Origin of the sequence: Nocardioides ginsengisoli (assembly GCF_039537225.1) — a bacterium.
GTDB classification, from domain to species: Bacteria; Actinomycetota; Actinomycetes; order Propionibacteriales; family Nocardioidaceae; genus Nocardioides; species Nocardioides ginsengisoli.
On sequence record NZ_BAABAC010000035.1, the window covers coordinates 1 to 55,798 of the forward strand.

General features: G+C 72.6%; 56 protein-coding genes and 1 pseudogene (1 of these 57 cut by a window edge). 36 read left to right on the top strand and 21 right to left on the bottom strand.

The features are described 5' to 3' along the window. Nucleotides 1-131 precede the first annotated feature (131 nt). Nucleotides 132-815, bottom strand: a complete 684-nt coding sequence (locus tag AB4880_RS17880) for a YdeI/OmpD-associated family protein (RefSeq protein ID WP_367920583.1) — start codon at nt 813-815, stop codon at nt 132-134. Between the two features lie 50 nt (nt 816-865). Here AB4880_RS17880 and AB4880_RS17885 point away from each other — a divergent pair, with 50 nt between their 5' ends. Continuing rightward, entirely contained in the window at nt 866-1,870 is a 1,005-nt protein-coding gene (locus tag AB4880_RS17885; RefSeq protein WP_367920584.1) for an asparaginase, read from the top strand. A 19-nt stretch (nt 1,871-1,889) separates the two neighbouring features. Here the strand turns inward: AB4880_RS17885 and AB4880_RS17890 are convergent, their stop codons facing one another. After that, the gene (locus AB4880_RS17890) at nt 1,890-3,080 is read right to left on the bottom strand and encodes a DUF4032 domain-containing protein (protein ID WP_367920585.1); all 1,191 of its coding nucleotides are present in this window, start codon (nt 3,078-3,080) and stop codon (nt 1,890-1,892) included. Nucleotides 3,081-3,268: 188 nt separating this feature from the next. Between AB4880_RS17890 and AB4880_RS17895 the strand changes: the two genes are divergently transcribed. The 4 genes from AB4880_RS17895 to AB4880_RS17910 are packed head-to-tail and all read left to right on the top strand — an operon-like array spanning nt 3,269 to nt 7,525. Next, nucleotides 3,269-4,537 (top strand): extracellular solute-binding protein, encoded by a 1,269-nt coding sequence (locus tag AB4880_RS17895; RefSeq protein WP_367920586.1) that lies wholly within the window; start codon nt 3,269-3,271, stop codon nt 4,535-4,537. Beyond that, nucleotides 4,534-5,472 (top strand): carbohydrate ABC transporter permease, encoded by a 939-nt coding sequence (locus AB4880_RS17900; RefSeq protein WP_367920587.1) that lies wholly within the window; start codon nt 4,534-4,536, stop codon nt 5,470-5,472. The genes AB4880_RS17895 and AB4880_RS17900 overlap by 4 nt, the downstream gene beginning before the upstream one ends. A gap of 2 nt (nt 5,473-5,474) precedes the next feature. Beyond that, the gene (locus AB4880_RS17905) at nt 5,475-6,308 is read left to right on the top strand and encodes a carbohydrate ABC transporter permease (RefSeq protein WP_367920588.1); all 834 of its coding nucleotides are present in this window, start codon (nt 5,475-5,477) and stop codon (nt 6,306-6,308) included. Nucleotides 6,309-6,316: 8 nt separating this feature from the next. After that, nucleotides 6,317-7,525, top strand: a complete 1,209-nt coding sequence (locus AB4880_RS17910) for an ABC transporter ATP-binding protein (protein WP_367920589.1) — start codon at nt 6,317-6,319, stop codon at nt 7,523-7,525. A 14-nt stretch (nt 7,526-7,539) separates the two neighbouring features. Here AB4880_RS17910 and AB4880_RS17915 read toward each other — a convergent pair whose 3' ends face one another. Further along, nucleotides 7,540-8,445: an alpha/beta fold hydrolase gene (locus AB4880_RS17915; RefSeq protein WP_367920590.1), complete on the bottom strand. Its 906-nt coding sequence runs from the start codon at nt 8,443-8,445 to the stop codon at nt 7,540-7,542. A 58-nt stretch (nt 8,446-8,503) separates the two neighbouring features. Here AB4880_RS17915 and AB4880_RS17920 point away from each other — a divergent pair, with 58 nt between their 5' ends. Then, nucleotides 8,504-9,334, top strand: a complete 831-nt coding sequence (locus AB4880_RS17920) for an esterase/lipase family protein (RefSeq protein WP_367920591.1) — start codon at nt 8,504-8,506, stop codon at nt 9,332-9,334. A 47-nt stretch (nt 9,335-9,381) separates the two neighbouring features. On the opposite strand, the gene AB4880_RS17925 is transcribed toward AB4880_RS17920, so the two are convergent. Further along, on the bottom strand, nt 9,382-10,113 hold the full coding sequence (locus AB4880_RS17925) for a DUF981 family protein (protein WP_367920592.1): 732 nt from the start codon (nt 10,111-10,113) through the stop codon (nt 9,382-9,384). Between the two features lie 109 nt (nt 10,114-10,222). Between AB4880_RS17925 and AB4880_RS17930 the strand changes: the two genes are divergently transcribed. Continuing rightward, nucleotides 10,223-10,846 carry a TetR/AcrR family transcriptional regulator gene (locus tag AB4880_RS17930; protein WP_367920593.1) on the top strand — a complete coding sequence of 208 codons (624 nt, stop codon included), beginning with the start codon at nt 10,223-10,225 and terminating at the stop codon, nt 10,844-10,846. A gap of 15 nt (nt 10,847-10,861) precedes the next feature. Here AB4880_RS17930 and glpX read toward each other — a convergent pair whose 3' ends face one another. The 5 genes from glpX to AB4880_RS17955 are packed head-to-tail and all read right to left on the bottom strand — an operon-like array spanning nt 10,862 to nt 14,930. Then, a complete protein-coding gene (glpX, locus tag AB4880_RS17935; protein WP_367920594.1) occupies nt 10,862-11,875 on the bottom strand; it encodes a class II fructose-bisphosphatase in 1,014 nt (337 codons plus the stop codon). Nucleotides 11,876-11,900: 25 nt separating this feature from the next. Continuing rightward, a complete protein-coding gene (locus AB4880_RS17940; RefSeq protein WP_367920595.1) occupies nt 11,901-12,956 on the bottom strand; it encodes a sulfate/molybdate ABC transporter ATP-binding protein in 1,056 nt (351 codons plus the stop codon). Next, nucleotides 12,953-13,738, bottom strand: a complete 786-nt coding sequence (locus tag AB4880_RS17945; RefSeq protein WP_367920596.1) for an ABC transporter permease — start codon at nt 13,736-13,738, stop codon at nt 12,953-12,955. The genes AB4880_RS17940 and AB4880_RS17945 overlap by 4 nt, the downstream gene beginning before the upstream one ends. Then, the gene (modA, locus tag AB4880_RS17950) at nt 13,735-14,517 is read right to left on the bottom strand and encodes a molybdate ABC transporter substrate-binding protein (protein WP_367920597.1); all 783 of its coding nucleotides are present in this window, start codon (nt 14,515-14,517) and stop codon (nt 13,735-13,737) included. The genes AB4880_RS17945 and modA overlap by 4 nt, the downstream gene beginning before the upstream one ends. Further along, complete coding sequence (locus AB4880_RS17955) at nt 14,517-14,930, bottom strand: TOBE domain-containing protein (protein WP_367920598.1); 414 nt, start codon at nt 14,928-14,930, stop codon at nt 14,517-14,519. Before AB4880_RS17955 ends, modA begins: the two co-directional genes overlap by 1 nt. A gap of 112 nt (nt 14,931-15,042) precedes the next feature. On the opposite strand from AB4880_RS17955, the gene AB4880_RS17960 reads away from it, so the two are divergent. Then, on the top strand, nt 15,043-15,639 hold the full coding sequence (locus tag AB4880_RS17960; RefSeq protein WP_367920599.1) for a DUF4245 family protein: 597 nt from the start codon (nt 15,043-15,045) through the stop codon (nt 15,637-15,639). On the opposite strand, the gene AB4880_RS17965 is transcribed toward AB4880_RS17960, so the two are convergent. Next, nucleotides 15,640-15,873 carry an exodeoxyribonuclease VII small subunit gene (locus AB4880_RS17965; RefSeq protein WP_367920600.1) on the bottom strand — a complete coding sequence of 78 codons (234 nt, stop codon included), beginning with the start codon at nt 15,871-15,873 and terminating at the stop codon, nt 15,640-15,642. Continuing rightward, entirely contained in the window at nt 15,866-17,101 is a 1,236-nt protein-coding gene (xseA, locus tag AB4880_RS17970; RefSeq protein WP_367920601.1) for an exodeoxyribonuclease VII large subunit, read from the bottom strand. The genes AB4880_RS17965 and xseA overlap by 8 nt, the downstream gene beginning before the upstream one ends. Before the next feature lie 22 nt (nt 17,102-17,123). Here xseA and AB4880_RS17975 point away from each other — a divergent pair, with 22 nt between their 5' ends. The 5 genes and pseudogenes from AB4880_RS17975 to AB4880_RS17995 form a co-directional block, all read left to right on the top strand. Next, the gene (locus AB4880_RS17975; protein WP_367920602.1) at nt 17,124-18,056 is read left to right on the top strand and encodes a PfkB family carbohydrate kinase; all 933 of its coding nucleotides are present in this window, start codon (nt 17,124-17,126) and stop codon (nt 18,054-18,056) included. Nucleotides 18,057-18,065: 9 nt separating this feature from the next. Further along, complete coding sequence (truA, locus tag AB4880_RS17980; protein ID WP_367920603.1) at nt 18,066-18,917, top strand: tRNA pseudouridine(38-40) synthase TruA; 852 nt, start codon at nt 18,066-18,068, stop codon at nt 18,915-18,917. Next, nucleotides 18,914-19,513 (top strand): class I SAM-dependent methyltransferase, encoded by a 600-nt coding sequence (locus tag AB4880_RS17985; RefSeq protein WP_367920604.1) that lies wholly within the window; start codon nt 18,914-18,916, stop codon nt 19,511-19,513. Before truA ends, AB4880_RS17985 begins: the two co-directional genes overlap by 4 nt. Before the next feature lie 22 nt (nt 19,514-19,535). Beyond that, nucleotides 19,536-20,210, top strand: coding sequence for an SIMPL domain-containing protein (locus AB4880_RS17990; protein WP_367920605.1), 675 nt, complete (start codon nt 19,536-19,538; stop codon nt 20,208-20,210). A gap of 38 nt (nt 20,211-20,248) precedes the next feature. Then, nucleotides 20,249-20,446: pseudogene (locus AB4880_RS17995) on the top strand (integrase core domain-containing protein); the annotation flags it as partial. A gap of 13 nt (nt 20,447-20,459) precedes the next feature. On the opposite strand, the gene AB4880_RS18000 reads toward AB4880_RS17995, so the two are convergent. Further along, nucleotides 20,460-21,134, bottom strand: a complete 675-nt coding sequence (locus AB4880_RS18000; protein WP_367920606.1) for a maleylpyruvate isomerase family mycothiol-dependent enzyme — start codon at nt 21,132-21,134, stop codon at nt 20,460-20,462. A 17-nt stretch (nt 21,135-21,151) separates the two neighbouring features. Here AB4880_RS18000 and AB4880_RS18005 point away from each other — a divergent pair, with 17 nt between their 5' ends. The 4 genes from AB4880_RS18005 to AB4880_RS18020 all read left to right on the top strand — a co-directional run bounded on the left by AB4880_RS18005 (nt 21,152) and on the right by AB4880_RS18020 (nt 24,831). Next, complete coding sequence (locus AB4880_RS18005) at nt 21,152-21,802, top strand: hypothetical protein (RefSeq protein ID WP_367920607.1); 651 nt, start codon at nt 21,152-21,154, stop codon at nt 21,800-21,802. 51 nt (nt 21,803-21,853) lie between these two features. Further along, nucleotides 21,854-23,554 carry an ABC-F family ATP-binding cassette domain-containing protein gene (locus tag AB4880_RS18010; RefSeq protein WP_367920608.1) on the top strand — a complete coding sequence of 567 codons (1,701 nt, stop codon included), beginning with the start codon at nt 21,854-21,856 and terminating at the stop codon, nt 23,552-23,554. After that, nucleotides 23,551-24,579, top strand: coding sequence for a GNAT family N-acetyltransferase (locus AB4880_RS18015; protein WP_367920609.1), 1,029 nt, complete (start codon nt 23,551-23,553; stop codon nt 24,577-24,579). The genes AB4880_RS18010 and AB4880_RS18015 overlap by 4 nt, the downstream gene beginning before the upstream one ends. 69 nt (nt 24,580-24,648) lie before the next feature. After that, nucleotides 24,649-24,831 carry a DUF5302 domain-containing protein gene (locus AB4880_RS18020; RefSeq protein WP_367920610.1) on the top strand — a complete coding sequence of 61 codons (183 nt, stop codon included), beginning with the start codon at nt 24,649-24,651 and terminating at the stop codon, nt 24,829-24,831. Nucleotides 24,832-24,855: 24 nt separating this feature from the next. Here AB4880_RS18020 and AB4880_RS18025 read toward each other — a convergent pair whose 3' ends face one another. Next, the gene (locus tag AB4880_RS18025) at nt 24,856-26,040 is read right to left on the bottom strand and encodes a S1C family serine protease (protein ID WP_367920611.1); all 1,185 of its coding nucleotides are present in this window, start codon (nt 26,038-26,040) and stop codon (nt 24,856-24,858) included. A gap of 72 nt (nt 26,041-26,112) precedes the next feature. Next, on the bottom strand, nt 26,113-27,744 hold the full coding sequence (locus tag AB4880_RS18030) for a long-chain-fatty-acid--CoA ligase (protein ID WP_367920612.1): 1,632 nt from the start codon (nt 27,742-27,744) through the stop codon (nt 26,113-26,115). Between the two features lie 93 nt (nt 27,745-27,837). Between AB4880_RS18030 and AB4880_RS18035 the strand changes: the two genes are divergently transcribed. From AB4880_RS18035 to AB4880_RS18045, 3 genes are all read left to right on the top strand, one after another. Next, nucleotides 27,838-31,698 carry a Pls/PosA family non-ribosomal peptide synthetase gene (locus tag AB4880_RS18035; protein ID WP_367920613.1) on the top strand — a complete coding sequence of 1,287 codons (3,861 nt, stop codon included), beginning with the start codon at nt 27,838-27,840 and terminating at the stop codon, nt 31,696-31,698. Nucleotides 31,699-31,704: 6 nt separating this feature from the next. Further along, nucleotides 31,705-33,006 carry a M1 family metallopeptidase gene (locus AB4880_RS18040; RefSeq protein WP_367920614.1) on the top strand — a complete coding sequence of 434 codons (1,302 nt, stop codon included), beginning with the start codon at nt 31,705-31,707 and terminating at the stop codon, nt 33,004-33,006. Nucleotides 33,007-33,106: 100 nt separating this feature from the next. Beyond that, entirely contained in the window at nt 33,107-33,649 is a 543-nt protein-coding gene (locus AB4880_RS18045) for a Uma2 family endonuclease (RefSeq protein WP_367920615.1), read from the top strand. Here the strand turns inward: AB4880_RS18045 and AB4880_RS18050 are convergent. After that, nucleotides 33,601-34,299, bottom strand: a complete 699-nt coding sequence (locus AB4880_RS18050) for an HAD family hydrolase (RefSeq protein WP_367920616.1) — start codon at nt 34,297-34,299, stop codon at nt 33,601-33,603. The two genes, AB4880_RS18045 and AB4880_RS18050, sit on opposite strands and share 49 nt — an antisense overlap. A 2-nt stretch (nt 34,300-34,301) precedes the next feature. Then, a complete protein-coding gene (locus tag AB4880_RS18055) occupies nt 34,302-35,591 on the bottom strand; it encodes a citrate synthase (protein ID WP_367920617.1) in 1,290 nt (429 codons plus the stop codon). 326 nt (nt 35,592-35,917) lie between these two features. Here AB4880_RS18055 and rplM point away from each other — a divergent pair, with 326 nt between their 5' ends. The 5 genes from rplM (at nt 35,918) to AB4880_RS18080 (ending at nt 40,080) form a co-directional block, all read left to right on the top strand. Further along, the gene (gene rplM / locus AB4880_RS18060; RefSeq protein ID WP_367920618.1) at nt 35,918-36,361 is read left to right on the top strand and encodes a 50S ribosomal protein L13; all 444 of its coding nucleotides are present in this window, start codon (nt 35,918-35,920) and stop codon (nt 36,359-36,361) included. A 38-nt stretch (nt 36,362-36,399) separates the two neighbouring features. Then, nucleotides 36,400-36,915 carry a 30S ribosomal protein S9 gene (gene rpsI, locus AB4880_RS18065; RefSeq protein ID WP_367920619.1) on the top strand — a complete coding sequence of 172 codons (516 nt, stop codon included), beginning with the start codon at nt 36,400-36,402 and terminating at the stop codon, nt 36,913-36,915. Between the two features lie 100 nt (nt 36,916-37,015). Further along, on the top strand, nt 37,016-38,365 hold the full coding sequence (gene glmM, locus AB4880_RS18070) for a phosphoglucosamine mutase (protein WP_367920620.1): 1,350 nt from the start codon (nt 37,016-37,018) through the stop codon (nt 38,363-38,365). 27 nt (nt 38,366-38,392) lie between these two features. Beyond that, a complete protein-coding gene (locus AB4880_RS18075) occupies nt 38,393-39,292 on the top strand; it encodes an ABC transporter ATP-binding protein (RefSeq protein WP_367920621.1) in 900 nt (299 codons plus the stop codon). Continuing rightward, nucleotides 39,289-40,080 (top strand): ABC transporter permease, encoded by a 792-nt coding sequence (locus tag AB4880_RS18080; protein WP_367920622.1) that lies wholly within the window; start codon nt 39,289-39,291, stop codon nt 40,078-40,080. The genes AB4880_RS18075 and AB4880_RS18080 overlap by 4 nt, the downstream gene beginning before the upstream one ends. Nucleotides 40,081-40,084: 4 nt before the next feature. Here the strand turns inward: AB4880_RS18080 and AB4880_RS18085 are convergent, their stop codons facing one another. The 3 genes from AB4880_RS18085 to coaA all read right to left on the bottom strand — a co-directional run bounded on the left by AB4880_RS18085 (nt 40,085) and on the right by coaA (nt 42,891). Further along, nucleotides 40,085-40,798 (bottom strand): hypothetical protein, encoded by a 714-nt coding sequence (locus AB4880_RS18085; RefSeq protein ID WP_367920623.1) that lies wholly within the window; start codon nt 40,796-40,798, stop codon nt 40,085-40,087. Between the two features lie 79 nt (nt 40,799-40,877). After that, a complete protein-coding gene (locus AB4880_RS18090) occupies nt 40,878-41,597 on the bottom strand; it encodes a hypothetical protein (RefSeq protein WP_367920624.1) in 720 nt (239 codons plus the stop codon). 307 nt (nt 41,598-41,904) lie between these two features. After that, nucleotides 41,905-42,891, bottom strand: coding sequence for a type I pantothenate kinase (coaA, locus tag AB4880_RS18095; RefSeq protein WP_367920625.1), 987 nt, complete (start codon nt 42,889-42,891; stop codon nt 41,905-41,907). Nucleotides 42,892-42,973: 82 nt separating this feature from the next. Here coaA and glmS point away from each other — a divergent pair, with 82 nt between their 5' ends. The 11 genes from glmS to tsaD all read left to right on the top strand — a co-directional run bounded on the left by glmS (nt 42,974) and on the right by tsaD (nt 54,308). Beyond that, nucleotides 42,974-44,818 carry a glutamine--fructose-6-phosphate transaminase (isomerizing) gene (gene glmS / locus AB4880_RS18100; protein ID WP_367920626.1) on the top strand — a complete coding sequence of 615 codons (1,845 nt, stop codon included), beginning with the start codon at nt 42,974-42,976 and terminating at the stop codon, nt 44,816-44,818. A 4-nt stretch (nt 44,819-44,822) separates the two neighbouring features. Further along, the gene (locus AB4880_RS18105) at nt 44,823-45,176 is read left to right on the top strand and encodes a holo-ACP synthase (protein ID WP_367920627.1); all 354 of its coding nucleotides are present in this window, start codon (nt 44,823-44,825) and stop codon (nt 45,174-45,176) included. Between the two features lie 4 nt (nt 45,177-45,180). Next, nucleotides 45,181-46,560, top strand: coding sequence for an NAD(P)H-hydrate dehydratase (locus tag AB4880_RS18110; RefSeq protein ID WP_367920628.1), 1,380 nt, complete (start codon nt 45,181-45,183; stop codon nt 46,558-46,560). 15 nt (nt 46,561-46,575) lie between these two features. Next, nucleotides 46,576-47,751 (top strand): alanine racemase, encoded by a 1,176-nt coding sequence (alr, locus tag AB4880_RS18115; RefSeq protein ID WP_367920629.1) that lies wholly within the window; start codon nt 46,576-46,578, stop codon nt 47,749-47,751. Continuing rightward, nucleotides 47,748-48,848, top strand: a complete 1,101-nt coding sequence (locus AB4880_RS18120) for an alpha/beta fold hydrolase (protein ID WP_367920630.1) — start codon at nt 47,748-47,750, stop codon at nt 48,846-48,848. The genes alr and AB4880_RS18120 overlap by 4 nt, the downstream gene beginning before the upstream one ends. Further along, nucleotides 48,845-49,774, top strand: coding sequence for a tRNA (adenosine(37)-N6)-threonylcarbamoyltransferase complex ATPase subunit type 1 TsaE (tsaE, locus tag AB4880_RS18125; RefSeq protein ID WP_367920631.1), 930 nt, complete (start codon nt 48,845-48,847; stop codon nt 49,772-49,774). Before AB4880_RS18120 ends, tsaE begins: the two co-directional genes overlap by 4 nt. Before the next feature lie 77 nt (nt 49,775-49,851). Then, complete coding sequence (locus AB4880_RS18130; protein ID WP_367920632.1) at nt 49,852-50,772, top strand: glycoside hydrolase family 16 protein; 921 nt, start codon at nt 49,852-49,854, stop codon at nt 50,770-50,772. Nucleotides 50,773-50,961: 189 nt separating this feature from the next. Further along, a complete protein-coding gene (locus AB4880_RS18135; RefSeq protein WP_367920633.1) occupies nt 50,962-52,110 on the top strand; it encodes a glycoside hydrolase family 16 protein in 1,149 nt (382 codons plus the stop codon). A gap of 22 nt (nt 52,111-52,132) precedes the next feature. Then, complete coding sequence (gene tsaB / locus AB4880_RS18140) at nt 52,133-52,792, top strand: tRNA (adenosine(37)-N6)-threonylcarbamoyltransferase complex dimerization subunit type 1 TsaB (RefSeq protein ID WP_367920634.1); 660 nt, start codon at nt 52,133-52,135, stop codon at nt 52,790-52,792. Continuing rightward, nucleotides 52,789-53,250, top strand: a complete 462-nt coding sequence (gene rimI, locus AB4880_RS18145; RefSeq protein ID WP_367920635.1) for a ribosomal protein S18-alanine N-acetyltransferase — start codon at nt 52,789-52,791, stop codon at nt 53,248-53,250. Before tsaB ends, rimI begins: the two co-directional genes overlap by 4 nt. Continuing rightward, nucleotides 53,247-54,308 (top strand): tRNA (adenosine(37)-N6)-threonylcarbamoyltransferase complex transferase subunit TsaD, encoded by a 1,062-nt coding sequence (tsaD, locus tag AB4880_RS18150; protein WP_367920636.1) that lies wholly within the window; start codon nt 53,247-53,249, stop codon nt 54,306-54,308. Before rimI ends, tsaD begins: the two co-directional genes overlap by 4 nt. A gap of 155 nt (nt 54,309-54,463) precedes the next feature. Here tsaD and AB4880_RS18155 read toward each other — a convergent pair whose 3' ends face one another. Beyond that, on the bottom strand, nt 54,464-55,639 hold the full coding sequence (locus AB4880_RS18155; RefSeq protein ID WP_367920637.1) for a class I SAM-dependent methyltransferase: 1,176 nt from the start codon (nt 55,637-55,639) through the stop codon (nt 54,464-54,466). A gap of 12 nt (nt 55,640-55,651) precedes the next feature. After that, a protein-coding gene (locus AB4880_RS18160) for an MMPL family transporter (protein ID WP_367920638.1) crosses the window boundary here: on the bottom strand, nt 55,652-55,798 show its end. 2,061 nt of this gene lie beyond the right edge of the window; only the last 147 of its 2,208 coding nucleotides appear in the window; its start codon lies off the right edge, out of view; the stop codon is at nt 55,652-55,654.

Below are 55,798 nucleotides of genomic sequence, written 5' to 3' on the forward strand. Positions count from 1 at the left end.
GCAGGTCGACCACCGAGGCACCCACCCCCTCCGAACATGAGACACGCAACCAGCGCACCCACCTAGTTCAACCACCGCGGCGCGCCATCATGCTCTCAGTAAAAAAGCCCCGCACCGCGCGAGCCCACAGCTCACGCAGAAGCCGCCGCGGCGAGAGCGGCCGCGCGCTCCACCCATTTCGGCACGTCGCCGTACCGCTGACTGGGAATCATCAACCCCGCAGCCGAGTCAGCGACCAGCTGCGCCATGCGGCGATCGCGCGTGGCCTCCTGTTTGGCGGTGAGGACCCAGTTGACGCAGATCCGGCGGTAGGTCGGGGTGGCCGCCTCCCAGAAGGCGGTGGCGGCGGAGGAAGCGGCGAGTTGGGCGGCGTACGGCGGCGGGAGGGTGAGCTCGCCGTCGACCTCGTGCGTGTATGGCGCGGGGTCGCGGCGGCGGGCCTCCCAGATGGCGAGTCCGGCCGGCTGCATCCGACCCTCGGCGCGGAGCCGCTCGACGAGCTCGAGGTTGACCTTGCTCCAGTTGCTGGTGGGCTTGCGCGGGGTCCAGCGCTGGCGAACGGCGTCCTCGTCGATGCGCTGGGCCGTGGAGTCGATCCAGCCCCAGCACAAAGCCTCGGGGACGGCGTCATCCCAGGTGAGTCCGCGCTCGGGCTCGGGGACGTGCTTCTTGTACAGGCCCATCCAGAGCTCGGTCTCGGTGTCGTGGTGCAGCGCGAGCCAGGCGCCGAACTCGGCGGCATCGGTGAAGAAGCGGGCGGGGCGCTCGGGGGTGCCGCCCATCCGGCCGGGCTCGGCAGGCTGCGCTCTCGTCATGGCGCCAGCCTGCCACCGCCGACCGACAGCGGGTGCGGAATGCTGGTCCCATGAGCATCCCCACCGTGGCGATCGGCGCCCTCGGCGGCACGATCGCGTCCACCTCGAATGCCCACGACGGCAGCGAGATCGTGCCGACCCTGAGCGCCGAGCGGCTGGCCGCCGCGGTGCCCGGGTTGGAGGAGCTGGCAGAGGTCCGCGCCGAGACGCTGGCGCAGCTGCCGAGCCCCTCTCTCGATGAGCCGACGGTGATGCGCGCGCTCAGGTGGGCACAGGCGGCGGTCGACGCGGGCGCGGTCGGCGTGGTGCTGACCCAGGGGACCGACACGCTGGAGGAGTCGGCGTACTTGCTCGACCTGTTCTGGGACCGCCCGGAGCCGCTGGTGGTGACCGGCGCGATGCGGTCGCCGCAGGCGGCGGGCGCGGACGGTCCGGCGAACCTGCTGACGGCGGTCCGGTGCGCGCTGGCGCCGGCGTCGCGCGGGCGCGGGGTGCTGGTGGCGTTCGACGACGAGATCCACCAGGCGCGCTGGGTGGCGAAGACCGACTCGATGTCGACGAGCGCCTTCCGGTCGCCGGTGTTCGGGCCGATCGGGCGGTGCGTCGAGGCCGAGATCGTGTACGGCGTCACGGCCGGCCGTCCCGCGCCGCTTCCTCCGCCGCAGGACGAAGGCGCCGACCCGCGGGTGCCGCTGCTGGCGACGTACCTGGGTGACGACGGCCACGTCCTCGACGCGCTGAGCCCGGCGGGCATCCAGGGCGTGGTGATCGCAGGCTTCGGGGCGGGCCACGTGTCCGCGGCGATGGCGGAGGCGGTGGGGCGCAAGAGCTCCGAGCTGCCGGTGGTCTTCGCGTCGCGGACGGGTTCGGGGCCCACCGGGCGGGCGATGTACGGCTACCCGGGCTCGGAGATCGACCTGCTGGCGCGCGGCGCGATCGGTGCAGGCTGGCTGTCGCCGGTGAAGGCGCGGCTGCTGCTGTGGGCGCTGCTCGCGACCGGTCCGGCCGACGCGGCGCGGCTGCGGGCGGAGTTCGCCGCGCGCGGCACTCCCTGACGACCGGCGCGCGGGCCGCTCAGAGCGAGTCCGGCGGCCGGCCGGGCAGCACCGAGGCGACGTAGTCCCGGGCCGCGTCGAAGATGTCGACCTCGTGCCCGGCGGCGTCGGAGAGCGCCCAACGGTGCTCCATCACCTCGTGGAAGAACTCCGCGGGGGCGATCCGGCTGCGCGCCTCGGCGGGCAGGAGCGCGACGATCGGCGTGTAGATCGTGGTCAGCCAGCGCTGGGCGACGGAGGTGCGTTCCTCGTCGCCGTACCCGAAGTGGGCGGTGAAGGCGGCCAGGTCGTTGAGCAGCTTGCGCGCCTGGCTGTCCTCGACGGAGAGCCCGGTGAGGTCGCGCAGCTCGCGGCGGTGGTGGCCGGCCTCGACGACCTTGGGCTGGATCCGGACCCGGTCCGACTCGGTGCGGACGTCGAGCTCGTCGACGTCGAAGCCGAGGTCGTTGAGGCGGGCGATCCGCTGCTCGACGCGATGCCACTCGTCCTCGCCGAACTCCTCGGCGGAGGTGAGCTCGTCCCAGAGTGCGTGGTAGTGGTCGGCGAGCTGGGCGACGACCTCCTGGCCGTCGACCTCGATGTCCGTGTCGCCGCTGGCCTGGAGGTCCATCAGCTCGGCGAAGATGTTCTCGACGCCGACGTTGACGTCGTGCTCGCGCATCGCGTCCGACAGGCTCGGGCGCAGCTCGCCGGTCTCCGCGTCGACGAGGAAGGCGGAGAATCCGCCTGCACTGCGGCGGAAGAGGGCGTTCGACAGCGACACGTCACCCCAGAAGAAGCCGGCGAGGTGCAGCCGGACGAGCAGCACGACGAGCGCGTCGACGAGCGCGGGGACCTCCTCCGCGCGCAGCCCGTGCTGGAAGAGGGTGCGGTAGGGGAGCGAGTAGTGCAGGTGCTCGGTCAGAAGTGCCGCGGGCAGGGGTGATCCGTCGTCGGTGACCCGTCCGGTCACCACGCCCCGCGGTACGACGGCGGGCTGGTCGAGCCGCTGGAGGTCGCGCAGCAGGTGGTACTCGCGCAGGGCGATCGGCTCCGGCGTCTCCTTCACCGCGAGGAACTGACGGTTCACCTGAACCACGCGCACCACGTGCCGCGACAGCCCCAGTGGCAGCGGTACGACGTACCAGTCCTCCCAGTCCGCGAGCGGCCGCGACCACGGCAGCCGGAAGAGGGCGGGGTCGGTCCGGGCGGCGACGACGTGCAGCGCCATGTGCAGAAACCTAGCCCCGTCTGAGATGCCCCGTCACGGGCACTGAAAGGCACAGGGGGCGTGGACAACGACGCGAACCTGGGCTAGGACTGGTGTGACGGGCACCACACTCGGAGGGGGTGATCTGGTCGATGACGCTGCGACGCGGCGCGCCGGAGAGAAGGTCCCGACGCAGAAGACGAGCGGCCTTGACGGCTGTCGCGGCACTGGCCGCGGGCAGTCTCTCGGCCTGTGGCAGCTCCGGGAAGCCGGTGCTGAACTGGTACGTCAACCCTGACGGTGTCGACACCTTCATGACGTACGCGAAGAAGTGCAGCACCGACAAGTACGACATCGCCGTGCAGCAGCTCCCGACCTCCGCGACCGACCAGCGCACCCAGTTGGCGCGACGGCTGGCGGCGAAGGACTCCTCGACCGACCTGATGAACCTCGACCCGGTGTTCGTCGCCGAGTTCGCCAACGCCGGCTGGCTGAAGAAGGTCACCGGCTCGCTCGCCGACACGATCGAGACCAGCGCCAACGGCCAGGGTGACTACCTGTCCGGCGCGGCCGCCACGGTGACGTGGAACAACGGCGTCTACGCGATCCCGCTCTGGGCCAACACCCAGGTGCTCTGGTTCCGCCGCTCGCTCGCGCAGGCCGCGGGCCTCGACATGACCAAGCCGGTCACCTGGGACCAGGTCATCGACGCGGCGGCCAAGCAGGGCGGCACGGTCGGCGTCCAGGCCAACAAGTACGAGGCCTACGTCGTGTGGATCAACGCGATGGTCCAGAGCGCGGGCGGTGACATCGTCTCCAACACCGAGGCGGGTCGCGACGCGAAGGTCGACATCGACTCCCAGGCGGGCAAGGACGCGGCGCGGATCATCAAGAAGCTCGCCGACTCCAAGGCCGCGCAGCCCGACCTCACCGTCTCCAACGAGGGCACCAGCCTCGGGCAGATGTTCCCCGCCCAGGGGCCGGGTGAGTTCATGGTGAACTGGACGTTCGTCTACAAGAACTACGAGCCCACGGTCTCCAAAGACCAGTTGGCCGATCTCGGCTGGGCGCGCTACCCGGAGACGGTCGCCGGTACGCCGTCCAAGCCTCCGGTCGGCGGCATCGACATCGGCGTCGGCGCCTACACCGAGCACTCCGCCTACGCGATGGCCGCGGCGCAGTGCATCACCTCCGAGCAGATCCAGGTCGACCTGGCGCTCAAGGACGGCCTGATGCCGTCGACCAATGCGGCGTACGACAAGGTCGCGGCGAGCGGCCAGTACCCGAAGGACCTGATCGAGCTGTTCCGCACCAGCGTCGACGAGGGCGGGCCCCGGCCCAAGAGCGCCTTCTACGCGATGATCTCGGGCGCGATCCAGGCCAGGTGGCACTCGCCGACGTCGGTCGATCCGAACAGCACTCCCGGCGACTCCGCGACGTACCTCAAGGACGTGCTGGAAGGGAAGAGGCTGCTATGACCACCGTCACCGCACCGACCAACCGCCGCGCCGAGCGCGGCCGGCCGGTCGTCAGCGACCGGGCGCGGGCCGAGACCCGGCTCGGGCAGCGGCTGGTTGCGCCGGCCGTCGTCCTGATGCTCATCGTGACGGCCTTCCCGATGCTGCGCGCGCTCTACCTGTCGACCTTCGACTACGCGCTGACCGCCCCGAACGACAAGGCGTTCATCGGCGTCCGTAACTACGTCACCGCACTCACCGACCCGCTGTTCTGGCAGACCACCGGCGTCACCGTGCTCTACATGGTGGTGACCGTCGCGATCGAGCTGGTGATCGGCTTCGCCTTCGCGCTGGTGATGCACCGGGTGATCTTCGCCCGCGGCATCGTCCGCACCTCGATCCTGGTGCCCTACGGCATCATCACCGTGGTCTCGGGCTTCGCCTGGCAGTTCGCCTTCTCGTTCCAGAACGGCTTCGTGGACAGCTGGCTGCCGTTCGTGCCGAACGACTACAACTGGTTCGGGCAGACCGGCTCCGCGGTCGTGGCGATCATGGTCTCGGAGATCTGGAAGACGACGCCGTTCATGTCGCTGCTCCTGCTCGCCGGCCTGGCCCAGGTCAGCGAGGACATGATCGAGGCCGCCAAGGTCGACGGTGCCACCTGGTGGCAGCGCATGTACAAGGTGATCCTGCCGAACATGCGGGCGGCCATCATGGTCGCCGTCCTGTTCCGCGCGCTCGACGCCTACCGGATCTTCGACAACATCTTCGTGATGACCGCAGGAGCGGTGAAGACCGAGTCGATCAGCTTCCTGACCTACCGCCAGACCATCGAGCAGTTCCAGCTCGGCATGGGCTCGGCGCTGTCGGTGCTGCTGTTCCTCTCGGTGCTCCTCGTCGCCTTCATCATCGTCAAGCTCTTCGGCGTCGACCTGGCGCAGGCACGGCAGGAGTGACCATGAAGAACCGCATCGGCATCATCGTCGGCTGTCTCCTGATCCTGGTCTGGTGCCTGCTGCCCGTCGCGTGGATCATCTCGCTGTCCTTCAAGTCCGAGGCGGCGGTCACCACCGGCAGCCCCGGCTTCCTGCCCAAGAGCGGCGGCGGCGCCGGATGGGACAACTACAAGACGGTCTGGGAGAACGAGCAGTTCCGGCGCGCGATCTTCAACTCGATCGGCATCAGCCTGATCGCGACCCTGCTGTCGGTCATGGTGGCCACGCTGGCGGCATACGCCATCGCCCGGCTCGAGTTCCGCGGCAAGAAGGTGGTGCTCTCGATCGCGCTGGCGATCGCGATGTTCCCGGTGGTGTCGCTGATCGGCCCGCTGTTCGACCTGTGGCGCGCGACCGGGCTGTACGACACCTGGCCGGGCCTGATCATCCCGTACATGTCGTTCACCCTGCCCCTGGCGATCTGGACGCTGTCGGCCTTCTTCCGGGAGATCCCGTGGGAGATGGAGCAGGCGGCGCAGGTCGACGGCGCGACGTCGTGGCAGGCGTTCCGCAAGGTGATCGTGCCCTTGGCCGCCCCGGGCGTGTTCACGGCCGCGATCCTGACCTTCTTCTTCGCCTGGAACGACTTCGTCTTCGGCATCTCGCTGACGTCGACCGAACGGGCCCGCCCGATCCCGGCGTCCCTGTCGTTCTTCGTCGGCTCCGACCCGTTCAACCGACCGGCCTCGCTGTTGGCCGCGGGCGCCGTCATCGCGACGATCCCGATCATCGTCATCGTCCTGATTTTCCAACGCAAGATCGTCGCCGGCCTGACGTCCGGCGCGGTGAAGGGATAGGAGCTCCCATGGCCGCCATCACGATGAGCAATATCGTCAAGAAGTACGGTGACGGGTTCCCCGCCGTCAACGACGTGTCGATCGACGTGGCCGACGGGGAGTTCATGATCCTCGTCGGGCCGTCCGGCTGCGGGAAGTCCACGCTGCTGCGGATGATCGTCGGCCTGGAGGACATCACCTCCGGCGACATGACGATCGGCGAGCGCCGGGTCAACGACCTTGCGCCGCGGGAGCGCAACCTGGCCATGGTGTTCCAGAACTACGCGCTCTACCCGCACCTGACGGTCTACGAGAACATCGCGTTCCCGCTGCGGCTGGCGAAGATGCCCGACACCGAGGTCGACAAGCTGGTCCGCGACGCCGCCGACACCCTCGAGCTCAACGAGCACCTCGAGCGCAAGCCCGGCAACCTGTCCGGTGGCCAGCGCCAGCGGGTGGCGATGGGGCGCGCGATCGTCCGCCAGGCCGACGCCTTCCTCTTCGACGAGCCGCTGTCGAACCTCGACGCCAAGCTCCGCGGGCAGATGCGCACCGAGATCGCGCGCTTGCAGAAGCGGCTCGGCATCACCACGGTCTACGTCACCCACGACCAGACCGAGGCGATGACGCTGGGCGACCGGGTCGCCGTTCTCAAGCGCGGGGTGCTGCAGCAGCTCGCGACGCCGCGTGAGCTCTACGAGAACCCCGGCAACCTGTTCGTCGCGGGCTTCATCGGCTCGCCGCCGATGAACTTCCTGCCGGCGACGGTCGAGGGGACGACGGTCGAGCTGCCGTTCGGGAAGGTGGAGATCCCGCGCGATCGGGCGCAGCGCGCGGCCGGCCGGGGCCTGCTCATCGCGGGCATCCGACCCGAGCACTTCGAGGACGCCTCGCTCGCGGCCGCCGAGGGACGCAGCGGATCGACCTTCCGGGCGAAGGTCGACGTCGTCGAGTGGCTCGGCAACGAGACCTACGCGTACATCCCGTTCGAGTCGCCCGACGAGGTCAAGCAGCAGCTCCAGCAGCTCGAGAAGGACCTCGACGGCGAGACCCTGCGTACCCAGCTGGTGGTGTCCCTCGACGGCGCCAGCCGGATCACCGAGGGTGAGGACGCCGAGATCTGGGTCGACGGCAGCCGGATCCACCTGTTCGACCCGGCCAGCGGCGAGAACCTCACCGTCGACCGCGACCGGGCCGGCCGGATCCCCGGGATGGAGGCGGCCGCGGCGGCCACCTGAGCTGCCGGTCGCGACTAGCGAGCGCGGTCGGCGTTGCGGCGGATCGCGGTGGTGAACGTCGGGAACAGGGCAGGCGGCAGGTCGTGCCCCCAGCCCTCGATGAACGTCACCCGCGCCCCCGGAACGGCGGCCGCGGTCGCGCGCCCGCCCGATACACCCACCATCTTGTCGGCCAGGCCGTGCATGACGAGCGTCGGCGCGGTGACGCCGGCGAGGGCGCGGGTGCGGTCGGGCTGGGTGAGGACGGCCATCATCTGGCGCATCACGCCGGCCCGGGAGACGCCGCGGTCGAAGGTGTCGCCGGCGCGTTGGCGGAGCCTGTCCTCGTCGGCGGGGAAGCGGGGGGAGCCGATCAGCCGCCAGACCAGCAGCGCGCCCTTGATGTAGGCCTCGCGGTCGGGGCCGCGTCCGGCGATCAGCGTGGGGATCAGCGTCGGGTGCTGGCGGCCGACGCTGCGCCGTCCGGTCGTCGACATGATGCTGGCCAGGCTGCGGACCCGCTCGGGCGCCTGGAGCGCCATGGTCTGGGCGATCATGCCGCCCATCGAGATCCCGGCGACGTGCGCGGAGTCGAGGCCGAGGTGGTCGAGCAGACCGAAGGCGTCGCCGGCCAGGTCGGCGATCGAGTACGGCGCCCGCGCGGGCGCGCCGACGAAGGCGCGGACCAGGTCGGCTCGTCGTACGCGCCCGGGGAAGCGGGTGGAGCGGCCGACGTCGCGGTTGTCGTAGCGGATGACGTAGAAGCCGGCCGTGGCCAGTTGGGCGCACAGCTCGGCGTCCCACCACGTCATCGGGCCGCCGAGACCCATGACGAGCAACAGCGGCTCGGCCTCGGGATCGCCGAAGGTCTGGTAGCACAGCTCGATCTCGGGGCTCACCGGAGCGAGCAGCTCGTCCGAGACGGTCATCTCCGCCGACATGACACCCAGTGTGCCCAATTGCGCATAGTTGCTCTTTCAACTGGGTACGTTCTGTGACGTGAGCAACACGATGGCGCCCTGGCTGCTGCCGGACGGCTACGGCCGACCGGCGCTGGCCGCGCTGCTGCGCGAGGGCAGTCTGGTGACCGAGGCGGGCCGCTACGCCGCCCGCCGGGGCGCGTCGCGCATCGACCGCCGCCGTACGCCCTATGCCGGGCGGGGCGCGGTGCGGATAGCCGAGCCCGTGCTGCTCATCCCCGGCTTCCTCGCCGGCGACTGGACGCTCACCGCGCTGGCCGCCGACCTGCGGAGGCGCGGCTTCCACACCTACCGCTCGCGCATCCACGCCAACGTCGGCTGCACGCTCGAGGCGGCGCTGACACTCGAGGCCCGCATCGAGCGGCTCGCCGAGCGCCGCGACGCGCGGGTGCTGCTGGTCGGGCACAGTCTGGGCGGCATGCTCGCGCGCGGGCTGGCGGCCCGCCGTCCCGACCTGATCGCGGGGATCGTGACCATGGGCAGCCCGATGCGGGCGCCGGCCGCCCACCACGCGCTGCTGACGCGCGGCGTACGCCTGCTCAACCGGCTCTCCGACGCCGGCGTCCCCGGCCTGATGACCGAGGACTGCGTCGCGGGGGAGTGCGCCCACCTCAGCTTCACCGAGGTGCAGGAGCCGCTGCGCGCCGACGTGACGATGACCAACGTCTACTCGCGCCGCGACGGGATCGTCGACTGGCGGGCGTGCATCGACCCGCAGGGCGAGCCGGTCGAGGTGCGGGCCTCGCACGTCGGGATGGCGGTCGATCCGCGGGTGATGGACGTCGTCGCGGGGGCTCTGGTGCGGCCGGATGCGCGTCGTACCGGACATATCGGTCGTCATTCGGCCTGATGGACGACCCGAACGTCCGGTACGACGGCGGATCCGGTGCGGGTGGCTCACATGGTGTTGACGATGAGCCCGATGTGGGTGAAGAAGTTCATCGCGCCGAAGAGCAGGAAGAGCACCCCGGACACGGCCCACAGCCAGCCGGTGATCCGAGCCCAGACGCCGGCGGTGCCGGTGCTGCGGACCCGGTTGACCAGGACGGCGAACGCGAGGGCGCCGAGGCCGACGACGGCGATGAGCAGCGACATGAAGGTCGCCTCGACCATGGGGTGGTCGGCGAAGGCGCCGGAGATGGGCTCCTGGGGCGGGGCGGCGAACAGCTGGTACTTGATGCCGGCGACGGCGATCGCGACCAGGCTGAGGCCGAGTCCGCCGACGAAGACGGTGATCGGCTGCGCGACCCGGGCGAGGCTCTGGAGCGGCTTGCTCGCGGCGAGCGCGGTGGCGCCGCGCTTCCAGAGATAGAGCGCCGCGGCGAGCAGCAGGACGCCGAAGCCGAGGCTGGTCTCGCCGAAGATGATGTTGTCGAACGGGAAGCCACCCGCGGCCAGCGGCCAGGTCAGCGTCATGTGCAGACCGGTCGTCGTGAGGATGGTGCCGAGGACGCCGAACGAGAGCGCCCAGCCGGCCGGCTCGACGTCCTCGGGGGCGCGGAGCAGCTCGCGTCCGAGCAGGACGAGGGAGATCAGTCCGGCGCCGACGGCGACGGCCATGATCGTGTTGTAGGTGGGCATGTTCGCCCAGTCGATCTTCAGGCCCTCCTGGGCCACGAGGGTGTTCACGGTGTGCACCTCTGGGATGGACGTTGGGGCCGGATCTCGACCCTCGCCCCTCTCAACCTATACGGGCGTATAGGTATTCCCGGTCCGTCGCTCCCCGTAGGGTGGCCGGGTGGTGACCGCACCCCGACCCAAGGCCGCAGCGCGCAGCGCGCAGCGCCGCGACGCGATGGTCGAGGCCGCCGCCCGGCTGCTGATCGACGAGGGTCCGGACGCCGTCACCCACCGCCGGGTCGCCGCGGCCGCGGGCGTGCCGACCGGGTCGGCGGGCTACTACTTCGCGACCCGGCAGGAGCTGTACGCCGCCGCCGTCGCGGCCGCCGAGCGGGTTCGCGGGTCGGCCGCGGCCGAGCATGCGCAGGCACTGCCGCGCCGTCGGCGGTCGGCGCAGCGGACGGCGCAGCTGCTGCTCGACGTCCTCTATGCGCCCGCGCTCGACCAGGCGGTCGTCACCCGGCGGCTGCAGCCGATGCTGGAGGCGACGTCCGACCCGGAGCTGCGGCCGATCATGGCGGCGTCGCGGCCGGCCCTGCTCGACGCGCTGCGGGAGACGCTCGAGCGCTGTGGGTGGGACGAGGTGGCGGCGAGCCCGGACTTCGAGCTGGTCGTCCGCATGCTCGATGCGGCGCTGCTCTACGGCGCCGCGACGGGTGACGAGGACCCGGTGGCCGACGCCGTCACGGTCGTCGCGCGCCTGCTGGAGCTGGTGCGCGACGCCGCGTCGCCGGCCGGCTGAGCGCCGGCCCGATCCTCAGTCGAAGTCGATCGAGGAGAAGCCGCGCAGCTTGGACAGCTGGTGCTCCGAGGTGATGGTGCGGATGGTGCCGCTGCGCGAGCGCATGACGAGCGACTGGGTGACCGCGCCGCCGCCGCGGTAGCGGACGCCGCGCACCAGCTCGCCGTCGGTGATGCCGGTGGCGACGAAGAAGCAGTCGTCGCCGGTGACCAGCGTGTCGGTGGTGAGGATGTGGTCGGCGTCGAGGTTGTGGCCGGCGTCGAGGGCACGCTGGCGCTCCTCGTCGTCGGTCGGCCAGAGCCGGCCCTGGATGGTGCCGCCGAGCGCCTTCATCGCGCACGCGGCGATGATGCCCTCGGGCGTGCCGCCGATGCCCATGAGCAGGTCGATGCCGGTGTCGGAGCGGGCGGCCATGATCGCGCCGGCGACGTCGCCGTCGGTGATGAACTTGATCCGGGCGCCGGTGGCGCGGATCTCGTCGACCAGCTGCGCGTGGCGCGGCCGGTCGAGCAGGACGACGGTCACGTCGGACGGGTTCGAGCCCTTGGCCTTGGCGACCTGATGGATGTTCTCGGCGACCGGGTAGCGGATGTCGACGACGTCGGCGGCCTCGGGGCCGGTGACCAGCTTCTCCATGTAGAAGACGGCCGACGGGTCGTACATCGTGCCGCGCGGCGCGACCGCGAGGACGGCGACCGCATTGGCCATGCCCTTCGCGGTGAGCGTGGTGCCGTCGATCGGGTCGACCGCGACGTCGCACTCGGGGCCGGTGCCGTCGCCGACGGACTCGCCGTTGTAGAGCATCGGGGCGTTGTCCTTCTCGCCCTCGCCGATGACGACGGTGCCGTTCATGCTGACCGTCGAGATCATCACGCGCATCGCCTGCACGGCCACGCCGTCGGCGCCGTTCTTGTCGCCCCTGCCGACCCAGCGGCCGGCTGCCATCGCGGCCGCCTCGGTGACGCGCACCAGCTCGAGGGCGAGGTTGCGGTCGGGGGCGGGCGGCTCCACGATGAGGGCTTCGTTCATAGGGCGAACCTTATCGGGCGCAGCGCTAGCGGGCGTACACGTCGACTTCCGTGGCCTTCACGACGAAGGTCACGGGCACGCCGGGGGCCAGTCCGAGCTCGGTCACCGAGGCGACGGTGACGTCGGCCGCCAGCTCGCCGGCCCGCACCCGGATCACGTCGCCGAGCGGCTCCAGCTCGGTCACCGTCACCCGCAGCGCGTTGCGGGGACTGCCGCCGGGCGGCTCGCGGTGGACGGCGACCGCGGACGGGCGGAAGACCGCGACCGCGTCGGCGTCCGGCACCGGGTGGGGGTCGCCGGCCGTGCCGTGCAGGACCAGCCCGTCGTCGCGTCGTACGCCGTCGGGGGTGGCGGTGCCGGCGACCAGGTTGAGGCCGGCGAAGCGCGCCGCGAACCCGCTGCGGGGCCGGGCGAGGACCTCGCTGGTCGGGCCCTGCTCGGCGACCCGCCCGTCCTCGAGGACGACGACGCGGTCGGCGAGCAGCAGTGCGTCGAGCACGTGATGGGTGACGATGACCGCGCTGCGGTCGGCCAGGACGCGCCGCAGCAGGGTGCGCAGGGCCGGCGCGACCGCGATGTCGAGCGCCGCCATCGGCTCGTCGAGCAGCAGCAGGCGCGGGTCGGCGGCGAGGGCGCGGGCGACGGCGACGCGCTGTGCCTGCCCGCCGGAGAGCTCGCTCGGCCTGCGCCCGGCGAGGTCGGCGGCGTCGACCTCGCTCAGCCAGTGCTCGGCGGTGCGGTGGGCGTCGCGCCGTCCGGCGCCGGTGCTGCGCGGGCCGAAGGCGACGTTCTCGAGCACCGACAGGTGGGGGAAGAGGAGCGGGTCCTGCGCGAGCAGCGCCGTACGACGGGCGTGCGGCGGGACCCAGCGGTCGGGGCCGGCGAGCCCGGCGCTCGTCAGCACCTCGCCGTCGAGGAGGATCCGGCCGGTGTCGGGGCGCAGGAGTCCGCCGAGTGCGGCGAGCGTGGTCGACTTCCCGGCGCCGTTGGGGCCGAGCAGTGCGACGGTCTCGCCGTCGCCGATCTCGAAGGCGACGTCGACGTCGCGGTCGGCGACGCGCAGCTCGACGAGCGCGCTCACAGTGCGCCTCGGGGGCGGACCAGGCCGATCACCAGGACGGCGACGACGACGAGCAGCAGCGACATCGCGACCGCGGCGTCGGCATCGGTGACCCGGAGGTTGTAGATGAGCAGCGGCAGCGTCCGGGTGGTGCCCTCCAGGCTCCCGGCGAAGGTGATGGTCGCGCCGAACTCGCCGAGGGAGCGGGCGAAGGCGAGCACCGCGCCCGACGCGAGGCCGGGCAGCACGAGCGGGAGGGTGACCCGGCGCAGGACGGTGGTGGGACGGGCGCCGAGCGAGGCGGCCACGACGTCGTACCTCTCGCCGGCGGTGCGCAGCGCCCCTTCGAGGCTGACGACGAGGAAGGGCAGCGACACGAAGGTCTGGGCGAGGACGACGGCCGTGGTCGTGAACGCGATCCGGATGCCGAGCAGCTCGAGGTCGTGGCCGAGCAGGCCCTGGCGGCCGAAGGCGGAGAGCAGCGCGATGCCGCCGACGACCGGCGGCAGCACGAGCGGGAGCAGTACGAGCGAGCGGAGGACGCCGAGCCAGCGGGCCTCGCTGCGGGCGAGCACGGTGGCGAGCGGGATGCCGAGGACGAGGCAGAGGAGGGTGCTCGCGCTCGACGTACGGAGGCTGAGCCAGAGCGCCGAGCGCGCCGCGTCGGACGTGACGAGCGACGGGAAGTCGCTCCAGGCGATGCGCGTCGTCATCGCCGCGACCGGCAGCACTACGAACACACCGGCCAGCAGCGCGGGCACGAACAGCCAGCGCGGCAGGCCGACGTGTCGGGTGCGACTCACGAGGCGGGCGGTCCGAAGCCGGCGTTCTTCAGCACGCTCTGGCCGTCGCCGAGGACCAGGTCGATCCACTCCTGGGCGAGCTTGGCGTGCGCGGAGTCCTTGATCGCGACGATCGGGTAGTGGTTGACCACGCCGGCGGTCTCGGGGAACTCGATGCCCTGCACCTTGTCGCCGGCCGCGGTCACGTCGGTGACGTAGACGAGGCCCGCGTCGGCCTCGCCGGACTCGACCTTGGCGAGGACGTCGGTCACCGACTGCTCCTCGCTGACCGGCGTGAGCGTGACGTGGGCGGCGTCGGCGACCTTCGTGGCTGCGCTGCCGCAGGGGACCTCGGGCTGGCAGAGGACCAGGTTGAGGCCCTTGCGGGTGAGGTCGGCGAAGCTCTTGATGCCGGCCGGGTTGCCCGGCGGGACCGCGATCATCAGCGTGTTGGTCGCGAACTCCCGCGGCGTGCCGTCGGCGAGACCGGCCGAGACGAGCTTGTCCATGTTGGCGGTGTCGGCGGAGGCGAAGACATCGGCCCGGGCGCCCTCGCTGATCTGGGAGACCAGGTCGGAGGAGCCGCCGAAGGAGAGCTTGACGTCGACGTCGGAGTGCGCGGCCTCGTAGTCCTTCTCGAGCTCCTCGAAGGTCTTGGTCAGCGACGCGGCGGCGAAGACGGTGAGGGTCTGCTTGCCGCCGTCCTTGTTGCTCGTGCTGTCGTCACCGCACGCGGCCAGGGGGAGGGCGAGCAGGACGGCGGCGCTGGTCGCGCCGAGCCGGAGCCAGGTCTTCTTCATCAGGAGTGCTTCCTCGGGACGGGTCGCTCGACGACGACGGTGGTGGACTTGACCGAGGCGATGGCGCGCACGCCCGGCTCGAGCCCCAGCTCGGCTGCCGCCTCGGCGCTCATCAGCGAGACCACGCGATAGGGGCCACAGACCATCTCGACCTGTGCCATCACCGTGTCGGCGATGACGCGCGTGACGATGCCGGTCATCCGGTTGCGGGCGCTGACCTCGCCGGAGCGGGTGCGGTCGCGGTCGGCCTCGTCGACGAGGGACGCCGCCAGCGCAGCCAGGTCGGCACCGGGGATGACGGTGCGGCCGTCGGCGGTGCTGCTGGGCACCCGGCCGGCGTCGATCCAGCGCCGCACGGTGTCGGTGCTGACGCCGAGGAGCTCGGCGGCCTCGGAGACGCGATAGTCGGCCATGGCGTCAGACTGACGCATCTGCGTCTGAAATGCACATTTTCTGGACGCTTTTGAGATAGCAGGTGCTCCCGAGTGCGACCGCGTTGTGGTCGGCTGGGAGACTGGGCACGAGATGAGCACGCAGCAGGCACCCCAGCCCACCGAGAAGCCGGGCCGCTACAACCGGTCCTTCAACGGCCTCATCGCCTCGATGGTCGTCACCGTCGTCGCGCTGGGCGGACTGCTCGTCTTCATGGGCTTCTTCCGCAACGACCTGGTCGTGAAGCCCGACGCCATCAACTACGCCGGCACCATCGCCGACGCGCAGCAGGCGGGGCTCGAGCCGGTCTACCCGATGCCGCTGCCCAAGGGCTGGATCGCGACCGGCATCGACATCCCGTCGCCGGACGAGCCGGGCTTCATGGTGCGGCTGCTCACCGACCATTCCCGCTACGTCGGCGTCCGCCAGGAGAAGGCCTCGCCCGGCGCGCTGCTCAGCCGCTGGGTCGACCCCGACACCACGCCGATCGCCGGCTACACGGTGCCCGCGACGGTCGCGCAGCCGCTGGCACGCGAGTGGAAGGGCTACACCGACGGGCGCGACAAGGCCTACGTCGCGACGGTGGGCGACGCGACCGTGCTGGTCTACGGCTCGGCGTCGGCCAAGGAGCTGCAGACCATCGTCGACGCGCTGGTCACGACGCCGATCGTCAAGAGCACCAGCAAGTAGCTAACTCTCGTCGTCCTCGGTGTCGGCGTCGTCGTCACCGGCCTCCAGGACGGCGTCGAGCCGGGCGCGCGCGCCGTCGATCCAGCCCTGGCAGATGGTGGCCAGCGCCTCGCCGCGCTCCCAGAGCGCGAGCGACTCCTCGAGCGTCGTGCCGCCGGCCTCGAGCTGACGCACGACCTCGACCAGCTCGGCGCGGGCGTCCTCGTAGGACAGCTCGGTGGTGTCGTCAGTCATGGGTCTCCTCGATCGGCTCGGTCGTGGTGGCGGTGACGTGGATCCGGCCGTCGGCGACGCGCACCGACAGCGGTGCGCCGGCGGCGACGTCGTGGACGGAGGTGACGACGTGGCCCGCGTCGTCCTGCAGGACGGCGTAGCCGCGGCGCAGCGTGGCGAGCGGCGAGAGCGCGCGGACCCGCGCGCGGCGATGGTCGAGGTCGTCGGCGGCGCGGTCGAGCTGCCACTCGAGCTGACGGCGGATCCGCGCGCGCCAGTCGTCGAGCTCGTCGAGGCGGGCGTCGAGCAGCGTCCCGGGGTGGGCGAGGGCGGGACGCGAGCGGATCGCGTCGAGCTGCGCCTGCTCACGGTCGAGGCGCGCCGTCGCGGCGCGGCGCAGGACGTCGCGGGCGCGACCGATCATCGCCCGCTCCTGCGCCATGTCGGGGACGATCAGCTTGGCCGCGTCGGTCGGCGTGGAGGCGCGGACGTCGGCGACCAGGTCGAGCAGCGGGGAGTCGGGCTCGTGGCCGATCGCGGAGACGACCGGCGTCCGGGCCGCGGACACGACGCGGATCAGGCCCTCGTCGGAGAAGGGCAGCAGGTCCTCGACCGAGCCGCCGCCGCGGGCCACGACGATCACGTCGACGGCGGGGTCGGCGTCGAGGCGGCGTACGGCCTCGATGACCTCGGCCGCCGAGCGGCTGCCCTGCATCGACGCGTAGGCGGTGGTGAAGGCGACGGCGGGCCAGCGGCGGGTGGCGTTCTCGACGATGTCGCGCTCGGCCGCGGAGTTGGGGGCCGTGACCAGCCCGACGCGCGTCGGTACGACGGGCAGCCGGCGCTTGCGCTCCTGCGCGAACAGCCCCTCCGCGGCGAGCAGCTGGCGTCGCCGCTCGAGCCGGGCGAGCAGCTCGCCGAGGCCGACCATCCGGATGTCGCGGGCCTGGAGGGAGAGCGTGCCCCGGTTGGCGTAGTAGGAGGGCCGGGCGTGGATGACGACGCTGGCGCCCTCGGTGACGGGCGTGGGGAGGCTGTCGAACATCACCCGCGAGCAGGTCACCGGCACCGAGATGTCGGCCACCGAGTCGCGCAGGGTGATGAAGACCGTCGACAGCCCGGGCCGCCGGCTGATCTGGGTGACCTGGCCCTCGACCCAGACCGCCCCGAGCCGGTCGATCCAGCCGGAGATCGCGTTCGCGATCGCCCGGACCGGGGCCGGCTTCTCGAGAGAGGTCTCCAGGGTCACGGCACGACATTAGAGTGTCGTGATGGATGCGCTGGTGATCGGGGAGGCGGTGCTCGACGTCGTCCATGCCGAGGCGACGGCGCCGGTCGAGCGACCCGGTGGGTCGGCGGTCAACGCGGCCGTCGCGCTGGCCCGGCTGGGTCGGCCGGTCTCGCTGGCCACCTCGTACGGCGACGACGCGGCCGGTGCGCTGATCGACGCCCACCTCGCGGGCGCGGGCGTCGCACTGGCCGGGTCGCCGTATCTGCTGGAAGCGACGTCGCGCGCCGAGGCGGTGATCGGTGCAGACGGCGCGGCGTCGTACACCTTCGCGATGGGGTGGCGCCTGCCCGCGCTCGGGCCCGACGCGACCGCGCGGGTGGCCCACGTGACCTCCCAGGCGCCGCTGCTGGCGCCGGGTGCTCACGACGTGCTGACGCTGGTCGAGCGGCTGCGATTGTCCGGCACGACCATCAGCTATGACGTGAACCTGCGGCCCGCGATCACCGGCACCGGTCCCGACGTGGAGTCCGGAGTCCTGCGGATGGCCGCGCTGGCCGACCTGGTCAAGGCCTCCGACGAGGACCTCCTCGCCCTGTGGCCCGACCGGACGGTGGGCGAGGCGGCGTCCGCACTGCTCGCGCTGCACGGCGGACCGGTCGCTGTCGTCGTCACGCACGGCGGCGAGGGCGCGTCCTGGCACGCGTGCGCGGGTGTCGACTGGTCGACGGGCGGCGTCCACGCACCCGTCGTCGACATGGTCGACACGATCGGCGCCGGCGACACCTTCGCGGCCGCGCTCGTCGACCATCTCTGGCCCCTGCTCGGTACGGGCGGCCGGGAGCGGCTGGCGGGGCTCGGGTGCGACGACTGGACCGCCGCGCTGACCTACGCCGGCCGGGCGGCCGCGGTCACCGTCGGGCGGCTCGGTGCCGACCCGCCCACCCGTGCCGACCTCGACGCCGTCACGCCCTAGAGTTCTCGGGTGCGCCTGCGGATCGACCTCTCCTACGACGGCGGCGACTTCCGCGGCTGGGCGGCGCAGCCGGGCCTGCGGACCGTCCAGGCGGAGCTGACCAGCGCGCTGACGACCGTGCTGCGGCTGCCGGAGGGCTCGCTGCGGGTGACGTGCGCGGGCCGGACCGACTCCGGCGTCCATGCGCGCGGGCAGGTGGTGCACGTCGACGTACCGGAGGACGAGGAGTCCGGCTCGCCGACCGCGGCCCGCCAGATCACCCAGCTCGACGTCCTCGCGCGGCGGCTCAACGGCGTCCTCGCCAAGGACGTGCGGGTCCGCGGGATCGTGCCGGCGCCGGAGGGCTTCGACGCGCGCTTCGCCGCACTGTGGCGGCGCTACGCCTACCGGATCGTCGACGACCCCGCCCGCGTCGACCCGCTCATCCGCAACCACGTGCTCTTCTGGCCGCGGGCGCTCGACGTCGGCGCGATGGACGAGGCCGCGCGCTCGCTGGTCGGGCTCCACGACTTCGCCGCCTTCTGCAAGCACCGCGAGGGGGCGACGACGATCCGGACCCTGCTCGAGTTCGGGTGGACCCGGACCGACGAGGGGCTCGTCGTCGGGCACGTCCAGGCCGACGCCTTCTGCCACTCGATGGTGCGGGCGCTGGTGGGCTGCATGATCGCGGTCGGCGAAGGACGCCGGGATCCCGCCTGGGCGCGGGAGATCCTCACCGGACGGCAGCGCGACCAGAACGTGGTCGTCGTACCGGCGCACGGGCTGACGCTCGAGGAGGTCGCCTATCCCGACGACGCCGACCTCGCCGACCGGGTCGCGCAGGCGTCGGCACGGCGGATCGCCTCGGAGGTGGACGGATGAGCGACGAGCACTACTTCTCCGCCGACCCGTCGGTCGCCTTCCAGCGCGCGGCCGTCCGCGCCGACGTGTGGGGGCACACGCTCGACCTGGTCAGCGGATCCGGCGTCTTCGCGCAGGGGCGCGTCGACATCGGGACGTCGGTCCTGTTCCGCGAGACCGAGCCGCCCACCGGCGGCCGGATCCTCGACCTCGGCTGCGGGTACGGCGTGATCGGGCTGGCGTGCGCGGTCGCGGCGCCGTCCGCGGTCGTCACGGCGGTCGACGTCAACCAGCGCGCCGTCCTGCTCGCCAACGAGAACGCCGCATCCGTTGGGGTCTCCGACCGGTTCACGGCGTCGACGCCCGAGCAGGTCCCGCCCGACGCGACGTACGACGAGATCTGGTCCAACCCGCCGATCCGGATCGGCAAGGACGCGCTGCACGAGCTGCTGCTGACCTGGCTGCCGCGGCTGGCGCCGGGCGGCCGTGCGGTGATGGTCGTCGGCAAGAACCTCGGCGCCGACTCGCTGCAACGGTGGCTGGGGGAGCAGGGCTTCCCGACCGAGCGGCTGGCGAGCGCGAAGGGGTTCCGGGTCCTCGAGACCCGGCGTGTGTGACCTGCCCGCCTAGGCTGGGGCAATGGCGACCGAGTTCATCGTGCGCGGCGCGCACGTCGCGTTCCAGCGCCCCGAGCGGGCCACCGCGCAGGTCACCCTCGCCTTCGAGGGCCCGAAGATGCAGCCCGTCTACGACCGGGTGGTGCGTGACCTCGACGCCGTACGGTCGTCGGTCGAGGCTCTCCACCGTCCCGACGCCGGACCGGTCACCTGGTGGTCGACCCAGCAGGTCCGCACCTGGGCCAACCGCCCGTGGAACCAGGACGGCAAGCAGCTGCCGCTCGTCCATCACGCGAGCGTCGGCGTGGAGGTGAAGTTCAGCGACTTCGCCGTGCTCGCCAGCTGGGTCAGCCAGCACGTCGCCACCACCGAGGGCTTCCGCCTCGACGGCGTCGCCTGGGCGCTCACCGAGATCAACCGCACCCAGCTCGAGCGCACCGTCCGCACTCGCGCGGTCCAGGACGCCTCCCGCCGCGCCCAGGAGTACGCCGACGCCCTCGGCCTCGGCACCGTCCACGCGGTCACCATCGCCGACGCGGGGATGCTGGGCAGCGGGATCGGACCGGTCGGCGGCGGCAGCGCGTCCTACCTGCGGATGGCGGCGGCCAAGGACTCCTCCGGCGGGGCCGAGCTCGAGCTCGCGCCCGAGGACATCGAGGTGTCGGCGGAGGTCGACGCGCGGTTCGTCGTCGAGTGACGTCAGCCCTCTCGACGACATGACGCGCCCCGGGGTGTCCCCACTGCCCCTGGCAGAACGGGAAGGTGGAGAAGAGTCAACCGCACCCGCGCCACCGAGTGGGCTTGTCGCCAGGTCCTCACCTGCAACGACCAGCGCACCGCCGCTCTCGCACCCTGGCTCGAGCACGACAACACTGACGCCGCCACAGCGCACTCGGAGGACCACCGCCGATCAGCCGACGGCTACCAGCCTGATGGCCGGATACACCTAGGGCGTGACCTTGGCCTTCGCCAGGACCTCGGCCGCCGGACCGATGACGGGCAGCCGGCCCCACAGCATGAGCAGCAGCTCGGCCGCGGGCGCCGCCAGCTCGACCGCCTCGCCGGCGGCGTCGGCCTCCAGCGTCAGCGACTGCTGCGTGTCGGTCGCGCGAAGTCGCACGGGCGATGCGAGCGGCGAGCTGCGGTCCATGCGGACCTGGCGCGGGTAGAAGAGGGTCGCGACCTCCTCGACGCCGTCCCAGGCCAGCTCGGGGGAGACCTGCCAGTCGGCGGTCCGCTGCTGGGAGGCGAGCGCGTCGTACAGGTGCATGGTGACCTCGTGGGTCTGCCGGCGCCGCCAGAACCCGGCGACCGGCTCCGGCCCGAAGGTCCAGGCCGCCTCGTCCGGCGCCGTACGGCGCAGCGTCGCCACCAGGTCGGCCGCGGCCGAGCGGTAGCCCGTGAGGAGGGCGTCGCGCTCGGCGCCGACCGCGGGCGAGTCGCCCTTCGGGTTGCCCTCGGTGATTGCGTGCGTCGCCCAGCGGTGCACCCAGCGGGTGTGCTCGCCGAGGTCGGCGAGCGTCCAGCCGGGGCAGGTCGGCACGTCGGCGGCCAGGTCGCCGGTCGCGAGGACGTCGGCGAACCGGCCGGTGGTCCGCTCCAGCAGGTCGATCCACTCCATGAGGAGATACTCGCAGCATGACAGCGGAGCACGACGTGGCGGCCGCCGACTGGCTGGAACGGTCGTCCGCGGCCGCGTCGCGGCCGGGGCTCCGGCGCCTGGTGCCGGCCGGGTTCGAGGCGACCCTGCGGATCCACCATCCGTTCTGGCGGGAGGGCGAGCCGGTGTCGTGGCAGGAGCTGCTCGGCGACGCCCCGCTGCGGTGGGACACCTCGATCGACGACGTCCCGGGACGCGGCGTCCACGACCCGAACCCCTGGCTCGACCTCCCTCAGGCGACGGCGCTCGTCGAGGCCCTGCGCGACGCGGGGGACGACGACCCCACGATCTGGATCGGGGCGTGCATCGCGTGGGGACTCTACGAGCGGTTCAGCGCATTCCCGACCTATCGTGGGCCACGGGAGTGCCTCCTCCACCGCGGCAGCCTCGACACCGTCGTGTCCGAGATCGAGCGCGACTCCGCCCCGATCGTCGAGGGCGACCCGGTGCTGCGTCCCTATCAGTGGTGGCCGCACGACCGCCGGTGGTACGTCATCTCCGACATCGACGTGAACTCCACACTCGTCGCCGGTGAGCGCCGCCTCCTCGACCGGGTGCAGGACCGCGTCGAGTCACGCTTCCTCCCCGACGACCGCGACGACCCCGACCTGAGCTTCCTCACCTGCTGATCAGGGAAAGTCGGTCGCGATCGGCCCCCGAACCACGGACAATCACCCCTCGTGGGTCATGTAGAGGTCGCCGGCGTCCGGTTCGAGCTGCCCGACGGGCGGGTGCTGCTCGACGACGTGTCGTTCCGGGTCGGCGAGGGGGCGAAGGTCGCGCTGGTCGGCGCCAACGGCGCGGGCAAGACGACCCTCTTCCGGATCATCACCGGCGACCTGCAGCCCCACGCGGGCGCGGTCACCCGGTCCGGTGGGCTCGGCGTGATGCGCCAGATGGTCGATCGCGGGCTCGGCGAGGAGCCGACGGTCGCCGACCTGCTGCTGGGGCTCGCGCCCGAGCGGGTCCGTACGGCGGCCGCGGAGGTCGAGCGCTGCGAGCTGGCGCTGATGGACACCGACGACGAGGCGACCCAGCTCGCCTACGCCCACGCGCTCGCCGAGTACGCCGACGCCGGTGGCTACGACGTCGAGGTGGTCTGGGACGTCTGCACGGTCAAGGCGCTCGCGGTGCCCTACGACCGCGCCAAGTACCGCGAGCTGCGCACGCTGTCGGGTGGCGAGCAGAAGCGGCTGGTGCTCGAGTACCTGCTCGCCGGGCCCGAGGAGGTGCTCCTGCTCGACGAGCCGGACAACTTCCTCGACGTCCCCGGCAAGGTCTGGTTGGAGCAGCGGATCGCCGCCTCGGACAAGACGATCCTCTTCATCAGCCACGACCGCGAGCTGCTCGCCAATGCAGCCACCCACGTGGTGACCGTCGAGCTCGGCGCCGGCGGTGGAGGGAACAGCACCTGGACGCACCCGGGCGGGTTCGCGTCATACCACGAGGCGCGCAAGGACCGCTTCGCCCGCTTCGCCGAGCTGCGCCGGCGCTGGGACGAGGAGCACGCGAAGATCAAGGCGCTGGTGCTGCGGCTGAAGATCAAGGCGGAGTACAACGACGGCATGTCGTCGCAGTACCGCGCGGCACAGACCCGCCTCCGCAAGTTCGAGGAGGCGGGCCCGCCGACCGACCAGCCGCGCGAGCAGCAGGTCACCATGCGGCTCTCCGGCGCCCGCACCGGCAAGCGCGCCATCGTCTGTGAGGACCTCGAGCTCACCGGGCTGATGAAGCCCTTCGACCTCGAGGTCTGGTACGGCGACCGGCTCGCCGTCCTCGGCTCCAACGGCTCGGGCAAGTCCCACTTCCTGCGCCTGCTCGCGGCCGGCGGCTCCGACCCGGACGTCGAGCACCGGCCGGTCGGCGAGGTGCCGATCGCGCCCGTCGCCCACACCGGCCGGGCCCGGCTCGGCGCGCGGGTGCGGCCGGGCTGGTTCGTGCAGACCCACGAGCATCCCGAGCTGATGGGCCGGACGCTGCTGGAGATCCTCCACCGCGGCGACGGCACGCCGCACGGCCGGCAGGGGATGGCGCGCGAGCAGGCGAGCCGGGTCCTCGACCGCTACGAGCTGGCGGCCAGCGCCGAGCAGCCGTTCGAGTCGCTCTCGGGCGGGCAGCAGGCGCGCTTCCAGATCCTGCTGCTCGAGCTGTCCGGCGCGACCCTGCTGCTGCTCGACGAGCCCACCGACAACCTCGACGTGCAGTCCGCCGAGGCGCTCGAGGAGGGTCTCGAGGCGTTCGACGGGACGGTCGTCGCGGTCACCCACGACCGCTGGTTCGCGCGCGGCTTCGACCGGTTCTGCGTGTTCGGATCCGACGGCACCGTCTACGAGTCCGACGGGCCGGTCTGGGACGAGGGCAGGGTGGACCGCGCCCGATGAGCACCCTCGAGATCGTCGACCTCGCACCCGGCGACGACGCCGGCCTGCGCGCCTGGGTCGCGGTGACGGCCGACTCGCTGCGTCACGAGCTCGGCCGCCACGCCACGCCCTGGACGGCGGAGGAGCTCGCCGTCGTCGTCAGCCAGGACGACGGCCTGCGCCGCGACAGCTTCCACCTCGGGCTGGTCGACGGCGAGCCGGTCGTCGCAGGCTGGCTCGCCGTCCGGCTGCTCGACAACCTCGACGGCGCCCAGGTCGACGTCCACGTCCAGCCCGACCACCGCCGCCGCGGCCACGGCGCCCGGATGCTCGACCACGTCGAGCAGCTCGCCGCCGCGGCCGGCCGGAGCCGGTTCGACGCCCGCGCCCAGTGGCACCACGACGGCCCGCCCGACGGCGCCGGCACGCCCGGCATCGGCTTCGCCGAGGCACGCGGCTACCGGTTCGGCATCGGCGAGGTGCAGCGCGAGCTCGAGCTGCCGGTCGACGACGAGCTGCTGGCGCGCCTGGCGGCCGACGCGGCGCCGCACCACGCGTCGTACCGGATCGAGGCGTGGCAGGGGCCGGTCCCCGACGAGATCGTCGAGAGCTGGCTGGCGGTGTGGAGCACGCTGCCGACCGAGGCGCCCACGGGGGAGTCCGAGCGCGAGGAGGAGGCCGTCGACGTGGCCGCCTTCCGCGCCTCCGAGCAGGTGCAGGCGCGGCAGGGGCGGACGTCGTGGCACGCGGTCGCGCGCGACGACTCCGGCGACGTGGTGGCGTACACCGAGCTCGTGGTGCCGTCGTACGAGCCCGACGTGGTCTTCCAGTGGGGCACGCTGGTCCGCCGCGACCACCGTGGCCACCGGCTGGGCACCGCGCTCAAGGTCGCCAACCTGCGCGATCTCCAGCAGGGCGCCGATGTCGCGGGCCGGCGTCTGGTCACCTGGAACGCCGAGGTCAACGCGCCGATGGTCGGGATCAACGAGCTGATGGGCTTCGTGCCGCGTGCCCGGTCGGCGGAGCTGCAGCGCCACGCCGGATAACCCCTTGGCTCCGGCCCCGCGGGATGACACGGTGGAGGGGTCACCCCCACCGCGAGGAAGGAACGGCCCATGGCTGCCAGCGGCGCGAACGATGACCTCAAGGCCAAGATGCGCGAGGCTCTCGACCGGAAGAACAACAAGGAGAAGGGCGTCCACGAGGAGGGGCCGGGCAAGGAGAAGGCGCACGGCTCCGAGGTGGTCGGCGGCGCTCCGAAGATGCACCGGCGCAAGGCCGGCGGCGGCGGCTCCTGAGTCGAAGCCACCGCCACCCGGTGGTCAGCGGTCGGAGCCGAGCTTGAGCTGGGCCGTGCCCTGCTGGCCGTTGCGGAGGTAGGTCACCTTCACCTGGTCGCCGGGCCGGTAGGAGCGGACCGTCGCGATCAGGCCCTCGGAGTCGTCGATCGGGTGGTCGTCGATCCGGACGATGTCGTCGCCCTGCTTGAGCCCGGCGTCGGCGGCCGCGGACCCGTTCTCGATGCCCGCGATCTTGGCCCCGGTCACGGTCGGGTCGCTCGAGCCGGCCTGGCCGGCGGCGTCCTGCACCGTGATGCCGAGCTTGGCGTGGGTCGGGGTGTCGCCCGCGCGGAGCTGGTCGATGATCGGCAGCACCTCGTCGATCGGGATCGCGAAGCCGAGGCCGATCGAGCCCGCCTCGGAGCCGTTCTGCGACCCGGTCGAGCGGATCGAGGCGTTGATGCCGACCAGCTGACCGTCCATGTTGACCAGCGGGCCGCCGCTGTTGCCGGGGTTGATGGCCGCGTCGGTCTGGATCGCCGGGTAGGCCGTGGCATTGCCGTTCTGGTCGCGCGCCACCTCGACCGGGCGGTCGAGCGCGCTGACGATGCCGCTGGTGACCGTGGCGTTGAGGCCGAAGGGCGACCCGATCGCCACCACCTGCTCGCCGACCGCGAGGTTGCTCGACTTGCCGATCGTGATCGGCTTGAGGTTCTTGACGCCGCTGACCCGGACCAGGGCGGTGTCGGTGAGCGGGTCGGTGCCGACGACCTTCGCGACCACCTTGCGGCCGTCGTTGAACGACACCGTGACCTGGGCCTGGTCGGACGGGATCTGGCCGCCCAGCGTCACCACGTGGTCGTTGGTGAGGATCAGCCCCGAGTTGTCGAGGATGACGCCCGACCCGCTGCCGGCGGCGTTGCCGCCGCTCACCTGCAGCGCCACCACCGACGGCAGGACGTCGGCCGCGACCGCCTCGACACTGCCGGTCGCCGGCGCCTGCTTGCCGTTGTCGACCACCGGGAGCGGGGCGGTGCTCGCGCTGGTCGACCCGTCGTGGGACGCGTTGAACAGCGCAGCACCCCCGATCCCCGCCCCGCCGCCGACCAGCAGCGCGCCGGTCAGCACCGCCACCGCGAACCCGCTGCGCTTCGGACGCCGAGGTGGGGACGGCGGCGTCGCGAAGGCGGTCGGCGGATAGGGAGGAGGCGGCGGCAGCTGGGTCATGACTCCATCGTGGGGAGCGTCCCTGTGAGCCCGCTGAGGACGGGTTGAGGAGTTCCTCTGAGCGGGCGGTGCTCAGACCTGGCGGGCCTGCTCCTCCCAGTACGGCTTGCGCAGCTCGCGCTTGAGGATCTTGCCTGTCGGGTTGCGCGGCAGCGCGGCGGTGATGTCGACCGTCTTCGGCGCCTTGAAGTGCGCCAGCCGCTCGCGCGTCCACTCGATCAGCTCGACCTCGCTGGCGTCGGAGCCCTCCTTGAGCGCGACGACGGCCTTGACCGCCTCGCCCCACTGCGGGTCGGGGACGCCGATCACGGCGACCTCCAGCACGCCCGGGTGCTCGGACAGGACGCGCTCGACCTCGGGGGAGTAGACGTTCTCTCCGCCGGTGATGATCATGTCCTTAAGCCGGTCGGAGACGAAGACGAAGCCGTCGTCGTCGATGTGGCCCATGTCGCCGGTGCGGAACCAGCCGTCGTCGGTGATCACCTCGGCGGTGGCCTCGGGCTTGTTGAGGAAGCCCTTCATCAGCTGCGGCGTCTTCAGCCAGATCTCCCCGTGCTCGCCGCTGTCGACGTCCTCGAGCGTGGCCGGGTCGACGATGCGGACCTCGCAGTGGGGCAGCGGCCTGCCCGCCGACACCAGCCGCTCGGGGTGGCCGTCGGCCTCGGCGGTGCGGTGCTCGTCGGGCATCAGGTGCGTGGCGACGCCGGCGACCTCGGTGAGGCCGTAGACCTGGATGAAGTCGGTGTCGGGCCACGCCTTCATCGCGGCACGCAGCAGCGGCGGCGGCATCGGGGCGGCGCCGTAGGTGTAGGTCTTGAGGGCGCCGAACAGCTTGACCGCGTCCGGGCCGGCCTGCAGCACCTGGGCGAGGACGGCGGGCACCAGGAAGGTCCGGTTGGCGCCGGCCATGATCGCGCCGGCCAGCGAGGCGGCGTCGGGCTCGCGGGTCATCACGCTCGGGATGCCGTCGTGGATGCCGAAGAGGACGTACGACGAGCCGCCCACGTGGAACAGCGGCATCGCGACCAGCGACTTGTCGCCGGGCTCGAATCCCCAGCCGTCATGGGCGTTGATCGTGTGCTGGACCATGTTGCGGTGCGTCAGCATGACGCCCTTGGGTCGGCCGGTGGTGCCGGAGGAGTACATGACCAGGCAGACGTCGTCCTCGAGGACGTCGGGACCGTCAGCGCACGCCGTCGCCGCGGCGAGGAACTGCTCGTACTCGTCGTCGGACCCGCCCTCGGGCGTGACCTCGATGACCTTCTGCACGTTCGGCAGCCGGTCGCGGATCGCCTCGATGGTGGGCATCAGCTCGCGGCCGACGAAGAGCACCTTGGCGCCCGAGTCGTTGACGGCGTAGTCGATCTCGTCGCCCGCCGAACGCCAGTTGATGATCGCGTTGGCGGCGCCGATCGACCCGGCGGCGAGGCTGATCTCGACGCACGCCGGATGGTTCTTGTCGAGGAAGGAGACCACGTCGCCGCGCGCGATGCCGAGGTCGCGCAGGCCGCCGGCGGCGCGGTGCACGCGGTCGTGCCACTCCTGCCAGGTCCAGGTCCGGCCGAGGTAGGTCATCGCCTCGGCGTCCGGCGTCGCCTCCGCCCAGTAGTTGAGCCGGTCGTCGACGTACGTCGGCTCGGGGGGCGTGGCCGGCGGCCAGCCGCGGCTCGGGACAGGGGCGGGAGACTCCGTCGTCGCACTCACCTCGCCGATTGTGGCTCAGATCACAACGGGGCACAACGAGCCGCGCCACGAGTGCGCAACCGTCCGTTCACCTGGAGCGACGAGGATCGAGAGGTGAACTCCCTGCTCCGTGGCGCCGACGCACCCGCGCCGCGCACGCTGGTCGACGTCCTCCGGCGTACGGCGGCCGACCATCCCGACGCGATGGCGCTCGACAGCGGCAACGACACGGTCACCTACGCCGAGTTCGCGGAGGCCGCGGAGGCGGTCGCGGTCGACCTCGCCGAGCTGGGCATCGGGCCGGGCGACAAGGTCGGCGTCCGGCTGCCGTCGGGGACGACGGACCTCTACGTCGCGATCATGGGGGTGCTCTTCGCGGGCGCGGCCTACGTCCCGGTCGACGCCGACGACCCGGAGGAGCGGGCGCGCCTGGTCTTCGGGGAGGCGCGGGTGGCGGCGCTGATCGGCACCGGCCTGGTCATCGAGCCGCGCCGCGAGGCCGCGCCCCGGCCGCGACGCGATCCCGGCGTCGAGGACGACGCCTGGGTGATCTTCACGTCCGGCTCGACCGGCACGCCGAAGGGCGTCGCCGTGACCCACCGCAATGCCGCGGCGTTCGTCGACGCCGAGGCCGGGATGTTCCTGCAGGACGCGCCGATCGGCCCGGACGACCGGGTGATGGCCGGGCTGAGCGTCGCCTTCGACGCGAGCTGCGAGGAGATGTGGCTCGCCTGGCGGTACGGCGCCTGCCTGGTCCCCGCCCCGCGCGCGCTGGTGCGCAGCGGCGTCGACGTCGGCCCGTGGCTCACCGCCAACGACATCTCCGTCGTCTCGACCGTCCCGACCCTGGTCAGTCTGTGGCCCGACGACGCGCTCGAGCGGGTCCGGCTGCTCATCCTCGGCGGCGAGGCACTGCCGCCCGAGCTCGCGGCCCGCCTGGTCCGCGACGGCCGCGAGGTCTGGAACACCTACGGCCCCACCGAGGCCACCGTCGTCGCCTGCGGCGCGCTCGTCGACGCCGAGGGGCCGGTCCGGATCGGCCTCCCGCTGGCCGGCTGGGACCTGGTCGTCGTCGACCCGGCGACGGGTGAGCCGGTGGCCGAGGGCGAGCGGGGCGAGCTGATCATCGGCGGCGTCGGGCTGGCGCGCTATCTCGACCCGGCCAAGGACGCCGAGAAGTACGCGCCGATGCCGACGCTCGGCTGGGAGCGCGCCTACCGCAGCGGCGACCTCGTCATCAACGACCCGGCGGGGCTGCTCTTCGCCGGCCGCGCCGACGACCAGATCAAGCTCGGCGGGCGCCGGATCGAGCTCGGCGAGATCGACTCGGCGCTGCTCGCCCTCCCCGGGGTGAGCGCGGCCGCGGCGGCGGTGCGGCGCACGAGCACCGGCAACCAGCTGCTGGTCGGCTACCTCGCGACCACGCCGTCGTACGACGCCGCGGCGGCCACCGCCCACCTGCGCGCGACGATGCCCGCCGCCCTCGTGCCGCGGCTCGCCGTCGTCGACGACATCCCCACCCGGACCTCCGGCAAGGTCGACCGCGACGCGCTGCCGTGGCCCCTCCCGACCGCCGACCCGGCCGACGCCGGCCTGCACGGCACGTCCGCGCGGATCGCCGAGGTGTGGCAGAAGGTGATCGGGGCGGCGCCGGACGGGCCGAGGTCCGACTTCTTCGACCTCGGCGGCGGCAGCCTGACCGCCGCCCAGGTGGTGACCCTGCTCCGCGCCGAGCACCCCGACCTGACCGTCGCCGACCTCTACGAGAACCCGACCGTCGACGGGCTGGCGTCCTTCCTCGACGCGCTCGAGCCGACCGCGATGGCCGAGCAGAGCCGCAAGGTGAAGCCGATCCCGCGCAAGACCCAGCTCGGGCAGGTGCTCGCCGTGCCGGTGCTGCGCGCGCTGGCCGCGCCGCGCTGGATCGCGGGGACGCTGACCGTGGCTCGGCTCGCGCACGACGTCCTCGGCGTGGCGTGGCTGCCGGCCGTGCCGTGGTGGGTGCTGGCCCTGCTGCTCGTGGTGTTCGTCAGCCCGCCGGGCCGGATGCTGGTCGCGGCCAAGCTCGCGCGGGCGGTGCTCGCGGGCGTGCAGCCCGGGGCCTATCCGCGCGGCGGCAAGATGCACCTCCGGATCTGGGCGGCCGAGCGCCTGGCCGACGAGCTGGGCGCGACCCGGCTGGCGGGCGCGCCGTACATCACCTGGTACGCGCGGCTGCTCGGCGCCAAGGTCGCCCGCGGCGCCGACCTCCACTCGCTGCCGCCGATCACCGGCCACCTGACCGTCGGCAAGGGCGCGTCGGTCGAGCCGGAGGTCGATCTCACCGGCTACTGGATCGATGGCGACACGCTCCATGTGGGCGGGATCCGCGTCGGACGGCGGGCACGGGTCGGCACCCGCTCCATGCTCTGCCCGGGCGCGGTCGTCGGCGACGACGCCGAGGTGGCGCCGGGCTCCGCGGTGTTCGGGCAGGTGCCGGCGGGGGAGTTCTGGTCCGGCGCGCCCGCGACCCGCGCCAGCTCGGCCGCCCGCGGCCCGTGGGCGGAGCGGCCGCCGGGCACGCGTCGTACCTTGCGCGGCTGGGCGGTGTCGTACGCCGTCCTGGCCGGCGGGCTCGCGCTGCTGCCGCTGCTCGCGATCGCCGCCGTCGTCGTCCCGGTGCTGCTGGTGTCCGACGTCGACGCGACCGCGTCGGCCGGCGAGGCGGCCCGCGAGCTGCTGCCCTGGCTGGTGCCCGGCGTGGTGGTCGGCTGCGTGCTGCTGGCGCTGCTGATCCTGGCCGCGGTCCGGCTGCTCGCGCTCGGGATCAAGCCCGGTGCCCACCCGCTGCAGAGCCGCGCGGCGCTCTGCGTGTGGGGCACGATCCGGGTGCTCGACGAGGCGCGGACCTGGCTGTTCCCGCTCTACAGCTCGCAGCTGACGCCCGCTTGGCTGCGGCTGCTGGGCGCGCGGATCGGCAAGGACGTCGAGGCGTCGACGGTGCTGATGATCCCGTCGCTGACCACGGTGAGCGACCAGGCGTTCCTGGCCGACGACACCCTCATCGGCGGCTACGAGCTCGGCGGCGGCTGGCTGCGCGCCGAGCGGGTGAAGGTCGGCAAGCGCGCCTTCGTCGGCAACTCCGCGATGGCGGCGCCGGGGCGCAAGGTCCCGAAGCGCTCGCTGGTGGCGGTGCTCTCGGCCGCGCCGGCGCGCGGCACGGTGAAGGCGGGGGAGTCCTGGCTGGGCAGCCCGCCGTCACCGCTGCGGCGCGCCGCACAGGGCTCGGCCGACGAGCGGACCTACGCCCCGCCGACCCGGCTCAAAGTGGCACGCGCGTGCTGGGAGGCCGCGCGGCTGCTGCCGATCACGTTCGCCGTCGCCCTGCACGGCCTGGTCGTGCTGGGTGCTCTGGCGGTCTGGACCGAGCGGGGCGCGGTGGCCGGCGTGCTCGCCGTGCCACTGCTGCTGTGGGGAGCCGGCCTGCTCGCCGCCGCCGTCGCGATCGCCGCGAAGTGGCTGCTGGTCGGGCGGGTCCGCAACGGCTCGCACCCGCTGTGGAGCTCGTTCGTGTGGCGCAACGAGCTCGCCGACACCTTCGTCGAGGTGGTCGCGACGCCGTGGTTCGCCGGACTCGCGACCGGCTCGCCGCTGATCGCGGTGTGGTTCCGGGCGATGGGCGCGAAGGTGGGCCGCGGCGTGTGGTGCGAGTCGTACTGGCTGCCCGAGCCCGACCTCGTCGACCTCGGCGACGGCTCGACCGTCAACCAGGGCAGCGTCGTCCAGACCCACCTCTTCCACGACCGGCTGCTCGCCACCGACACGGTGCGGCTGCGGCGGGGCGCGACACTCGGGCCCAACTCCGTCGTGCTGCCCGCGGCATCGCTGGGGAAGCACGCTACGGTCGGACCGGTGTCCTTGGTGATGAGGGGTGAGTCGGTGCCGGACAAGACGAGGTGGATCGGCAACCCGATCGGTCCGTGGGTCGAGGACTGAGGCGACGTGCCGCAGCTCCCCACCGCCGACCCCTACCTGCCCGGTCACGGCGACCCGTCGTACGCGGTGCGCCACTATGACCTCGACCTGATCTACGTCCTCGACGGCAACCGGCTGCGCGGCACGGCCGTGCTGTCGCTCGTCGTCCGGGAGTCGACGTCGCGGCTGGTCCTCGACCTCGCGCACCTGACCGCCACCAAGGTCCGCGTCGACGGCGCGCGCCTGAAGAAGTGGTCGGCGCGCTCCGAGCGGCTGGTGCTCCAGCTCGACCGGATCTGCCCCGCCGGCACCGAGCTCACCGTCACCATCGCCTACGGCGGCTCGCCGCAGCCGGTCATCGACCGCCACCACGGCGACGCCGGCTGGGAGGAGCTCGAGGACGGCGTCATCGTCGCCGCCCAGCCCCACGGTGCGCCCACGTGGTTCCCGTGCAACGACCGGCCCGACGACAAGGCGACGTACCGGATCTCGCTGTCGGCGCCGTCGGGCTATGCCGTCGTCGCCAACGGCACGCTCGTCGACAAGCGGCGCCGCGCCAGCGTCGACACGTGGACCTACGAGATGGACCGGCCGATGGCGACCTACCTGGCGACGGTGCAGATCGGGCGCTACGTGACGACCGAGCACGCGCCGTCCGTGGTCACGATCGGGCCCGCGGACGTCGACCTGACCGACTCCTTCGACACGCAGCCGGCGATGATGACGTTCTTCTCGCGGGTCTTCGGCGCCTACCCGTTCGACTCCTACACGGCCGTCGTCACCGACGACGACCTCGAGATCCCGCTCGAGAGCCAGAGCCTGTCGACCTTCGGCCGCAACTTCTGCACCGCGGACTGGTCGCACGTGCGGCTGATCGCGCACGAGATGGCGCACCAGTGGTTCGGCAACGCGGTGACGCTGCGGACCTGGCGCGACATCTGGCTGCACGAGGGCTTCGCCTGCTACGCCGAGTGGCTGTGGTCGGAGGAGTCCGGCGGCCCCTTCACCTGCGACGGCTGGGCCCGCCACCACCACGAGCGGCTCACCGCCGAGCCGCAGGACCTGGTCCTCGCCGACCCGGGGCCGGAGGTCATGTTCGACGACCGGGTCTACAAGCGCGGCGCGCTGGCCCTGCACGCGCTGCGCGTCGCGGTGGGGGACCAGGCGTTCTTCGAGGTGCTGCGCGGGTGGGTGGCGGCGCGCGCCGGCGGGTCGGTCACGACCGAGGAGTTCGTCGCGTTCGCGGCCGACGCGACCGGGGTGGACGTCGCCGGGGTGCTCGGGCCGTGGCTGTACGAGGCGGCGCTGCCGGGTTGTCCACAGCGCTGATCCTGCTGCTTGCGTGGCCGGTCGAGGTTGCGTTCACTTCAGGCGTCGGCGAGTCTCTCGGGAGACGCCGAAACCGGATGGAGCAGCGATGATCGTGGCCATGGAGTCGATCCGCCGAGGTGACGTGATGCAGCGCTTCCCGATGACGTGGGAGGAGTACCTCGCCGCGGACGTGGTCCCGAGTGAGTACTACGGAGGCGCTCTCGTCGTGGCTGCACAACCTTCCCAACGTCATCAGGACATCCAGTTCCGCTTGCACGTGCCGGTCGCTCAGCACGTCGCGCCAGGCACCAAGGTCACCGGCGGTTGGGGCTGGATCCCGACCGGCGTGCGCGAGGACCTCGGGCCCGACCTGATGGTGCACGACATCACCGACGAGCAGCGGGCCCTGTCCGGTGTCCCGCACCTGGTCGTCGAGATCGTCTCCTCCCGCCGGGCCAACGACTACCGGGCGAAGGCCGAGCGCTACGCGGCCTGGGGCGCGCCGTCGTACTGGATCGTCGACCCGCGCGAGCACGAGGTGATCACCCTGCGGCTCGCCGACGGCGCCTTCGTCGAGACCGGCCGCTTCAGCGGCGGCGAGGCGATCCTGCGCTACGGCGCGGTCGAGGTCCCGGTCGACATCGACGCGCTGCTCGCCTGAGCCTCCGCGAGCAGCCCGAGCGCCACCAGCTCGGCCCGCAGCGACGGCGCGTCGGTGAACACCACGCCGGTCATGCCCAGCGTCCGCGCCGCGGCGACGTTGTCGGCCCGGTCGTCGACGAACACCAGCGCCGACAGGTCGAGTCCGGAGCGCTCGGCGGCGCGGCGGTAGATCCGCGGGTCGGGCTTGGCGATGCCCTCGGTGCCCGAGACGACGACGTGGTCGAGGAGGCCGAGGAACGGGAAGCGGGCGGGCGCGTGGGCGTGGTAGAGCTCGTGCGACCAGTTGGTGAGCCCGCACTGCGGCACGCCCGCCGCCGCCAGCTCCCGTACGACGTCGACGGTGCCCGGCACCTCGCCGGTCAGGGAGGCGCCGAAGTGGTCGTAGTAGGCCTGGCCGTGGGCGGTCCACTCGGGCGCGGTCGCGGCCAGCTCGGCGAGGGCGGCCGACCAGGGGCGGCCGGCGTCGCAGGAGTGGTTCCAGGCGCCGAAGTCGAAGCCGGCGATGAACCGGCGGGCCTCCGCGTCACCGACGCCCGCGGCGACCGCGCGGACCGGCTCCCACGCGATGAGGACGTTGCCCAGATCCCACACGACCCCGGCCACCTGGGTGGCCGGGGTCGTGTCGGATGCGGCAGGGGAGTGAGCCAAGATCAGGCCCAGCGCTCCTCGGCGGGGACGAAGTCGAGCGTCCGGGCGCCGGTGTAGATCTGCTTGGGGCGCGCGATCTTCTGCTCCTTGTCCTGGGTCAGCTCCAGCCACTGCGCGAGCCAGCCGGGGGTGCGGCCGATCGCGAACAGGACCGTGAACATCTCCGGCGGGAACTCCAGCGCCTCGTAGATCAGGCCGGAGTAGAAGTCGACGTTGGGGTAGAGGCGCCGCTTGACGAAGTACTCGTCCTCGAGCGCGATCTTCTCCAGCTCCTGGGCGACCTCGAGCAGCGGGTTGACCCCGGTGACCTCGAAGACGTCGTCGCAGGCCTTCTTGATGATCTTGGCGCGCGGGTCGTAGTTCTTGTAGACCCGGTGGCCGAAGCCCATCAGGCGCTCTTCGCCGTTCTTCACGCCCTCGATGAAGGCGGGGATGTTGTCCTTGGTGCCGATCCGGCGCAGCATCTTGAGCACCGCCTCGTTGGCGCCGCCGTGCAGCGGGCCGTAGAGGGCGCCGATGCCGGCCGCGACGGCCGAGTACGGGTCGACCTGCGAGGAGCCGACCGAGCGCACCGCGTTGGTCGAGCAGTTCTGCTCGTGGTCGGCGTGCAGGATGAACAGGACGTCGAGCGCCTTCGCGATCCGCGGGTCGGCGGCGTACTTCGACTCGCTCATCTTGAAGAGCATCGAGAGGAAGTTCTCGGCGTAGGAGAGCTCGTTGTCGGGGTAGATGTAGGGCTTGCCCTGGGCGTGGCGGAAGGACCAGGCGCCGAGCGTCGGCATCTTCGCGATCATCCGGACGATCTGGATGTGGCGGTTGTCCGGGTCCTCGATGTGGCGCGACTCGGGGTAGAACGTCGACAGGGCCCCCACCGACGCCATCAGCATCCCCATCGGGTGCGCGTCGTACCGGAAGCCCTGCATGAAGCCCTTGACGTTCTCGTGGACGAACGTGTGGAACGTGATCTCGTGGACCCAGTTCTCGTACTGCTCCTTGGTGGGCAGCTCGCCGTGGATCAGGAGATAGGCGACCTCGAGGAAGTTGGACTTCTCCGCCAGCTGCTCGATCGGGTAGCCGCGGTACTCGAGGATGCCCTTGTCACCGTCGATATAGGTGATGGAGCTCCGGCACGAAGCGGTGTTCACGAAGCCCGGGTCGTAGGTGGCCAGTCCCGGCTCGTCGTCGTTGAGCTTGATCTGCCCGAGGTCCGCGGCCTTGATGGTGCCATCGGTGATCGGGATCTCGTACTCCGCGCCGGTGCGGTTGTCGCGTACGGTGAGAGAGTCAGTCACGCTGCCAACCTAGTCCGCGACCCCGCGGAGCCGGTAGCCGGTGTCCCGAACCGTGAATCCGGGCCCGGACGACGCGGTGCCTGTGCCCCGCGCGATTTGCTCCCGGTGAGCGCGCGCCGTAGCCTTGTCGGTCGCGTCTTCTGCCGCTTCGCGCGCTGCGCGAGGCAGACCCGGATCGCCCTCGGATCGTCGTGATGACGAGCGAGTCGTGGGCCGGGCTGAGTTCGTCAGGAGACGTCGCCCGAGTGGTCTGGGAGATCAGGTCGCGAAGGCACCGCTGCCGGCAACCGTCGGCGGCTACGAACTAGCAAGGAAGGGTACGCATCATGCGCACCTACGCTCCGAAGCCCGGCGACGTCGAGCGCGCCTGGCTCGTGATCGACGCGACCGACGTCGTCCTCGGTCGCCTGGCCGTCACCGCCGCCAACCTCCTGCGCGGCAAGCACAAGGCGATCTACGCGCCCAACGCCGACACCGGTGACTACGTCATCGTCGTCAACGCCGACAAGGTCGCCCTCTCCGGCAACAAGCGTGCCGACAAGATGGTCTACCGCCACTCGGGCTTCCCGGGCGGTCTGACCGCGACCCCGATCGGTGAGGTCATCGACAAGGACGCCCGCAAGGCCGTCGAGAAGGCCGTGTGGGGCATGCTGCCGAAGAACCGCCTCGGCCGGCAGATGATCAAGAAGCTGAAGGTCTACAGCGGCCCGGCTCACCCCCACCAGGCCCAGAAGGCCGTCCCCTTCGAGATCACCCAGATCTCCCAGTGACTTCTCGACAGAGCTGACCAGGACTGAGGACTTATCAAGTGACTGAGAACAACTCCACCAACTCGGTTGAGGTCGAGGAGACCTTCGAGACCGACGAGCAGGGTGTCGCCTACACCAGCGAGACCTCCCCGTCGGCCGCCGCCGTCGACGCCCGCCCCGCGACCATCGCCCCCGGCGCGGCCACCGGCCGACGCAAGGAGGCCGTCGCGCGCGTGCGTCTCGTCCCCGGCACCGGCAACTGGACCATCAACGGCCGGACCATCGAGGACTACTTCCCCAACAAGCTGCACCAGCAGGTCGTCAACGAGCCGTTCGCGGCTCTCGGCCTCGAGGGCCGTTTCGACGTCATCGCCCGCATCCACGGCGGCGGCATCACCGGCCAGGCCGGCGCGCTGCGCCTGGGCGTTGCCCGCTCGCTCAACGCGATCGACCTCGACGCGAACCGCCCGACCCTGAAGAAGGCCGGTCTGCTGACCCGCGACGCCCGTGCGACCGAGCGCAAGAAGGCCGGTCTCAAGAAGGCTCGCAAGGCTCCGCAGTACTCGAAGCGCTGATCTCCTTCCAGGCGATCAACCGACGGGGCCACGCACCGCTACTGCTGCGGTCCGTGGCCCCGTCGCCCGTTTTCCACCCCGGTACGACGAGGGAGCCCCTGTGACCCGCATCTTCGGAACCGACGGCGTGCGCGGCCTGGCGAACGTCGAGCTGACCGCCCAGCTGGCGCTCGACCTCGGCGAGGCCGCCGCGCGCGTGCTGCGCAAGGAGGTCGACGACCACCGGCCGCTGGCCGTCGTCGGACGCGACACCCGCGTCTCCGGCCACTTCCTCGAGGGCGCCGTCGTCGCCGGGCTCGCCTCGGCGGGCGTCGACGTGCTGCTGCTCGGCGTGGTCCCCACGCCCGGCGTCGCCCACCTCACCGATGCGCTCGACGCCGACCTCGGCGTCGTCCTCAGCGCGTCGCACAACCCGATGCCCGACAACGGCATCAAGTTCCTCGCCCGCGGCGGGGTCAAGCTCGACGACACCCACGAGGACCTGATCGAGGCCGCGATGGGCGAGGAGTGGGAGCGCCCCACCGGCGCGGCCGTCGGCCGGGTGTCGGCCTACGAGACGACCCACGAGGAGTACGTCGCCCACCTCGTCGGCACCCTCGACGACCCCGACGGCAAGCCGCTCGCGGGCCTGCGGATCGTGCTCGACTGCGCCCACGGCGCCGCCAGCGTGGTCGGCCCCAAGGCGCTCGAGGCCGCCGGCGCGACCGTGATCACCATCGGCGCCGACCCCGACGGCCTCAACATCAACGAGGGCTGCGGCTCCACCCACCTCGACCCGCTGCGTGCGGCCGTCCTCGAGCACGGCGCCGACGCCGGCTTCGCGGTCGACGGCGACGCCGACCGCTGCCTCGCGGTCGACCACGCCGGCCGGGTCGTCGACGGCGACCAGATCATGGCGATCCTCGCGCTGGCGCTCAAGGGCGCGGGCCGGCTCGCCGACGACACCCTCGTGGCGACCGTGATGAGCAACCTCGGCCTGGTCCAGGCGATGGCCGCCGCGGGCGTGACCGTGCGCCAGACCGGCGTCGGCGACCGCTACGTGCTGGAGGACATGCGCGCCGGCGGCTACACCCTCGGTGGCGAGCAGTCCGGCCACGTCATCCTCAGCCAGCACGCCACCACCGGCGACGGCCTGCTGACCACCCTGCACGTGCTGCAGCGGATGGTCGCGACCGGCTCCTCGCTCGCCGAGCTCGCCGGCGTGATGACCCGGCTGCCGCAGGTCCTCGTCAACGTGGGCGGCGTCGACCGCGCGGGCACCGACGACCTGGCGCTGGTCGCCGCGGTCGCGGAGGCGGAGGCCGAGCTGGGCGCCACCGGGCGGGTGCTGCTCCGGCCGTCCGGCACCGAGCCGCTGGTGCGGGTGATGGTCGAGGCGCCGACCGCCGAGCAGGCGGAGGCCGTCGCGCATCGGCTCGCCGACGTCGTACGGGAGCGGCTCGCGCTCTGACCCGACGCGTTTGAAAGGGTGGGGGCCATGACAGTCCCCCCACTCGTCATCGACGGCTTGACCAAGCAGTTCGGCAGCGTGCGCGCGGTCGACGACCTCGCGTTCAGCGTTCGGCCCGGCGCGGTCACCGGATTCCTCGGTCCCAACGGCGCCGGCAAGACCACGACCCTGCGGATGCTGCTCGGGCTCACCCGGCCCACCGCCGGCCGCGCGCTCGTCGGCGACCGGCCGTACACGTCCTACCAGCAGCCGGGGCGGGTGGTCGGCGCGGCGCTGGAGGCGTCGAGCTTCCACCCGGGCCGCACCGGACTCGGGCACCTCGAGGTGTTCGCACCGCAGGTCGGTGTCTCGAAGCAGCGCTGCCGGCAGGTGCTGGAGGCGGTCGGGCTCGACCACGCCGCGAAGCAGCGGGTCGGCAAGTACTCCCTCGGCATGCGGCAGCGCCTCGGGCTGGCGACCGCGCTGCTCGCCGACCCGCCGGTGATCGTCCTCGACGAGCCGACCAACGGCCTCGACCCCGAGGGGATCGTCTGGATCCGCCGGCTGCTCCGGCAGTTCGCGGGGGAGGGGCGGACCGTCCTGGTCTCCAGCCACCTGCTGCGCGAGGTCGAGGCGAGCGTCGACGACGTTGTCGTCATCGCGCAGGGCCGGCTCCGGCACGCGTCGACGCTGGCCGAGCTGCGCACCCGCGCCACCCCGGCGGCGTACGTCGAGACGCCGCGGCCCGACGCGGTCACCGCGCTCGCCGCGACCCAGGGCTGGACCGTCCAGCCCGAGGACGGCGGCCTGCTCGTCGACGGCGCGAGCGCCGCCGAGGTGGGCGCCGCCGCGCACGCGGCCGGGATCGAGCTGCACGAGCTGGTGCGCCGCGACGTCGACCTGGAGGCGCTCTTCTTCGAGCTCACCCGGCCGGAGGAGGGCCGATGAGGGCCGCGCTGGTCGCGGAGTACCGCAAGCTGGTCAGCACCCGGCTGTGGTGGCTGCTGCTGATCGTGATGGTCGCCTACCTGGTGTTCGTGGCGGCCGTGGTGTCGACGACCTTCGTGTTCGCGCCGGACGGCGGGCGCCCGCCGCTGGAGGGAGTCGCGGCCGCGCGGGCGACGTACTCGATCGTCAACGGGGTGGGCTACGTCTTCCCGCTCGTCATCGGGAGCCTGGCGATGACCACCGAGTTCCGGCACAAGACGATCACGCAGAGCCTGCTGGTCGAGCCGGACCGGACCCGCTTCCTCGTCGCCAAGCTGATCTCGGTCGTGCCGATCGGACTGGTCGCGGGCGTCGTCGGCGTCGCCGCGACCGTGCTCGGCGGTGCTCCGCTGCTGCAGATCAAGGGCGACGGCGCGATGCTCGGCGACGGCGAGGTGCTGCTCGGGCTGTTCTTCGGCGTGATCGTGGTGGCGCTGTGGGCAGTGATCGGCGTGGCGCTCGGGTCGGTGCTCTCCAACCAGGTGGCCGCGATCGTGGTGATCCTCGCGTTCACCCAGTTCGTCGAGCCGATCGCGCGGGTGGTGCTCGCGCAGGTCGACGCGCTGGCCGGTGCCTCGTCGTACCTACCCGGGGGAGCGGCCGACTCGCTGATCGGCGCGTCCTTCCTCAGCGGCTCGGGCACCGTCGACCTGCTCCCGCGGTGGGCGGCGGCGCTGGTGCTGCTGGGGTACGCCGCGGCGTTCGCCGTCGCCGGACGGCTGACGACGCTACGCCGCGACGTGGGGTGAGTCCCTACTTCCAGAGGACGGGCTTGCCGTCGTACGAGCTGTAGGGGCCGTCGTTGGGCGCGAAGCGGGCACCGGCCACCGACGAGGCCTCCTGGGCGAGGTAGGGGACGCAGGTCGAGAACGTCTGGCCGTCGGCGAAGTCGCTCGGGAAGGACTCGCCGTCGCACGGCGTGAACGTGCCGATGATGGAGATCGACTGCGCCTCGGAGCCGTCGGGCAGGGTGCCCTCGATCGACTCGTTGATCGAGTAGTTCGACAGCGCCTTGCTGTCGGCGACGCCCTTGACGTCGAGCTTGATGTAGTAGGGGACGTAGCCCTTCGCGCGGTCGCCGAGGTTGAGCGGCGCGAGGTCGGCGGCGGTGCCCTTGGTGATGCCGGTGACGGTCACCTCGATGGTGCCCTTGCTGTCTCCGGACTCGAACGGGACGACGGCCGGTGCGCCGAACGCCAGCTCGGTGCCGGGGGCGGTGACGTCGCCGCTCGGGGCGGCGTCCGTGGTGTCGTCGGTGGTGTCGGTGCTGGTGTCGGTGCTGGTGTCGGTGCTGGTGTCGGTGCTGGTGTCGGTGCTGGTGTCGGTGGTGTCGCTCGGGTCGCTGGGCGCGTCGGCCGTCGCGCTGGAGTCGGCCTTGGTGGCCGGCTCGTCGTCGTTGCAGGCGCTCAGGGCGACGGTGGAGACCGCGAGCAGGGCGGCCAGGGCCGAGATCTTCTGGGGCTTCATGCCCGGCTCGTTGCCGGATGCGGAGGGCCCGAAACCCGCGGATTCCGCGGTCCTCGGGCCCTCGCCGGTGACGCCGGTCTCAGCAGATGACGGTCAGCGTCCAGTACAGGTCGACCGGGGTACCGGCCGGGTTGTAGGTGTTGGCGTGGACGGTCGAGGGGCCGGAGCGGTACGCCGAGGCGAAGAACGCGCTGCCGTTGATGCTCGCGATCGGCGTGCAGTTGGAGATGTCGCGGTCGATGACGACGTCATAGCTCCCGGCCGACGTCCGGGTCGAGCTCAGCACCCGCGGCGAGCCGCTGACGATGCCGCCGTTGTAGGCGAGCACCGCGTGGATCGACGGCGCCGCGAAGCCGGTCACGTAGACGCTGACCTTCGCCGTACCGCCGGTCGCCTTCACCGCCAGCGCGCCCGACGGGCTGAGCGTCAGCGTGGTCTGGCCCGTGCCGTCGCCCCGGCCGGGGCTCGCGGCGACCGGCACCGCGCCGACGTACGTGCGGGCGGGCTTGCGGGTGGTGCTGTGTGCGAGGACGTTGACCGCCGCGTCCGTGGCCCACGCCGGCACGCCGCAGCGCCCCCGGACCGCGAGCGCGCGGGTCTGGCCCGCCTTGACCTTGACCGTGCCGAGCAGGCAGGGGCTGACCGACGACCACTCCTTGGCGGCGGGGGACGGCGGCGCCTTGCGCGCGGCCAGCGGGCGATGGTTGCCGGGCGTGCCGGCGTCGTCGGCCGAGGCGAGCGAGGAGCCGGCGACGGTCAGCGCGGCGACGAGGGCGAGGGAGGTGAGGGTGCGGTGCATGGCTGCTCCTAGGACGGGGGTCGGGAGGTTCCCGACGCTAGGAGCGGTGGGGCGCGGTGTTGATGGCACGGATGGGCCATCTTGGCGCCGATTCTGAATGGTTCAGGTCTACGGGGATGGTGTGCGGGCTGGTCGGTGGGGCTGGTCGGGCGGCCGCGCTTGGCGTGGCTGCCGGCACTCGCTGCGCTCGCACCGCCGCTGACGCGGCCGCCCGCTTCGCGGGGGAGTCGTGTGCCTGAGAACGCGTGTGGGCGGGTTCTGGGGCACACGACTCTGTTGGCGGCCGCCGTTGTCGCCCGCGGCCCGATCAGATCTTGCGCAGCCGCACGTACCGGACCGAATGGTCCTTCGACTTCCGCAGCACCAGGGTCGCCCGCGACCGGGTGGGCAGCACGTTCTCGGTCAGGTTCGGGCCGTTGATGGCGTCCCAGATCCGACGGGCCTCGTCGACGGCCTCGTCGTGGGTGAGCGACGCATACCTCGCGAAGTACGACGACGGGTCGCGGAAGGCGGTCTCGCGCAGCTTGAGGAAGCGGTCGACGTACCAGTCGCGGATGTGGTTGGTGTTGGCGTCGACGAAGATCGAGAAGTCGAAGAAGTCAGAGAGCCCGAGGCCGGTGCGGCCGTCCTCGCGGGCGCGGGCGGGCTGGAGGACGTTGAGGCCCTCGACGATGACGATGTCGGGGCGCTTGACCACGATCTTCTCGTCCGGGACGACGTCGTAGACGAGATGCGAGTAGACCGGCGCCTCGACCTCGTCGATGCCCGACTTGATGTCGATCACGAACTTCAGCAGCTTGCGACGGTCGTACGACTCGGGGAAGCCCTTGCGCTGCAGCAGGCCGCGCGCCTCGAGCTCGGCGTTCGGGTACAGGAAGCCGTCGGTGGTGACGAGGGCGACATTGGGGTGCTCGGGCCAGCGGGCGAGCATCTGCTGGAGGACGCGGGCGGCGGTCGACTTGCCGACGGCGACCGAGCCGGCCAGGCCGATGACGAACGGCGTCCGGGGCGGCGTCTGCCGGTGCAGGAACTCCTCCTGCGCGTGGTGCAGGTCCGTGGCCGAGCTCACGCGCAGCGACAGCAGCCGCGACAGCGGGAGGTAGACGTCGCGGATCTCGCGCAGGTCGAGCGAGTCGCCGATGCCGCGGAGCCGGTGCACCTCGTCGCTCGTCAGGGGACTCTCGGTCTCCGACGCCAGCTTCGCCCACGTCGCCCGGTCCAGCTCGACGTACGGCGACGCCTCCCGGGACTCCTCGCCGTGGTGGGTGTCCGGCGTGCTCGCGCCCGTCGTCATGGCGCCGATCATTCCAGCCACGTTCCCCCGGGGGTCAGGCGCGTCCCCGATCCGGACGGGGGACCACCTAGACTGAGCGATCATGTGCGGCATCGTCGGATACGTCGGGCCTCGGTCGGCCCAGGACACCGTCATCGACGGTCTCCGCAGGCTCGAGTACCGCGGCTACGACTCCGCGGGGGTCGCCGTCGTCGCCGACGGCGTGCTGTCGGTGGAGAAGCGGGCGGGCAAGCTGGCCAACCTCGAGAAGGTCCTCGGCGAGACGCCGATGCCCGTCGCCGAGGTCGGCATCGGGCACACCCGGTGGGCGACCCACGGCCCGCCCAACGACGTCAACGCCCACCCGCACACGGGTGGCGCGCGCCGGGTCGCGCTGGTCCACAACGGCATCATCGAGAACTTCCTCGAGCTGCGTGCCCGCGTCGAGGCCGACGACCACGAGCTGCTCTCCGAGACCGACACCGAGATCGTCGCCCACCTGGTCGAGCTGCAGGTGCAGTCGGGCGTCGACCTGACCACGGCGATGCAGCGCGTCTGCCAGCAGCTCGACGGCGCGTTCACCCTGGTCGCGGTCGACGCGGCCGAGCCCGGCCGGGTGGTCGCGGCCCGCCGCAACTCGCCGCTCGTCGTCGGCCTGGGGGAGGGCGAGAACTTCCTCGGCTCCGACGTCGCCGCGTTCATCGAGTTCACCCGCGAGGCGCTCGAGCTCGGCCAGGACCAGGTCGTCTCGATGACCCGCGACGAGGTCGTCGTCACCGACTTCCGCGGCCGCGTGGTCGAGCCGCGCCGCTTCCACGTCGACTGGGACCTCTCGGCCGCCGAGAAGGACGGTCACGACTGGTTCATGCGCAAGGAGATCTTCGAGCAGCCGCGCGCGGTCGCCGACTCGCTCATCGGACGCCGTACGGCGGCCGGGCAGCTGCAGCTCGACGAGATGCGCCTGGCCGACGAGGAGCTGCGCGACGTCGACAAGATCATCATCATCGCGTGCGGTACGTCGTTCTACGCCGGCATGGTCGCCAAGTACGCCATCGAGCACTGGACGCGCACCCCGGTCGAGGTCGAGCTCGCCTCCGAGTTCCGCTACCGCGACCCGATCATCGACGCCACCACGCTCATCGTCGCGATCAGCCAGTCCGGCGAGACCGCCGACACGCTCCAGGCGATCCGCCACGCGCGTGCCCAGCGCGCCAAGGTGCTCGCGATCTGCAACACCAACGGCTCGTCGATCCCGCGCGAGTCCGACGCGGTGATCTACACCCACGCCGGCCCCGAGATCGGCGTCGCCTCCACCAAGGGCTTCCTCACCCAGCTGGTCGCCTGCTACCTGCTCGCGCTCTACATCGCGCAGGTCAAGGGCACCCGCTTCGGCGACGAGATCGACGAGATCATGGAGCACCTCGAGGCCATGCCCGGCCACATCGAGACCGTGCTCGAGCGGGCGGAGGAGGTCTACGCCCTCGCCGCCGACCACGCCGGCACCCGCTCCGTGCTCTTCCTCGGCCGCCACGCCGGCTACCCGGTCGCGCTCGAGGGCGCGCTCAAGCTCAAGGAGCTCGCCTACCTGCACGCCGAGGGCTTCGCCGCCGGCGAGCTCAAGCACGGCCCGATCGCGCTCGTCGAGGACAACCTGCCGGTGCTCTGCGTCGTCCCGCCCCAGGGCCGCGACCACCTCCACGGCAAGATGCTCAGCGGCATCCAGGAGGTCCGGGCGCGCGGCGCCCGCACCATCTGCCTCGCCGAGGACGGCGACTCCTCCATCGAGCCCTACGCCGACGTGCTGATCCGGCTGCCCAAGGTGCCGGTCCTGCTCCAGCCGCTGGTCGCGATCGTCCCGCTGCAGCTGTTCGCGTGCGAGCTGGCCACCGTGCTCGGCCACGACGTCGACCAGCCGCGCAACCTCGCCAAGTCCGTCACGGTCGAGTAATCCGGTGGCGGTGGTGGGCGTCGGCATCGACGTGTGCGAGATCGCGCGGTTCGAGGAGTCGTGCCGCCGTACGCCGGCGCTCGTCGACCGGCTGTTCACCGACGCCGAGCGCGACAGGCCGCCGTCGTCGCTCGCCGCCCGGTTCGCGGCCAAGGAGGCGCTGGCCAAGGCGCTCGGCGCCCCCCGCGGGATGCACTGGCACGACGCCGAGGTGGTGTCCGAGGACAGCGGCCGGCCGCGCTTCGTGCTGCGCGGCACCGTGCTCGCCGAGGCCGACCGGCAGGACGTGCGCTCGGTGCACCTGTCCCTGACCCACGACGGCGGCATCGCGTCCGCGGTCGTCGTCCTGGAGAGCTGACCGCGTGCTCCGCGCCCACGCCGTCGAGCAGGTCCGCGCCGCCGAGGCCGAGCTGCTCGCCCGGCTGCCCGAGGGCGCGCTCATGCAGCGGGCCGCGGCCGGCCTCGCGTACGCCGTCCTCGACTTCCTCGGCTCCGCCTACGGCCGCCGGGTGCTGCTTCTCGTCGGCTCCGGCGACAACGGCGGCGACGCGCTCTACGCCGGCGCGACGCTCGCCCGCCGCGGCGTCCAGGTGGAGGCCTGGCTGCTCTCCTCGTCGGCCCACGAGGGCGGCGTCGCCGCGCTGCGCGGCGCGGGCGGTCGCATCGGCCGGCCGGCCCCGGGCGCCTTCGACGTCGTCGTCGACGGGATCGTCGGCATCGGCGGCCGCCCGGGTCTGCGCCCCGACGCCGTCGCCGCGCTCGCCCACGTCGCGGGCACCCCGGTCGTCGCGGTCGACACGCCCTCGGGCGTCGACGTCGACACCGGTGAGATCAGCGGTCCCCACGTCAGCGCCGACGTCACGGTCACCTTCGGCACCCACAAGGTCTGCCACCTCGTCGACCCCGCGGCCCAGGCGTGCGGTGCGATCCACCTGGTCGACATCGGCCTGACCCTGCCCGAGCCGCCGGTCGAGGCGCTGCAGGCGGCCGACGTCGCCGCGCTCCTTCCGCGGCCCTCGCTCGACGCCCAGAAGTACGCCCGCGGCGTCGTCGGCGTCCGCGCCGGCTCGGCGACCTACACCGGCGCCGCGCTGCTCAGCGTGTCCGGCGCGGCCTGCGGCCTCGCCGGCATGGTCCGGTACGACGGCGCGCCCGAGGCCGCCGCGATGGTCCGCGCCGCGCACCCCGAGGTGGTCGGGCCGGGCCGGGTGCAGGCGTGGGTGGTCGGCTCCGGCAGCGACGACGGCGCCGAGGACGCGCTGCGCCGCTCGGTCGCCGACGGCGTGCCGCTGGTCGTCGACGCCGACGCGCTCGCCCACGCGGGCCTCGCCCGCGGCCGCCCCGCCGTGCTCACGCCCCACGCCGGCGAGCTGGCCCGGATGCTCGGCGTCGAGCGCGCCGACGTCGAGGCCCGCTGGCTCGACCACGCCCGCCTCGCCGCCCGCCAGTACGACGCCGTGGTGCTGCTCAAGGGACGCCACACCGTCATCGCCCGCCCCGACGGCCACGCCCGGGTGACCACGGCCGGCACGCCGTGGCTGGCGACCGCGGGAGCGGGCGACGTCCTCGGCGGGCTGATCGGGGCGCTGCTCGCCGCGGGCCTCACGCCGTACGACGCGGCGTCGGTCGGCTCCTGGCTGCACGGCGCGGCCGCCACCCTGGCCGCCCGGCGCGGTCCGATCGTCGCCTCCGACGTCGCGCGCTCACTTCCGGCCCTGCTCGGAGCCCTGGCCACCCCGTGATGGGACGATAAGCACATGTCCCGCCCCCTGCTCGGCCCCGCGGAGATCGTCGTCGACCTGGCCGCGATCCGGGGCAACGCGCGTCTCCTGCGCGAGACCGCGGGCGTCCCGCTCGTCGCGGTCGTCAAGGCCGACGGCTACGGCCACGGCGCGGTCGAGTCCGCGCGTGCCGCGAAGCAGGGCGGCGCCGACTGGATCGGCACGGCCACCGTCGAGGAGGCGCTCGCGCTGCGGGCTGCCGGCATCGACGGGCCGCTGCTGTGCTGGATCGCCGGGCCCGACTCCGACTTCGCCGCCGCGGCCGATGCCGGCATCGACGTCAGCGCCCACGGGCTGGGCCACCTCGAGACGATGGCGGCGGCCTTCGCCGGCCGGGCCGAGCCGGCCCGCGTCCAGCTCAAGCTCGACACCGGGATGTCCCGCGCCGGGTCGCCGCGCGCCGAGTGGCCCGCGCTCTTCGGGCGCGCCGCCGAGGGGGAGCGGGCCGGTCTCTGGCGGATCACGGGCATCTGGACCCACCCCGCCTGCGCCGACGACCCCGCCCACCCGGCCAACGACCGGCAGGAGCAGGCCTTCCGCGACGCGCTCGCGCTCGCCGACGAGCACGGGCTGCGGCCCGAGCTGCGCCACTTCGCCAACTCCGCGACGGCGCTGCTGCGCCCGAGCGCCCGCTTCGACGCGGTCCGCTGCGGCATCGCGCTCTACGGCCTCGACCCGGCGCCCGGCGAGGCCACCGACGTCGGACTGGTGCCGGCGATGACCGTCCACGCGCCGCTGCTCATGGTCAAGGACCTCGCGCCCGGCGACGGCGTCTCCTACGGCCACCACTGGGTCGCCGACCACGCGACGACGGTCGGTCTGGTCCCGGTCGGCTACGGCGACGGCATCCCGCGGCACGCGTCGCGCCCCGGCGCCGCCGACTCGGCCGCGACCGTGTCGATCGACGGCAAGCGCCGGCCGATCCGCGGCAGCGTCTGCATGGACCAGTTCGTCGTCGACCTCGGCGGCGACCGGCCCGAGGTCGGCAGCGACGTCCTCGTCCTCGGACCGTCGAGCGCGGGCGGCCCGACCGCCCAGGACTGGGCCGAGGCGTGCGGCACCATCAACTACGAGATCGTGACCAGGATCGGGGGCCGGATGTCCCGCACCTACCTCAACGCCGAGCCTGCCGACGGCGAGGACGGCGCATGAGCCGCCGGGGCCGGATCGTCGGCTCGGTCGCCGGCGCCCTCGGCGTCGCTGCCGCGGGCAGCGCCGCCGTCGGGATCGTGCGCCAGCAGCGGGCGATCAGCAGCCGCGCCGGCGAGGACATCCCGTTCGGGTCGCTGCGCTCGGAGCCGATCACCGTCGTCGCCGACGACGGGCTGCCGCTGCACGTCGAGGTCGACGAGATCGGCGACCAGCCGCACGGCCGGGCGGTCGAGCGACTCCTGCGCCGGGCCGTGGACGCGCCGCCGCCCGTCACCGTCGTGTTCGTGCACGGCTACTGCCTCAACCTCGACTGCTGCCACTTCCAGCGCGCGGCCTACCGCGGCCTGGTCCGGACCGTCTACTACGACCAGCGCTCCCACGGCCGGTCCGGGCGCTCCGAGCGCACCCACGCGACGATCGACCAGCTCGGCCGCGACCTGCGCCGGGTGCTCGACGAGGTGGCGCCCGACGGGCCCGTCGTCCTGGTCGGCCACTCGATGGGCGGGATGTCCATCGTGGCGCTCGCCGAGCAGTACCCCGAGCTGATCGGCGACCGGGTCGTCGGCATCGGCCTGATCTCCACCACCGCCGGCGGGCTCGACCCGAGCCGGATGCTGCTGCCGATGCTGCCCGCGCGCCTCGCCGGGCCGTTCGCCCACGGCGCCGTGCGCACGCTCCACCGCGGCCACCGTGCCATCGACTCGCTGCGGCGGGCCGGAGGCGCCGTCGCGACGGTGGCGACCGACCGGTTCGCGTTCGGCGAGGAGGTGCCGCGCGGCTACGTGGAGTTCGTCGACGAGATGCTCGCCGCCACGCCCTTCGAGGTGGTCGCCGAGTTCTTCCCCAACTTCTCCGGCCTCGACAAGTTCGACTTCGTCGAGATCCTCGGCCAGGTGCCGACGTCGGTCATCTGCGGCACCGCCGACAAGCTGACGTCGATCGGCCACTCGCGCAAGCTGCACTCCCGGATCCCGGGCTCGCGGCTGCTCGAGTGCGAGGGCGCCGGCCACATGGTCGTCATGGAGCGCCACGAGCTGGTCAACGCCGAGCTCGACCAGCTCATCACCGCCGCGACCGCGAGGGCAGCCGCGCGGTGAGCATCCAGACCAGGAGTGTCGGCCCCGAGGCCGCCGCCGACGTGCTCGCCGTCGTGAAGGCCGCCTTCGCCGCCCGTCCCGCGCTCGACCCGCCCGCCGATGCGCTGGCGGAGACCGAGGAGTCGATCGCCGCGATGCTCGAGCCCGGCGGCGGCCTGCTCGTCCTCGACGACGGCCGTCCGGTCGGCACCGTCGTCCTCGACCCGGTCGACGGCGCGGTCTACCTGCGCCGCTTCGGCATCGACCCGTCCGCCCAGGGTCGCGGCCTGGCCCGCGAGCTGGTCCGGGCCGGGCTCCGCGCCGCGTCCCGGCTCGGCGTCACCCGTGCGGTGATCCTGGCCCGCGAGGAGCTGCCGCGCACCCGCGGGTTCTGGCGCGACATGGGCTTCGTCGAGACCGCCCGCCACGCGCCGTACGTCGAGATGGCGCGGCCGGTCCCGGCCACGGTCGACGTCCCGACCGCCGAGGAGATGCGCGCGCTGGGCCAGCGGGTCGCCGGCCTGCTCCGCGCGGGCGACGTCGTCGTCCTCAGCGGCGAGCTGGGCGCCGGCAAGACCACGTTCACCCAGGGCCTGGGGGAGGGGCTCGGGGTCCGCGGGGGGATCACCTCGCCGACCTTCGTCATCTCCCGGGTGCACCCGTCGCTCGGTGACGGTCCGCCGCTCGTCCACGTCGACGCCTACCGACTCGGCGGGCAGGCCGAGCTCGACGACCTCGACCTCGACACCGAGCTCGACCAGGCGGTCACCGTCGTCGAATGGGGCACCGGCATCGCCGAGGGACTCTCCGACGACCGGCTCGAGATCCGGATCGCGCGGGCCACCGCGCGCACCGACGTCGACCCGGAGGCCGACCCGCGGATGGTCGAGCTCGATCCGGTCGGCCTGCGCTGGCTCGGCGTCGACCTGGCCGGGCTTTCGGGCTAGAACGGGTTCTTCCCACGGCTCTTTACCAGTAGGGTCCCGCTTGCCTACTGGGGCGTCACTGCGTCGAAGGGTTGTTCATGGGGTTCATGGGGTTCAAGCGCGCGCTCACGCTGACGAGCGCCGCACTGCTGCTGCTCGGCCTGCAGGTCGAGGCGATGCCCGAGACCGAGGCGGCGGCGACGGTCGCCTCCGGGGCAGCAGCGAAGGCCACGCCGACCGCGGCGGTGACGAGCGACGCCTGCGGGGCGCGCAAGAAGCGCCCGGGCGGGGGCTACTACACCTGCACCTTCGCCGACGACTTCGACGGCTGGTCGCTCGACGACCGGTACTGGCACGTCATGGAGAACGCCACCTCCGGCGCCGCCTGCTACGTCAACAGCCCGGACACCCTCGCCGTCAGCGACGGTCAGCTGCACCTGACCGCGCGGCCCACGCCGGCTCCCGACACCTGCCCGGAGCGCTCCGACGGCACCCGCGCGTCGTACATGACCGGCGCGGTCAACACCTTCTGGAAGTGGAGCCAGCAGTACGGCCGCTTCGAGGTCCGGATGAAGTCGCCGGTCGCCACCGGCCCGGGGCCGCACGCGGCCTTCTGGCTCTGGCCCGACACCCGCTCCAGCTCCGCCGCCACCTGGCCGGCGTCCGGCGAGATCGACGTCGCCGAGACCTATGCGGCGTACCCGACGCTCAACATCCCGTTCCTGCACTACTCGTGGAACGACAACGGCGGCCCGCGCCCGGGGCTGAACACGTCATGGAGCTGTCTCGCGCTGCGCGGGCAGTGGCACACCTACGTCCTGGAGTGGACGTCGAGCAAGCTGACCATCTCGGTCGACGGCCTCACCTGCCTCACCAACACCAAGGGCGCGAGCAGCTTCCGCAAGCCCTTCATCATGGCGCTCTCGCAGCTGGTCGACGACACCGGCGTCAACGCCGTCCAGGACGGCTCGGTGCTGCCGAGCACGCTGGACGTCGACTACGTCAAGGTCTGGCAGTGAGCGTGCGCTGACCGCGTCACGCTGACCGATCGGCCGACGGCCTCAGGACCTACGTCCTGGGGCCGTCCGGCGTTTTCGGACCATCCGGTCCGAGCCGCGTGGAGGTGCCGCTGGGCCCCCTGGATTCCTAGCGTAAGAACGTGGGCCCTCGAGGGTCATACGGAGGGAACCATCGGGGGGAAGTTCATCATGGGGAAGCGCAGCGTCATGGGTCTGCTGCTGACGTGCATGGCAGCGCTGGCGCTGACCGTGCCGCAGGCACAGGCCGCCGGTCACAAGAGCCCGGCACTCGACCGACCGACGCACCACGGTGCGTCCGTCGTCTTCACCGGCCGCGCCACGCCGCGGTCGAAGGTGCGGCTGCAGGTCCGCGCCAAGGCCGGCTGGAAGTCGCTGGCCGCCCGCAAGGCCGACAGCCGCGGGGCGTTCAAGATCGCGGTCTCCGCGCCGCGCCGGCTGACCAGCTACCGGGTCATCTCGCAGGGCCAGGCGAGCGTCGCCAAGCGGGTAGCCCCGCCGGCCGCCGCAGCCGCCGCTCCGGCGCCTTCGGCGACCGCCAAGCCGGCGCCGACCGACGCCTGCGGGACGCTCGTCGCCCGCGCCGGCGGCGGCACCTACTCCTGCACCTTCGTCGACAACTTCGACGGCAGCGCCCTCAACCGGGACAGCTGGCACGTCATGGACGGTACGACGTCCGGGGCCGCCTGCATGGTCGACAGCCCGCGGACGGTGGCCGTGAGTGGGGGCGCCCTCCACCTGACGGCGCTTCCGGCGACGGACGCGACGACCTGCCCGCTGCGCACCGACGGCACCCGGGCGTCGTACATGACCGGCTCGGTCAACACCTTCTGGAAGTGGAGCCAGCAGTACGGCCGCTTCGAGGTGCGGATGAAGTCGCAGGCGGTCGCCGGGCCGGGCGCCCAGGAGGCCTTCTGGCTGTGGCCCGACACCCGCTACGCCTCGGACGCGACCTGGCCGGCCTCCGGGGAGATCGACGTGGTCGAGAACTACTCGGCGTACCCGACGCTCGCGATCCCGTTCCTGCACTACACCGCCAACGACAACGGCGGGCCGGTCCCGGGCCTCAACACGGCGTGGAACTGCCTCGCGCCCCGCGGCCAGTGGCACACCTACCTGCTCGACTGGAGCGCCGACCGGCTGTCCATCTCGGTCGACGGCAAGACCTGCCTGACCAACACCAAGGGCGCGGCCAGCTTCCGGAAGCGGTTCATCATGAGCTTCTCCCAGCTGCTCAGCAGCACCGGCGCCAACACCTACCTGGGCACGCCGATCCTGCCGGTCACGCTCGACGTCGACTACGTGAAGGTCTGGCGGTAGTCCTCCCGGTAGCCTCGTCGGCGTGCTGCTCGCGTTCGACACCGCCTCCCCGACCGTCACCGTCGCCCTTCATGACGGCAGTGACGTCGTCGCGGAGGCGACGGCCGCGAGCACGATGCGCCACGGCGAGCAGCTCGCGCCGCTCATCGCGCAGGTGCTGGCCGAGGCCGGCCGCACGCCCGCCGAGCTGACCGGCATCGCGGTCGGCGTCGGCCCCGGGCCGTTCACCGGCCTGCGCGTCGGGCTGGTGACGGCGCGGACCATGGCGCACGTGCTCGGCGTCCCGGTCCACGGCGTGTGCTCGCTCGACCCGCTCGCGCTCGAGGCGGTCGAGACCGGCACCGTTTCGGGGACCTTCGTGGTCGCGACCGACGCGCGGCGCAAGGAGGTCTACCTCGCGTCGTACGACGACCGCGGCACCCGGCTGGCCGAGCCGGTCGTCGACCGCCCCGCCGTCCTCGCCACCGAGGCTCCGGCGGTGGGGGAGGGTGCCGCGCTCTACCCGGACTTCTTCCCCGACCGCGACGAGCCGCTGCGCCCGAGCGCCGGCTGGCTGGCCCGCGGCGTGGTGGCCGGGCGGTTCGCCGTCCTCGACCCGGAGCCGCTGTACCTGCGCCGTCCCGACGCCGAGATCCCGAAGGCGCCGAAGGCGGTCCTCAGCGACGAGACGCCGCGGCCATGACCGTGCAGGTCGGCCCGGCGGTGGCCGACGACGTCGCCGAGATCGCCGAGCTCGAGCTCGATGCCTTCCCGCTCGACCCCTGGTCGCCGACCCTGCTCGCCGAAGCGGTGAGCGACCGGCTGCCGACCGTCGGCGTGCTCGTCGCCCGCCGCGACGACGGAGCCTTCGCCGGCTACGCGGTGATCAGCGTGGTCGAGCCGGACGCCGAGCTGCAGCGGATCGCGGTGCCGCCCGCGCTGCGCCGGACCGGAGTCGCGAGGGCGATCCTCGCCGCCACCCACGCCCACGCCGGCGCGCGGGGCGCGAGCCGGCTGCTGCTGGAGGTCCGCGAGGACAACCTCGCCGCGCAGCTGTTCTACGAGCACAGCGGCTTCGCGGAGCTCGGACGGCGTCCGCGCTACTACCGGGACGGGACCACCGCGCTCGTGCTGAGCGCACCCGTCACAATGGGCGCATGATCCGCGACGAACCCCTGGTCCTCGGCATCGAGACCTCGTGCGACGAGACGGGTGTCGGCATCGTCCGCGGCCACACGCTGCTCGCCGATGCGGTCGCGAGCAGCGTCGAGCAGCACGCCCGCTTCGGCGGCGTCGTGCCGGAGGTCGCGAGCCGGGCGCACCTGGAGGCGATGGTCCCGACCATCCAGCGCGCCTGCGACACGGCGGGCATCGCGCTCACCGACGTCGACGCGATCGCGGTCACCCACGGCCCCGGCCTCGCCGGCGCGCTGCTCGTCGGCGTCGCCTCGGCGAAGGCGCTCGCGCTGTCGCTCGGCAAGCCGATCTACGGTGTCAACCACCTCGCCGCGCACGTCGCGGTCGACCAGCTCGAGCACGGGCCGCTGCCCGAGCCGTCGCTGGCGCTGCTCGTGTCCGGCGGCCACTCCAGCCTGCTCAAGGTCACCGACATCACCGGCACCGACCACGGCGTCGACCCGCTCGGCGCGACCATCGACGACGCGGCCGGCGAGGCCTTCGACAAGGTCGCCCGGCTGCTCGGCCTGCCCTTCCCCGGCGGGCCGCACATCGACCGGGTCGCCCGCGAGGGCAGCACCGTCGCCATCGACTTCCCGCGCGGACTGACCAGCCGCCGCGACCTCGAGCGGCACCGCTTCGACTTCTCCTTCTCCGGCCTCAAGACCGCCGTCGCCCGCTGGGTCGAGGCGCGCGAGCGCTCCGGCGAGCCGGTGCCGGTCGCCGACGTCGCCGCGTCCTTCCAGGAGGCCGTCTGCGACGTGCTCGTGCGCAAGGCGCTCGACGCGGCCCAGGCCGAGGGCATCGAGGACCTGATGATCGGCGGCGGTGTCGCGGCCAACTCCCGGCTGCGCGCCCTCGCCGAGGAGCGCGCCGGCAAGCTCGGGATCCGGGTTCGCGTGCCGCGGCCGGGCCTGTGCACCGACAACGGCGCGATGGTCGCCGCGCTCGGCTCGACCATGGTGGCGCGCGGGCGGACGCCGTCCTCGCTGGACCTGCCGGCCGACTCGAGCCTGCCGGTGACCGACGTCCTCGCGGGCTAGCGTCGTGCGTCCCGGAGCGGGGCGCTCCTGACTCTGCGTGGGTCGCCCACGCGGGTGCATCCTCGCGGGGTCGGTCTCTTCGTCTCACCCGGCATTCGTGTCCTGGATCCCGCCGATTCGGGACCGAACTGCCGGGTGAGACGCACACCCCGCCCCTAGAAGGGCTCGACGAGCAGCGCCGTGCCCTCGCCTGCGACGCGGGTGAGCACGATCGTGGCCTCGGCGTCGCCCTGGAGGGCCAGGCGCTTGCGCAACGCCTCCGGTACGACGTCGACCCCGCGCTTCTTGATCGTCAGCCGCCCGACGCCGCGCTCGCGCAGCGCCGCCTTGAGCTGCTTCTCGCGGTAGGGGAGCTCCTCGAGCACCCGGTAGCCGCGCGCGAAGGGTGTCCGGAAGGCCGCGTCGGCGCTCACGTAGGCGATCTTCGGGTCGACCAGGCCGCCGCCGACGCCGGCCGCGACCGCGGTGACCAGGCCCGCGCGGATCACGGCGCCGTCGGGCTCGTAGAGGTAGGCGCCGACCGGGCGGACGCCGACCGCGTCGGCGCCCGGGTCCTCCTCGTCGGTGAGGGTGGCGAGGCCGCCGGCGCCGATGACGGTCGCGCGGCGCGCGGTGGACGCCGTACGGCCGGACCAGAGCGCGGCCTCCTTGACCTCGCCCTCGTCGCTGACCCACTCGGCCTCGACGCCGTCGGGGATCAGCTCGTGGGGGATGCCGGGGGCGACCTTCACGCACGCGTCACGGGCGAGCAGGGTCTCGACCCAGGTCCACGGCGGCGTCCAGTCGGCGGCCTTGAAGCTGCGCCCGGCGCCGGTACGACGGGCCGGGTCGGCGAACGCGAGGTCGAACGCGGTGTGGTCGACCTCCGTGGCGTCGGCGACCTGGACCGCGCCGGCCAGCCCCAGCGCGGCAAGGTTGGCCTCGGCGACCGCGACCCGCACCGGGTCGAGGTCGACGCCCGCGCAGACGATGCCCGCGCGGGCCGTCGCGATCAGGTCGCCGCCGATGCCGCAGCCGAGGTCGATGAGCGTCCGGGTCCCGAACGCCGCCGCCCGACCCGCCCGGTGCTGGGCGACCCGCTGCCGGGTGGCCTGCTCGAGCGCGTCGGGCGTGAAGTACATCAGCGCCGCCTGCTCGCCGAACTTCGCGACCGCGCGCTCGCGCAGCTCGACCTGCGAGAGCGCCGTCGCCGCCCGCTCCGGTGACGTCGTACGACGCAGCGCGGAGCCGGCGGCGAGCGCAGTGGTGCCGGCGGCGACCAGGGCGGTGGCCTCGGCGAGCAGCGACTGCCCGTCGTCGGTGAGCAGCCAGCGGAAGTCGTCGAGGTCCACCCCCTGATCCTGTCAGGAGGTGGCGGCGAGCTCCTTCTCCGGCTCCTCGTCGCCGTGGTCGCCGTGCTTCGCCTCGTCGCCGTGACCGGGCCACCAGGCGGCGTGCCCGATCAGCGCGGTGAGCGCCGGGGTGAAGAACATCGCCATCACGAAGGCCGC

Coding starts and splice junctions, on each gene's coding strand:
- AB4880_RS17910 (WP_367920589.1), top strand. CDS start 6,317: ATGGCCGCCATCACGATGAGCAATATCGTCAAGAAGTACGGTGACGGG.
- AB4880_RS18075 (WP_367920621.1), top strand. CDS start 38,393: ATGACAGTCCCCCCACTCGTCATCGACGGCTTGACCAAGCAGTTCGGC.
- AB4880_RS18130 (WP_367920632.1), top strand. CDS start 49,852: ATGGGGTTCATGGGGTTCAAGCGCGCGCTCACGCTGACGAGCGCCGCA.
- AB4880_RS17975 (WP_367920602.1), top strand. CDS start 17,124: ATGGATGCGCTGGTGATCGGGGAGGCGGTGCTCGACGTCGTCCATGCC.
- AB4880_RS18005 (WP_367920607.1), top strand. CDS start 21,152: ATGACAGCGGAGCACGACGTGGCGGCCGCCGACTGGCTGGAACGGTCG.
- rplM (WP_367920618.1), top strand. CDS start 35,918: ATGCGCACCTACGCTCCGAAGCCCGGCGACGTCGAGCGCGCCTGGCTC.
- AB4880_RS18045 (WP_367920615.1), top strand. CDS start 33,107: ATGGAGTCGATCCGCCGAGGTGACGTGATGCAGCGCTTCCCGATGACG.
- AB4880_RS17960 (WP_367920599.1), top strand. CDS start 15,043: ATGAGCACGCAGCAGGCACCCCAGCCCACCGAGAAGCCGGGCCGCTAC.
- AB4880_RS18000 (WP_367920606.1), bottom strand. CDS start 21,134: ATGGAGTGGATCGACCTGCTGGAGCGGACCACCGGCCGGTTCGCCGAC.
- coaA (WP_367920625.1), bottom strand. CDS start 42,891: ATGACGACGGGCGCGAGCACGCCGGACACCCACCACGGCGAGGAGTCC.
- glpX (WP_367920594.1), bottom strand. CDS start 11,875: ATGAACGAAGCCCTCATCGTGGAGCCGCCCGCCCCCGACCGCAACCTC.
- modA (WP_367920597.1), bottom strand. CDS start 14,517: ATGAAGAAGACCTGGCTCCGGCTCGGCGCGACCAGCGCCGCCGTCCTG.
- AB4880_RS18025 (WP_367920611.1), bottom strand. CDS start 26,040: ATGACCCAGCTGCCGCCGCCTCCTCCCTATCCGCCGACCGCCTTCGCG.
- alr (WP_367920629.1), top strand. CDS start 46,576: ATGTCCCGCCCCCTGCTCGGCCCCGCGGAGATCGTCGTCGACCTGGCC.
- AB4880_RS17880 (WP_367920583.1), bottom strand. CDS start 815: ATGACGAGAGCGCAGCCTGCCGAGCCCGGCCGGATGGGCGGCACCCCC.
- AB4880_RS17985 (WP_367920604.1), top strand. CDS start 18,914: ATGAGCGACGAGCACTACTTCTCCGCCGACCCGTCGGTCGCCTTCCAG.
- AB4880_RS18020 (WP_367920610.1), top strand. CDS start 24,649: ATGGCTGCCAGCGGCGCGAACGATGACCTCAAGGCCAAGATGCGCGAG.
- AB4880_RS17905 (WP_367920588.1), top strand. CDS start 5,475: ATGAAGAACCGCATCGGCATCATCGTCGGCTGTCTCCTGATCCTGGTC.
- AB4880_RS17885 (WP_367920584.1), top strand. CDS start 866: ATGAGCATCCCCACCGTGGCGATCGGCGCCCTCGGCGGCACGATCGCG.
- AB4880_RS17890 (WP_367920585.1), bottom strand. CDS start 3,080: ATGGCGCTGCACGTCGTCGCCGCCCGGACCGACCCCGCCCTCTTCCGG.
- AB4880_RS17965 (WP_367920600.1), bottom strand. CDS start 15,873: ATGACTGACGACACCACCGAGCTGTCCTACGAGGACGCCCGCGCCGAG.
- AB4880_RS17915 (WP_367920590.1), bottom strand. CDS start 8,445: ATGTCGGCGGAGATGACCGTCTCGGACGAGCTGCTCGCTCCGGTGAGC.
- AB4880_RS17955 (WP_367920598.1), bottom strand. CDS start 14,930: ATGGCCGACTATCGCGTCTCCGAGGCCGCCGAGCTCCTCGGCGTCAGC.
- AB4880_RS18085 (WP_367920623.1), bottom strand. CDS start 40,798: ATGAAGCCCCAGAAGATCTCGGCCCTGGCCGCCCTGCTCGCGGTCTCC.
- AB4880_RS17900 (WP_367920587.1), top strand. CDS start 4,534: ATGACCACCGTCACCGCACCGACCAACCGCCGCGCCGAGCGCGGCCGG.
- AB4880_RS18090 (WP_367920624.1), bottom strand. CDS start 41,597: ATGCACCGCACCCTCACCTCCCTCGCCCTCGTCGCCGCGCTGACCGTC.
- glmS (WP_367920626.1), top strand. CDS start 42,974: ATGTGCGGCATCGTCGGATACGTCGGGCCTCGGTCGGCCCAGGACACC.
- tsaD (WP_367920636.1), top strand. CDS start 53,247: ATGATCCGCGACGAACCCCTGGTCCTCGGCATCGAGACCTCGTGCGAC.
- AB4880_RS18080 (WP_367920622.1), top strand. CDS start 39,289: ATGAGGGCCGCGCTGGTCGCGGAGTACCGCAAGCTGGTCAGCACCCGG.
- rimI (WP_367920635.1), top strand. CDS start 52,789: ATGACCGTGCAGGTCGGCCCGGCGGTGGCCGACGACGTCGCCGAGATC.
- AB4880_RS18135 (WP_367920633.1), top strand. CDS start 50,962: ATGGGGAAGCGCAGCGTCATGGGTCTGCTGCTGACGTGCATGGCAGCG.
- AB4880_RS18015 (WP_367920609.1), top strand. CDS start 23,551: ATGAGCACCCTCGAGATCGTCGACCTCGCACCCGGCGACGACGCCGGC.
- AB4880_RS18120 (WP_367920630.1), top strand. CDS start 47,748: ATGAGCCGCCGGGGCCGGATCGTCGGCTCGGTCGCCGGCGCCCTCGGC.
- AB4880_RS17990 (WP_367920605.1), top strand. CDS start 19,536: ATGGCGACCGAGTTCATCGTGCGCGGCGCGCACGTCGCGTTCCAGCGC.